The sequence below is a fragment of the Bradyrhizobium nitroreducens genome (assembly GCF_002776695.1).
In the GTDB taxonomy this organism is placed as follows: domain Bacteria; phylum Pseudomonadota; class Alphaproteobacteria; order Rhizobiales; family Xanthobacteraceae; genus Bradyrhizobium; species Bradyrhizobium nitroreducens.
This window is the reverse complement of sequence record NZ_LFJC01000003.1, coordinates 4,318,337-4,374,261: the sequence shown is the minus strand read 5'-3', so window position 1 is coordinate 4,374,261 and position 55,925 is coordinate 4,318,337. Positions and strand designations below refer to the sequence as shown.

Below are 55,925 nucleotides of genomic sequence, written 5' to 3'. Positions count from 1 at the left end.
GCAACGGCAAGACGCAGATGGATTTCGCCGGCTTCACCTACGCCGGTCCCGGGTCGTTCCCGCCGAGCACCTCGATGTTCAACCAGGCGGACCTTGGTCATCCCGGTCTTGCCGATGACCAATGGCGCGTGCTGGAAGACCGCGTCCTCGATCTTTTGGAGTCCGGGCGGCATCTGAGGATCTCCGCCGAAGGTAGAAGCTACGTGCTACCGGCGATCAAGGCATCGCGGTGGCGCGCGCGTTTTCAAAAGATCTGCTGACGCCGACTGCGGGCCGGAGGGGCGCGCGCCTCCCCCATGGCCCTTTTTTTATCGCATTGCTGGTTCGATCATGTCGGCATCGACGGGTCTCGATCGTCCTTGGATGGACATGTCCCGAACGAGCGGTGCATGGATCCCGTCGGGTGAATCGATGTCACCTCGGGCCGTCGAAATCGAACTGGAGCAATGCCGATGAGAATCACCGTCGAAACCAGCGTCGCAGCCCCCATCGATCGGGTCTGGCATGCCTATACGACGCCCGCCGACATCGTGAAGTGGAACGCGGCCTCCGACGACTGGCACACGACCAGAGCGACGGTCGATCTGCGGGAAGGCGGCGCCTTCTCGTCCCGGATGGAGGCCAAGGACGGCAGCATGGGTTTCGACTTCGCCGGCACCTACACGAAGATCGTCGAGCACAAGCGGATCGAATATTCGTTCGGCGATCGCAAGGCCGAGGTCGAGTTCGTGCCCGGCCCGAACGGCGTCGTCGTCCGCGTGGTGTTCGATGGCGAAACCACGCACTCGGAAGAGCAGCAGCGCAGTGGCTGGCAGGCGATCCTCGACAATTTCGCGCGCTACGTCGCGGCAAAGCAGAAGGCCTGATCGATCAGGGAGCTCGTAGGATGGGTAGAGCGGAAGCGAAACCCATCAAGCTTTATCCTGACGGTCGGATCGAGCTAACAAGGATTGCCGGATGCGGCGCCGCTCGTCCGGCGATGGGTTTCGCAAGAGCTCATCCCATGGGCTTGCGGAGAGAGAACAAGGCTGACCGCCAGTTCGGGAGGTCCATTTTTTTCTCGACAAACGCAAGCAAAAGTTGCACGATTTTCTAGTACTCATAAAAATTGATATTGAGGCCGACGTGTCCTAGGCGATAGAGCCATTGCAAGGGGGCATCATGAATTCCGCACAAAAGGTCGTGTTGAGCCTGTACGCTGGATTGCTGCTCTTCTGTTCGTTGTTGATTGTGGGCGCTGCGTCCCTTGGGCCCTATGTCCAGGAGATGCTTACACCTGTCGCAGTAGAAGCCCTGAAGAACATACTGTTCGCGTTCGTCGGAGCGCTGTCCGCGGTATGGGGCGCATCAAAATGACGGCCCGAACAGAAAGCAATCTCCTCGGAGTCATCGTTCTGTGTCTCGGACTCTGCATGGTGCGTGAGGTTTCCGCACAGAATAGCGCTCCAAGTACCGAGCAATTCATGAATGCGTTGGGCACCTGCGCCGTAGGCATGAATGTCAAGTTGGAAGGAAATCTTCTTGGTTCAATCAAGAGTTTCTATGAGGGGACACGTACGCAAGGTCGCATGTCCCTTCAAAACGCGCCAGAATTTCTCAACCTGTTTCCGGAAAATGAGCGCTCAAAGGCGTACACGTTGTATGTGAGCTGCGTGATGAAGATTCTGGGGCATTCACAAAGCTTGCCCGGCAATATCTGCACGCAGGAAGTGATCAACAAGTGCGCTGAGGACGCTCGATCAGATCCACTCTCAGCGATCAGTTCGTGCAACCGGGTTACCGAATGCGACCCTGACAACCATCTGGCCTATTCCAGACTAGGTCAGGCGTATCGCGCGCTACGTAGGTTGCAGGAGGCCGAGACGTCGATGCAGAAGCAGCTATCGATCGGCCAAAGAATACCCGACCAAGGAATTATCAGCTCGGCCTATTACAATCTCGGCACGCTCTATTTCAGCAAAGATGCGTATGAGATGGCCGAGGTGTACGCTAAGAAGAGCCTCGAGCACAATGAGAAGTCAAGCAATCGCCCGGGAATGGGCGCGAATTACAAGTTGCTCGGTGACATCTATATCAAGAGAGGTTCGGCCGGTACCGCCGAGTTGTATTACACAAAATCGATTGAGGCGTTCCGAGGTAGTACCGACAAGCGAGGCCTCGGCGGTGCTTACGGCGGCTACAGCTACGCCAGATATGTGCAGGGAGACCGTTCTTCGGCGTGCACGTATTTGAGCAAGGCGCTCTCCCTGTACCAGGAGATCGACTTTGTTAAGGGAGTTGGCGACACTCAGCAAAACATGATCAAGGCGCGCTGCAACAGTCTTTGATGCTCCTTTTCAATGCTGCCGATGATGGCCTTCTCAATGCGGGACTGAACGTCTTCCGCAAGACGCTGGTCATGGGGGCGTGCCGCTTCGCTCAGCCGGGCGCCGCGATGATTGCATTCTGGCCTTGTGCGTCAATTCGTAAGTGACAATTCGTACTATGTTCCGGAGGGGACAATGACGAACGGCGAGGCTCAGAAATTAACTGTCAAACTGGCAATTCAAAAGACGCGAAGCGTTCTTCTCACACGCATTCGTAGTCCGAGATTGCGCCGCATGATACGGCGGACTGCTGCAAGATTGGTGGCTGCAGCCGGTATTGCGACGATCGTGTCTGCCCTAGCCACGTTTGCGATAACCGGATCAGAGTTTTTCGGAACGACGCTTCCGAAGGTATTCTCGGGCACGTCGAGCGCAATCCTTCTCAGTGGAACGTTGCGTCCATGGTTGATCGACAGGGTTCTCGTTCGGGATCTCTCGATCGTGGGGCAATGCGTCGCCTGGCACAATATCATCGACTTGGACGGCGATGGGCAAGCTTCGGACCTTGCGCTCACGGTATTTCCGCGCAGATCTCTGCAGGGCAAGGACTGTTCGGAATTCCGACAAGATCCCGAGGCCGTTCATCTGGTCCTGAAAGAAACTCAATGGAAGGGCTGGCGGCCTAGATATGCTCTCCTTCAAACATTTGCTCCGGGTATTCCGTCCATCTTCGTCACGGCCGGTCCATTCCTATTGATAAGTACTGCTGCTCGCATCAACCCAGCTTATCATATCTTTGCATACAGCAATGGCGCGCTGCTTTCCTTCGGTTCGTTTCGCAGTATCGCGGATGAGCCGGCATATCTTCAACTCGGGCGCCGTTTGTACATGAAGACTTACAATGAGTTTCGAGGCTTCGAGGTCACATCGACGGGTGAAGCCAAGTCGACGGTGTTGTCCGCATTTGATATTCTGGCGCGAAACAATACCGCCCTCGTCATTGAAGCAGACGCGAGAATTGCCGATGGTGCAAAGGAGGCTAACTCGAAGGCTGGCGCTAGTGGCTGGCTGCCTTTTGGGAGCTACTCGTCTCCCGAAGGTGGACAGGCGGCATGCAGTGAGATCGTCGTTTACAAGAACGGCGAGGCCCTTACATTTGCGTCGAACCAAGCAAATCCAGGCAAGTGCGTGGCCGCAATCACCGCTGCGAACGAGACGGCTCAGATCGTTGCGAACGTTCAGTGTGATTTTGAAGGCTTCACCCAGTCGCGACAATTTCCGTGGGGCTGGATAATTGATGCAACGAAGCCTAGGCACTTCGTCCGGTGCGACTACACAGACGAACCCGAGGAGTACGGGTTTGGTCTCGAAGTGGGATTGGGCCCCTAGGGAGGAGACGCTGCAACTTCCAATCTGCCGGCGCCGGAAGCTGGCGTAGGTTGATGGCTTGCTCGAGTCATCGAAAGCAGATCGGCGGTCGAAATGATAGGATACCCCCGGCAGTCGCCGGGGCTCGCACACATCCTTCCAATTTGCCACCATACCCCTGTTTTGCCCGACGGAGCAAAGGGGTCAAAAAGGCAGGGTGCGGCCGGGGGCAGGGCAATCGCCGAGGCGCGCGCTCTGCTGCGCAAAGAACTCGTGGAATGGATAGAGCGAAGCGAGACCGTAAAGCTTGTACTCACATGTCGGATCAAGCGTGGATGATGGGCTTCGCAAGAACTAAACCCGCCCTACGAACTATCAACGCGGCCGGAGTGGGCCGACTGTCACGATCTGCTCCCGCGCCCGCTCATTGACCCGTGCGAACTCTTCCATGATGCGTCTAAACAACCCCGGATCGATTGACGCGATCAGCCCATGATCCGGCGCATCCAGATCGGGGAAGTAGTCCTTGTGAATCGGAAGATATGCCCGGACGCGGGTATCGATGAAGAATGCGGAGTTGTTCTTGTTCTGGCGCGCTCTGTCCAAAGGCACTTGGATGATCCCGATCGGCAGATTGTCGCCGAACTTCCTGACTTGGGACGAGGTGTAAACTGCAACCGCGGCGCCGTACGCCGGCGCCGGGTGTCCCAGCATCCTGGCAGCGTCGATTGCAGAAAAAGCGCCGATGATGATCGCCGCGTGTCGGGTGCGCGCGGGTATGTCGGGAGTCTCAGCGAAGGGAAAATAACTCCAGACCATGTCGCCGCGTCGGAAGGGCGGAGCCATTCCGGTCTCACTGGAAAAGCGAGCGCCTGAACGCGTAGTCCTCATCGCTTTCGTCGGCATCGCGATGGAGTTCGTAGTTCTCGAGCGAGAGCGGCGGCATTTTCGAGAAATCCTGCACCACCTCGACGTAGTCCAGATGGCGGCGCATGACCTCCTCGACGAGTTCTTTCACGCTCACATTGTCCCGCCCGGCGACACGCGAAGCCTTTTCGTAGAGCTCGTCGTCGAGATGTACCGTGATGTCGGCCATGACAGCTTTCCGGTGAGAACGGCTGAATTTACCTGACAATATAGCGGGCCTTGCCGCCGCGTTAAAGGTGCCGTCAATTCCGCCGCTGGATGGCGGCAGTCAAGGCCCTGCCGGCCACGGGGCGCGACGATGAGATACTACCGCTGTTTTGCCCGTCGGGGCAAATCCAATTCTGAAAATCAAAAAAAGCATAATGCCGCCAAGGGGCGGCTACTGTGCATGGGGTTGTTTTCGCACTTTTTGTTTGCCGCCCGGGAGAGCGCCTGTTTGTCGGCCCCGGAGGCCGGGCCGCCCCGGCCCCGGCGTCGCCTCAGCTATCCACCTTCAGCGCGGCAATGAAGGCTTCCTGCGGGATGTCGACCTTGCCGAACTGCCGCATCTTCTTCTTGCCTTCCTTCTGCTTCTCCAGAAGTTTTCGCTTACGCGTGATGTCGCCGCCATAGCACTTCGCGGTGACGTCCTTGCGCAGGGCGCGTACCGTCTCGCGGGCGATCACCTTGCCGCCGATCGCCGCCTGGATCGGGATCTGGAACATGTGCGGCGGGATCAGCTCCTTCATCTTCTCGACCATGGCGCGGCCGCGGCCCTCGGCGCGGGTGCGATGCACCAGCATCGAGAGCGCGTCGACCGGCTCGGCGTTGACCAGGATCTGCATCTTGACGAGATCGGCCGGCTTGTAGTCGGTGAGATGATAGTCGAACGAGGCGTAGCCCTTGGAGACCGACTTCAGGCGGTCGTAGAAGTCGAACACCACTTCGTTCAGCGGCAGATCGTACTTCACCATCGCGCGGGAGCCGACGTAAGTCAGCTCCTTCTGCGAGCCGCGGCGATCCTGGCAAAGCTTCAGCACGCTGCCGAGATATTCGTCGGGCGTCATGATCGTCGCCTCGATCCAGGGCTCCTGGATCTTCTCGATCTTGACGACGTCGGGCATGTCGACGGGATTGTGGATCTCGAGCTCGGTGCCGTCGGTGAGCTTCATCTTGTAGATCACGCTCGGCGCGGTCGCGATCAAATTGAGATCGAACTCGCGCGACAGCCGCTCCTGGATGATCTCGAGATGCAACAGGCCGAGGAAGCCGCAGCGGAAGCCGAAGCCGAGCGCGGCCGAGGTTTCCATCTCGAAGGAGAAGCTGGCGTCGTTGAGGCGCAGCTTGCCCATCGCGGCGCGCAGCGTTTCGAAGTCGTCGGCGTCGACCGGGAACAGGCCGCAGAACACCACGGGGATCGCCGGCTTGAAGCCCGGCAGCATCTCCGTCACCGGCTTCCGGTCGTCGGTGATGGTGTCGCCGACGCGGGTGTCGGCGACTTCCTTGATCGCGGCGGTGATGAAGCCGATCTCGCCGGGGCCGAGCTCGTCGACCTGCTGCATCTTCGGCGTGAAGAAGCCGACGCGCTCGACGTCGTAGGCCGCGCCCGTGCCCATCATGCGCACGCGGCTGCCCTTCTTCATGACGCCGTCGACGACGCGGATGAGAACGACGACGCCGAGATAGACGTCGTACCAGCTGTCGACCAGCAGCGCCTTCAAGGTCGCATCGCGATCGCCCTTCGGCGGCGGCAGGCGGGTGACGATGGCTTCCAGCACGTCGGGCACGCCGAGGCCGGTCTTGGCCGAGATCATCACGGCGTCGGAGGCGTCGATGCCGATGACGTCCTCGATCTGCTGCTTGACCTTCTCGGGCTCGGCCGCGGGGAGGTCGACCTTGTTCAGGACCGGCACGATCTCGTGATTGTTGTCGAGGGCCTGGTAGACGTTGGCGAGCGTCTGCGCCTCGACGCCCTGGCTGGCGTCGACCACCAGCAGGGAACCTTCGCACGCCGCCAGCGACCGCGAGACTTCGTAGGCGAAGTCGACATGGCCGGGCGTGTCCATCAGGTTGAAGATGTAATCCTTGCCGTCCTTGGCGCGGTACTGCAGGCGCACCGTCTGCGCCTTGATGGTGATGCCGCGCTCGCGCTCGATGTCCATGGAATCGAGCACCTGCTCCTTGCCCGCCATCTCGCGGTCGGAGAGGCCGCCGGTCATCTGGATCAGGCGGTCGGCCAGCGTCGATTTGCCATGGTCGATATGGGCGACGATGGAGAAATTGCGGATGTTGGAAATGGGGACGGTCGTCATGGGCGCGGGATACCACTCACATCCCCGTGCGGCAACCTTATTGCAGTATTTTCAGGGCCTTTGTTCACGCCAAGCTGATTCCACGATCGCCCAAAACGCGCTAGGCAAGCGCCCATGTCGACCACCTCGATCCCCACCGTGAGGGCGCGTCCGAAGACCCGCCTGAGCTTTGACCGCTTCCGGGCCTGGCTGGTTGCCTGCGCGGTCCGCCCCGAGGCGAGATTGTGGCTGGTGATCCAGCTCGCCATCCTGCATGCGGTGCTCTGGACCTTCATCCTGATCAATCTCAAGGCGGCGCAGGACGTTCACATGGACGTCGCGGAAGCCTATGGCTGGGGCCAGAAATTCCTCTGGGGCTACGGCAAGCATCCGCCTCTGTCGGGCTGGGTCGCCGGCCTCTGGTTCATGGCATTCCCGGCCACGGACTGGGCGACCTATGCGCTGGCGATGGCGACGGTCGGCGTCGGCATGGTGATCTGCTGGCTGGTGGCCTTGCGCGTCGTGGATGCGCGCCGCGCGTTCCTGGTCGTGGTGATGGTCGCGCTCTACCCGATCTTCAATTTCAAGGGCTTCAAGTACAACCCCGATCTGCTGCAGCTCGTCACGCTGCCGCTGCTGGTGCTCGCCTATCTCAACGCGTTCGAGAAGCGGAGCTGGCAGTCGGGCATCTGGCTCGGGCTCGCCGGCGCGCTGGCGCTGATGACCAAATACTGGGTGCTGACGATGATCGGCGCCATCGGCCTTGCCGCGCTGATTCATCCCGAGCGGCTGAAATTCCTGTCCTCGCCGGCGCCATGGGTCGCCATCGTGACGATGGCGGTGGCGATGATCCCGCACATCGTCTGGCTGGCGGATGCGCATTTCGTGCCGCTGACCTATGCCGGCGACACCTACAGTCTCCAGGACGCCAGCCAGGTGCATCAGCTCGTCGCCGGCTACATGCTGCATAATCTCGGACTGCTTGCATTGCCGGTGGCGCTGGCCGCGCTCGCAATGGCGCTGGTGCCGCCGTGGTTGACGCTGCTCGCGCGCGCGCCATTGTACATCGTCACGCGGGCCTGGCGGCGCGGCGCCAATCCGGGCGTCAATCTTTCGCAAGCGCTGAACGTGTGGATCATCCAGATCATCGTCGCGCTCGGCCCGCCGCTCGGCGCGCTAGTCTTCAGCATCTACATGAAGACCGATTGGGGCATCTCGCTGTTCTTCCTGGTGCCGCTGGCGCTGGTCGCGATCCCTGCATTGCGCGTGCAGGGCGCGAGCCTGTTCAACATCGCCGCGATCTGGCTCGTGCTCAGCGCGGCGACGCTGGCCGCCTCGCCCTGGATCGCCGCGCGCGAGATGGCGGCCAATGCCGGCAACACCGCAACCTATGGCGCGCGCTCGGATCTCGCGCGCGAGCTGACCCAGGCCTGGCACGCGCGCTTCGCCTCGCGCTGGGCGGTCGTTGCGGGAACGATGGAGACGATCCAGCCGATGGTGTTCTACAGCCCGGATCATCCGGCCGCGTTCACGCCGAACGAGGCCTGGGCCTCCGGATTGACCTCGCTCGACGACGTCAAGAAATACGGCTTCATCGGCGTGTTCGATCCGACCGATGGCCGGCTGCCCGCGTTCGAGAAGTGGGTCTCGGACGTCGCGCCGAACGCCGAGCGCATGGTGATGACCACGCGCCGCTTCACCCACGGCAGGGCCGGTCCGTCGATGAGCTGGAACGTCTACATCGCGCCGCCCAAGCAGTAACGCAACGGGACGGACGTTCCCCGGACGCAGCGCTGCGCGTAGCGGTGTGCTGCAGATCCGGGGTCCAATTGTCGAGGCATGGGTCCCGGCTCTGCGGTGCGGCACTCCGCGCCGCACCGCGTCCGGGACACGAGAGAGGCCTATATCCCTTCCTCGTTGAACTTGCTTTCAACGAGCTCGGTGATCGCCGCGAGCGCGGCTTCGGCGTCATTGCCGGCGGCGGCGACGGTGATGGTCGTGCCCGGTCCTGCGGCGAGCATCATCAGGCCCATGATCGAGGTGCCGCCGACGGTCTCGCCGCCGCGCGTGACCCAGACCTGCGCGTCGAAACGCTCGACCGCCTGGACGAATTTCGCGGAGGCGCGGGCGTGCAGGCCGCGCTTGTTGATGATCAGGAGATCCTTGGAAATCGCGCCCGCGGGCACGCCTGTCCCCGCTTGTGGCGCCTCGTCGCTCATTTGCCGGCGAGCACCCGGCTGGCGATGGTGACGTATTTGCGGCCCGCTTCCTGCGCCATCGCGATCGCGTCGGGTAGCGGACGCTCCTCGCGCACCTTGGCGAGCTTCACCAGCATGGGAAGGTTGATGCCCGCGAGCACTTCGACCTTGGGCCGGCTCATGCAGGATATTGCGAGGTTCGACGGCGTGCCGCCGAACATGTCGGTGAGGATCGCAACGCCGTCGCCGGAATCGACGCGGTTAACCGCCTCGATGATGTCGCTTCGACAGAGATCGGAATCATCTTCGGCGCCGATCGTGATCGCTTCGATTTGCTTTTGTGGGCCCATGACATGTTCAAGCGCTGCCTTGAATTCGTCGGCAAGGCGCCCGTGGGTCACAAGTACTAGACCAATCATCGGAAAACTCCTCGCGGGCGCTTTTGGTGCACCGCACGAACGCGCCACTTTGACCATCCAGAGCCCCCGCGCAAGAGGGGATGTTGCGTATCTCCCTGAATCTAGACGGATGGATGAGGGGAGCTGCGCCGGTCTATTCGGTCGCGATAGTGGGGTTCATATGGTTACCATTTCCCTTCAAACAATCGCCGGAAAGGTTAACGGAAGATGAACTCTTGGTAGTGGTCAAGGCCGCGACAACCAGCGGGAGGGGCGAATAGTCGCGCGCAACGGGGATTCGCGGTATTTCGACACCAGAAATGCTGGTTTTCAGGGATTCGGCCGGCGGCAGGCGCTCCGCGTCCGCGGCGCCCAGATCGACCACGAGACCGACGGTCGCATGCTCCACGAAGTCGCAGCGGCGAATCCCGAGGCCCCGGATCTCGATCAGGCCGGCCAGGCGCGGCGCGGGCCGGACCTCAATTTCATGGCCGACTGTCGCCAGATGGACACGGTCGTCCCCGACCAGAACGGCCCTTTCGATCACCCCAGCGCGGCCCGCCATGATCAAATCAAAGGCAAGGCGCGACTTGCCGGAGCCCGAGGGCCCGCGGATCAGCACCGCCAGATGCCCGACCTTGACCGCGGAGGCGTGAACGCTGGGCTCGCCGTCGTTCAGGCTGTCTTCGTTCAAGCTGCCTTGGCTCATAGCGCCGGCAGCCTCACCACGAAGCGCGCGCCCGTGACGGTCGGAACACCTTCGTCATCGGGCGGACCTGCGCGGTTCTCGGCCCAGATGCGTCCGCCATGGGCATCGACGATCTGCTTGGAGATCGACAGGCCGAGGCCGGAGTTCTGGCCAAAACCCTGATGCGGACGATCGGTGTAGAAGCGCTCGAAGATGCGCTCCAGCGCGTCGTCGCGGATGCCGGGGCCGTCGTCGTCGACCACGATCTCGATCTCGCCGCGGACGCGGCGGCAGGTGAGGCGCACCTTGCTGCCGCGTTCGGAGAAGGATTGCGCGTTGGAGAGCAGGTTGGAGACGACCTGTCCGAGCCGTGAATCGTGGCCGCTCACGGCGAAGGTGTCGGTCGGGCTACGGCCCTCGAAGCGCGTCTCGACCGCGACGTCATGGCCGAGCTTGGTTTCGTTGGCGACCGACACCAGCGTCGTCAGCAGGCGGCGCAGATCGACCGGGATCGCATCCTGGCGCTGCAATTCGGCATCGAGGCGGCTGGCGTCGGAGATGTCGGAGATCAGGCGGTCGAGCCGCTTGACGTCGTGCTCGATCACCTCGAGCAGGCGCGCGCGGCTGGTCTCGTTGCGCGCCAGCGGCAGCGTCTCGACCGCCGAGCGCAGCGAGGTCAATGGGTTCTTCAGCTCATGCGCGACGTCGGCGGCGAACATCTCGATCGCCTCGATGCGGCTGTAGAGCGCGCTCGTCATGTCGCGCAGCGCGCCGGAGAGATGGCCGATCTCGTCGCGGCGGCGGGTGAAATCGGGAATCTCGATACGGGCCTTGATGCGTCGGCGGACGCGCTCGGCGCTGTCGGCGAGCCGGCGCACGGGACCTGCGATCGTGCTGGCGAGCAGCAGCGACAGCATGATCATGACGGCGGCCGCGACGCCGCCGACCTTGAGGATCGCGAGGCGCTCGGCGGTGACCATCTGGTCGATGTCGTCGCCTTGCGTCGACAGCATCAGGGCGCCGTGGATCGCGCGCGAGCGCAGCACGGGAACCGCGACCGAGACGATCACCTCGCCGCGCGCATTGACCCGCACCATCGAGCGCTTCTGGCCCTGGAGCGCGTCGGCCACCTCCGCATAACCGTTGCCGTTCTCGGGGCCGAGCTCGCGATAGAGCGGCAGGTCGCCGCGGTTCAGCCAGGTGCGCACCGCGACCATGCCGCGCTCGACGATGCCGGGCTTCTCGGCCGGCGGCGGCAGATTGTAGCGCAGCACGTTTTCGAGGTTGCGGCTGTCGACCAAGAGGCTGCCGTTCGGATCGTAGATGCGGGCGCGGGTCTTGGTCGGCGAGATCAGCGTGCGCAGCACCGGCGCGACGCGCTCCGGATTGATCGGGAAGTCCAGCGGCGAATATTCGTCCGAGCCGCCATAGGTCTCGCCCGGCTTGAGGTCGAGCAGCCGGTCGGGATCGATGGTGATGGCATTGGTCTGCACCGTGGCGGAGGCCGCGATGGCGCCGGCGATGATCTCGGCCTGGACCAGGAGGCTCTGCGCCCGCGCATCGATCAGGCCGGCGCGGAATTGCGACAGATAGAGGATGCTGGCAACCAGCGCGACGAGGCCGGCGAGGTTGAGCGAGACGATGCGGCGGGTCAGGCTGGAGAAGGATAGCGCGAAGAAGAACTGCCCGGCGCGCTTCAGCCAGTTCAGCGGTCGGAAGCCCTGCGGCTTGTCTCCGGAAGATTGCTCCGGCACGCCGCCGGATGCGACATCCTCGGCGCTCTGGTTTGGATCAGGCTGCGTTCGGTCAAGCAATGCTTACGCCCGCGTTAGGACGGCGTTGAGAGGTCCCCATATTCTAGGGCGATCCCGGTCCCGATGGAATCAGAACCGGCGATGCGCTCGTCTTTCGTGAGGCGGCCAGCCGCCTCAGGCTTCCTTGAAACGGTAGCCGACGCCGTAGAGCGTCTCGATCATCTCGAACTCGTTGTCGACCACCTTGAACTTCTTGCGCAGCCGCTTGATGTGGCTGTCGATGGTGCGGTCGTCGACATAGACCTGGTCGTCATAGGCGGCGTCCATCAGCGCGTTGCGGCTCTTCACCACGCCGGGCCGGGTCGCCAGCGCCTGCAGGATCAGGAATTCGGTGACGGTCAGCGTCACCGGCTCGTTCTTCCAGGTGCAGGTATGGCGTTCCGGATCCATGCGCAGAAGGCCGCGGTCGAGCGCCTTGGCGTCGTTCTCCTTCGGCGCGACCGTCGGGTCCTTCGGCGCCGAGCGGCGCAGCACGGCCTTGACGCGCTCGACCAGAAGGCGCTGCGAGAACGGTTTGCGGATGAAGTCGTCGGCGCCCATCTTGAGGCCGAACAGCTCGTCGATCTCCTCGTCCTTGGAGGTCAGGAAGATCACCGGCAGGTCGGACTTCTGCCTGAGACGGCGCAGCGTCTCCATGCCGTCCATGCGCGGCATCTTGATGTCGAGGATGGCGAGATCGGGCTGGGTGGTGCGGAAACCGTCGAGCGCGGAGGCGCCGTCGGTGTAGGTCATGATGCGGTAGCCTTCGGCTTCCAGCGCGATCGAGACGGATGTGAGAATGTTGCGGTCGTCGTCGACCAAAGCGATTGTGGGCATGAGCCTCTGCTTTCTGCTTTCCGTTTTGGGTCGTGGCTTGAAACGGCGAGCAATCCACTGATGCGCCGCATACATGGGTGCCGATGTCGGCGTTCGAACCTTGTCACCGAGCAATGCAAGCTGGGCTGAAGTGTGACCAAGTTCCACGAAACACGGCAGATTCGCCGCATGTCGACCCATAACCGGGCCCCCGTTTACCCGAATAAAGGCCCCCCTTGCAACCACCTGAGCCGAGAAAGCCGATGCAACCGACCCCTGATTTCGACCCCGGAAAACTGGCCAAATCGCTGCTGCGGCGGTCGCGGCAGGGGGCCTTGGCCACCCTGATGGCCGGGAGCGGCGATCCCTATTGTTCTCTGGTCAATCTGGCGAGCCATCCCGACGGCTCGCCGATTCTGCTGATCTCGGGCCTCGCCGTGCACACCAGGAACATCCTGGCGGACAGCCGGGTCTCCCTGATGCTGGACGAGCGGGCGGCGGGCGATCCGCTGGAGGGAGCCCGGATCATGCTGTCGGGCCGGGCGGAGCAGGCCGATGCCGACAAGGATCTCCTGCAGCGGCGGTATCTCAATGCCCATCCCTCGGCGGAAGGCTTTGTTTCCTTTAAGGATTTCTCCTTCTTCCGGATTCGCCCCACGGGAACCCATCTGGTGGCCGGCTTCGGCCGGATCGTCGACCTCAAGCCCGAGCGGTTCCTTACGGACCTCACCGGCGCCGAAGACCTGCTGGCGGCGGAGGAGGGCGCGGTCGAACACATGAACGCCGATCACCGCGAGACCATGGGCCTCTATGCGACGAAGCTCCTGGGCGCCGCCGCGGGCGACTGGCGCTGCACCGGCTGCGATCCGGAAGGTCTCGACATGCAGGACGGCCAGACCGCGCTGCGGCTGGACTTCCCGGAGCGGGTCACCGACGGCACGTCGTTGCGCAAGATGCTGGTGCGCCTGGCTGGCGAGGCCCGCAGCAAGATGGACTAGAACGCAGCAAATTGAACGCCGCGACCCATGGCTGCGACCCAAGACGGTAGATCTTGAGGCTCGCAGCGAGAGGGTTCATGACGCGTCGCCGTTTGGCATTGGCTGCGGGTCTGGCGCTTGCGATCGCCGGCAAATATGCGGAGGCGCTGCCGCTGGCGCGGGCCATGGTGGCCTCGCTCGAGAAGACCAGCAACAACCGCGACCTCGCCAGCGAAGGGTAGGTCCCGAATGAACAGTGGCTTTGCAGGACTCGCAATGAGGCCACCAAAATTTTCGGCATCAACAAAGCCATGGCCTTTGTCGAAGGTCCTGGTGTCCGGGTTCGTATCTGTCGCGGCTGTTGTTGCCTTGTTGCCGATTCCGGCAGCGGCTCAGATAGCACGGCCTTACACGTGTGCAGTCGTTAGCGTCTACAAACTGAGCGATGCCGGAGCTCTGGAAGCCAATTCGGGCGGCGGTGCAGGGGGTAAGATTGGTGATCGTTTCCAAGTCGATATTGAGACGGGAGAGATGATCGGGCCGCGTCCCTTTAGATCGAAGGGTTGGCCGAAGACGTCTGTAATCGATCCCGGCACAAGCCCCCGCGGATCATCATTCAAGGTCATGTATTCCTCGCCTCCCGACCGAGGGTTCGTGAACGTTGGTTTTTTACAATTGCACGGGGTCATTCAGGATCTCAGGAGACCGTTTTTCTACGATTTTGGTGGGTTGCTCTACTCTGGCCTCTGTCGGCCCGGGCTGGAGTGAGGTTGCGCGTTGCTCATGCGATTGCCGGCGCAAAGAAGGACGCGATCAGCAGCTCCCATGGCACAATTTCCCTTCTGCCCCATCAGCGAGAGCGCCCAAACCGAGCGATGGATGATGAGTACGAGTACCCCCTAGAACGCGACAATTTGAACGCTGTGACCCGTCGCGGCGACCCAAGACGACAGGTTTTTGAAGCTCGCAGCGAGAGGGTTCATGGCGCGTCGTCGTTTGGCATTGGCTGCGGGTCTGGCGCTCGCGATCACCACGTCGTGTGCCGCGCCGGGCTTTGCCCAGAAGGCCGACCTCTCGGCGCAGAGCGCGCGCATCAATGCGCTCCGCAGCGCCGGCAAATATACGGAGGCGCTGCCGCTGGCGCAGGCCATGGTGGCCTCGCTGGAGAAGACCAGCAACAACCGCGACCTCGCCGCGGCGCTCAACAATCTCGCGCAGATCTACGCCGACCAGGGCCGCGACGATCAGGCCGAGCCGCTCTACAAGCGCGCCATCGCGCTGATGGAGAAGGGGACCGGTCAGGGCAGCGTCGAGATCGCGCCGCTCCTGAACAATCTCGCGGCGCTTTATCAGCGGCAGAGTCGCTTCACCGAAGCCGAGCCGCTGTTCAGGCGCGCGCTGGCCGTCCGCGAGCAGGCGCTGTCGCGCGAGCATCCCGACGTCGGCCAGTCGCTCAACAATCTCGCCACATATTATGTGAAGCAGCAGCGTCTCGCCGAGGCCGAGCCGCTGTTCCAGCGTGCGCTTGCGATCTATCAGAAGGTCGGCGGCCCCGAGCATCCTGCGGTCGCAACCCTGCTGAACAATCTCGGTCAGCTCTATCGCGACCTCAACCGCGACGCGGAGGCCGAGGCGCCGATCAAGCGCTCGCTCGCCATCCGCGAGAACGTGCTGGGACCTGACCATCCCGACGTCGCGCGTTCGCTGAACAATCTCGCCGGGCTCTACGAGCATCAGCAGCGCTACGCCGAGGCCGAGCCGCTGTATCGCCGCGCGCTCGCCATCCGCGAGCGGGCGCTTGGACCTGATCACCCTGATGTGGCGACCTCGACCAGCAATCTCGCATATTTCCTTCAGGTGTCGGGCCGGACCGCCGACGCTTTGCCGTTCGCGGAGAAGACGCTTGCCGGCAATCGCGCGCAGCTGCGCGTCGTGCTGCCGATCCTGTTCGCCGCACGCCAGCAAGCGCTCCTGGCGAGCGACAAGGCTCTGGATGACGCGCTCGCCGCGATCCAGCGTGGCACGCAATCCTCCGCCGCCTCTGCCGTGAACAAGCTCGCGGTGCGGCTGGCGGCCGGCAGCGACCGGCTCGCCGAGCTGGTGCGCCGGGATCAGGATCTCGCCGCCGAGGCTGAAGCGCTCGACAAGGCGATCATCACCGCGGTGTCGAAGCCGTCGGCTCAGCGCGACGCGGCAACCGAGCAGCGCAGCCGCGCGCGGATTGTGACGATCGCGAACGAGCGCGCAGGCTTGCAAAAGACGCTGGCGAGCGAGTTTCCCGATTACGCCTCGCTCTCCAACCCGCTGCCGCTGGCGGTGAAGGACATCCAGCCGCTGCTGTCCGCCGACGAGGCGATGGTGATCTATACCGTTGTCGACAAGCAGAGCTACGTCGTCGCGATCACGCGCGACGGCGCCGACTGGAAGGAGGTCCCGCTCGGCGCGGACGAGATGGCGCGGAGAGTATCCGCCTTCCGCAAGGGGCTGGATGTCGGCAAGGCGCGCGATGCCTCCGGCAAATCGGGCCTGTTCGATCTTGCGCTCGCCCATGAGCTCTATGTCGCGCTGCTCGGCCCGGTCGAGGCGTTGACCAGGGATAAGCGCAATCTGCTGGTGGTGCCGTCCGCGGCGCTGACGGCCCTGCCGTTTCATCTCCTGGTGACGGAGACGCCGCAGGCGGCGATTCCGGACAGGCTCGAAGGTTATCGTGACGCCGCCTGGCTGCTGCGGCGTCAGGCCGTCTCGGTTCTGCCCTCGGTGATCTCCCTGAAATCGCTGCGTGCCTTCGCCCGCAAGGATCAGGGCGTAAAGCCGATGACCGGCTTCGGCGACCCGGTCTTCAATCCCGCCGCCGATGGACCTGCCGACCGTCGCGCTGCAAGCGGCAAGGTCGCCGCGCGCAGCATCGCGACGATGGCCTATACCGACTTCTGGCGCGGCGCCGGCGTCGATCGCGCGCGGCTGGCGCAGGCGCTGCCGCAACTGCCCGACACTGCGGACGAGCTGAACGCCGTGGCGCGGGATGTCGGCGCCACCGATGCCGACATCCATCTCGGACGCGATGCCAGCGAAACGACGTTGAAGCGTGCAGCGCTTGCTCAATACGGCATCATCTACTTCGCCACCCACGGCCTCGTGGCCGGCGACGTCAAGGGACTGGGCGAGCCTTCGCTTGCGCTGTCCATTCCCGATCAGCCGTCGGAGCTCGACGACGGTCTTCTGACCGCAAGCGAGGTGGCTCAGCTCAAGCTCAACGCCGATTGGGTGGTGCTGTCCGCCTGCAACACCATCGCCGGCGACAAGCCCGGCGCCGAGGCGCTGTCGGGATTGGCGCGCTCGTTCTTCTACGCAGGTGCCCGGGCGCTCCTGGTCTCGCATTGGGCGGTGGATTCGGAAGCCGCCACCCGCCTGACCATTTCGACTTTCGATTTGCTCAAGAACGAACCAGGGATCGGTCGTGCCGAAGCCCTGCGCCGCGCGATGTTAACTTTTGTTGACGACGCCTCGTCGCCGCGCAACGCCTATCCTGCGATGTGGGGGCCGTTCGCACTGATCGGCGAAGGCGAGGTAAGATGAGAAGACGCAGGGATTGTGCGTCGCAATAACCTGACGTAACGCGCAAACGCGCATTTGGTTGCGCGATCATTTGCGTTTTCTCGTTGCTCCCGTTCAAGGCTGACATGCGCGACGTTTGGCGCGGTCCTTGAATAAACCAAATCCTGCGGGATCAGCTTGGCAACGCCAGCGTTCAACAGTATTAGGTCGTTCAGCCGAGGCCGAATGGCCCATTCATCACGGTGACCGCGATGGCGCCCAAACTTGGTCGCGCTGGGTGTCGCGGGTTCTAGGAGGATTTTTTCGTGCAAGAGACGGGCGTGCGCAACGGTGCCTTCGGCGCCGACAAATTCGGCTTAAAGAATCTCAAGCAGGTTCACTGGAACCTCGGTGCGCCGCAACTCTATCAGTACTCGCTCGCAGCGGGCGAGGCGGTGCTGTCGGCTGACGGCGCGCTCTGCGCCGACACCGGCGAGTTCACCGGGCGCAGCCCGAAGGACAAGTTCACGGTGCGCGACGCCACCACCGACAAGAAGATGTGGTGGGCCGGCAACCAGTCGATCACCGCAGAGCAGTTCGAGACGCTTTATCAGGACTTCCTCAAGCACGCCGAAGGCAAGAAGCTGTTCGCGCAGGATCTCTACGGCGGTGCCGACCCGGCCTACCGGATCAAGACGCGCGTCTTCACCGAGCTCGCCTGGCATTCGCTGTTCATCCGCACGCTGCTGATCCGCCCCGAGGCGATCGAGCTGTCGACCTTCGTGCCGGAGCTCACCATCATCGACATGCCGAGCTTCCGCGCCGATCCCAAGCGTCATGGCTGCAAGTCGGAGAACGTCGTCGCGATCGACTTCGCCCGCAAGATCGTGCTGATCGGCGGCTCCTATTATGCCGGCGAGATGAAGAAGTCGGTCTTCACCACGCTGAACTATTACCTGCCTGAGCGCGGCGTGATGCCGATGCACTGCTCGGCCAATGTCGGCGCCAAGGGCGACACCGCGATCTTCTTCGGGCTGTCCGGCACCGGCAAGACCACGCTGTCGGCCGATCCCAACCGCACCTTGATCGGCGACGACGAGCACGGCTGGGGCCCGAACGGCGTCTTCAATTTCGAAGGCGGCTGCTACGCCAAGTGCATCAAGCTGTCGCAGGAAGCCGAGCCGCAGATCTATGCGGCATCGACCCGCTTCGGCGCGGTGCTCGAGAACTGCGTGCTCGACGAGGACACCCGCGTGGTGGATTTCGACGACGGCTCCAAGACCGAGAACACGCGTTCGGCCTATCCGCTCGACTTCATCCCCAACGCCTCGCGCACCGGCCGGGCGCCGCAGCCGAAGAACGTGGTGATGCTCGCCGCCGACGCCTTCGGCGTGCTGCCGCCGATCGCCAAGCTCTCGCCGGCGCAGGCGATGTATCACTTCCTGTCCGGCTACACCGCCAAGGTCGCCGGCACCGAGCGCGGTCTCGGCAACGAGCCGCAGCCGGAGTTCTCGACCTGCTTCGGCTCGCCCTTCCTGCCGCTCGATCCCTCCGTCTACGGCAACATGCTGCGCGACCTCATCGCCCAGCACAATGTCGATTGCTGGCTGGTCAACACGGGCTGGACCGGCGGCAAGTACGGCACGGGCTCGCGCATGCCGATCAAGGTGACGCGTGCGCTGCTCACCGCCGCGCTCGACGGCTCGCTTCGCAACGTCGAATTCCGCACCGACAAATATTTCGGCTTCGCGGTCCCGACCGCGCTGCCGGGCGTGCCCAGCGAGATCCTCAACCCGGTCAACACCTGGAAGGACAAGGACGAGTTCGACAAGACCGCCCGCGCGCTGGTCGGCATGTTCCAGAAGAACTTTGCCAAGTTCGAAGCCCAGGTCGACGCCGACGTGCGCGCGGCGGCTCCGGACGTGAAGCTCGCGGCGGAGTAGTCTCCGCTCTGATCGAAGTGCAAAAGGGCGGCCGCAAGGCCGCCCTTTTTGTTTTCTCCTTCTCCCCTTGTGGGAGAAGGTGGCGCGAAGCGCCGGATGAGGGGTTCCATCCGCGCATTCGTAGAGCTTTGTCGCGGAGAGAACCCCTCACCCGTCTCGTCGCTACGCGACGAGCCACCCTCTCCCACAAGGGGAGAGGGTAAGAAGATCACGCCTTGAAATACGCGATCTGCGTCGTGGTCGCGAGCAGCCGTCCGTTCGGCGACCACAGCTCGGCGTTCTGGTCGGCGTAGCTCTTGTGCATGATCTTTGAATCCGCCGTCGCCAGCACGCGCGTGATGTCTTCGGCCGCGAGCTCTTCGCCGTCGGTGTGGAAGTACGTCGTCAGCGACACCGTGCCGAACGGCACCAGCTCGCGCCGTGCGTGGAAGATGCGGCCGAAAAAAGCGTCAGACATCGACATCAGCGACAGCATGTCGAGCTTGCGCGGCGTGCGGTCGCTGATCCAGATCTTCGAATAGGTGCTGGCCAGCTCGGCCTGCGGCGGGCCGATCCGCATCTCGCCCTCGACGAAGCGGAATTCGTACTGGTTGGCCCAGGACGCCTGGATCTTCGGAAACGGCAGCGTCTCCTCGAATGGCTTGGCATCCGGGTATTGCGCCACCCGATGCTCCCAGGACGGCCGCCGCTCGGCGAACACCGCGGTGGCGAGCGTTGCGACCTCGCCGCCGCCCTGGCTGAGCTCGACGCTCCAGTGCTGGCTGGAGCGATTGGCCTTCACCAGCCGCACGTCGAGGTCGAACGGGCCCTTGGCAATCGGCGCGCAGTAATTGACGGTGAGCGCGAGCGGATCGCCGGCGCGTTGCGGATGCTCGATCAGCGCGCGCAGAATCGTCGCGGCGGTGGCGCCGCCGAACGGGCCGACAAAGGCCCAGTAATCATCGCTGGTGTGCCCCTGCCAGCTCGAGTCACCGGCGGTGATGCGGGTCGCCTCGTCGAAGGGGTGCGGGAGCTTGGCGTGCATTTTCATCTCCGTCCGTCGTTCCGGGGCGATGCGCAGCATCGAACCCGGAAGTTCGAGATTCCGGGTTCGGCTCTACGAGCCGCTCCGGAATGACGGTCGTCATATCACAGCCATTGGATGGCTGTGCAATGACCTCGCAGATCACGCACGCTTCCACGTCGCGGAAAAATCAGCCCGCGGCGTCGCGCAGGTTCGGCAGCAGCGGCGTGGTCGGGTTGACCGGCACGTCCCAGATCTCCTCGGCATATTCGCGGATGGTGCGGTCGGAGGAGAACCAGGCCATGCGCGCCACGTTGAGGATGGAGGCGCGCGTCCAGGCCGGCGTCACCAGCCAGCGCGCGTCGACCGCGCGTTGTGCCTCGTAATAGGAATCGAAATCGGCGCTGACCATGTAATGGTCGAGATAGCGCAGCGCATGCGCGATCGATTCGAAGCGGCCGGGATCGCCCGGCGAGAACTCGCCGCCGCCGATCGCGTTGATGGCGCGCTGCAGCTTCGGCGAATTCCGGATCACGTCGGAGGCGTCCAGCCCCTGCTTGCGGCGGATCATCACGTCGCCGGCCTCCATGCCGAAGATCGCGATGTTCTCGGCGCCGACATGGTCGCGGATCTCGATATTGGCGCCGTCGAGCGTGCCGATGGTGATGGCGCCGTTCAGCGCAAGCTTCATGTTGCCGGTGCCGGAGGCTTCCATGCCGGCGGTCGAGATCTGCTCGGAGAGGTCGGCGGCGGGAATGATCACCTCGGCGAGGCTGACATTGTAGTCGGGCAGGAACACGACCTTGAGCTTGCCGCCGATGGCGGGATCGTTGTTGACGACCTCGGCGACGTCGTTGATCAGCTTGATGATCAGCTTGGCGTAGCGGTAGCTCGCCGCAGCCTTGCCGGCGAAGATCTTCACCCGCGGCACCCAATTGCCGCCCGGATCGTCCTTGATCGCCTGGTACAGCGCGACCGTCTCGATGACGTTGAGCAGCTGGCGCTTGTATTCGTGGATGCGCTTGATCTGCACGTCGAACAAAGCGGTCGGGTCGACCTTGATGCCGAGCCGCTCGCCGATCAGGCGCGCCAGCGCCGTCTTGTTGTGAAGCTTGACGGTGCGGAACTTCTTCTGGAATTCGACGTCGCTGGCGCGCGCCTCGATCAGCGACAGCTGGGTCGGGTCGTCGAGCACGGCGTCGCCGCAGGTCTCGCGCAACAGATCGGTCAGCTTCGGGTTCGCCAGCATCAGCCACCGGCGGAAGGTGATGCCGTTGGTCTTGTTGGTGATGCGGCCGGGATAGAGATGGTTGAGGTCGTGAAACACTGTCTCGCGCATCAGGTCCGAATGCATCGCCGAGACGCCGTTGATGCGGTGCGAGCCGACGAAGGCGAGCTGGCCCATGCGCACGCGGCGCCCGCTCTTCTCGTCGATCAGGGAGACCGAGGCGCGGAAGTCGATGTCGCCGGGGCAGCGCGCCTCGGCGAGCGCAAGATGCTGCACGTTGATGCGGTAGATGATCTCGAGGTGCCGCGGCAGCAGCCGCTCGAACAGCTCGACCGGCCAGGTCTCCAGCGCCTCGGGCAGCAGCGTGTGGTTGGTGTAGGAGAGCGTGGCGACCGTGATCTTCCAGGCCTCGTCCCAGCGGAAATTGTGCAGGTCGACGAGGATGCGCATCAGCTCGGTGACGGCAAGGCTCGGATGGGTGTCGTTGAGCTGCACCGCCACCTTGGACGACAGGCTGCGCAGCTGGCCGTCCGACGACAAATGCCGCTTGATCAGATCCTGCAGCGAGGCCGAGACGAAGAAATATTCCTGGCGCAGCCGAAGCTCGCGGCCCGCCGGGCTCTCGTCATTGGGATAAAGGAATTTGCAGATGGCTTCCGCGCGCGACTGCTCGGCGCTGGCGCTGACATAGTCGCCGCGGTTGAAGGCATCCAGCTTGAGCGGATCGGGCGAGCGCGCCGACCACAGGCGGAGCGCGTTGACGTGCTGGCCGCGCCAGCCGACGATCGGCGTGTCATAGGCGATCGCCTGCACGGTCTCGCCCGGATGCCAGATCGCGCGGTCGCGGCCCTTGTCGTCGACATGCTCGACGCCGCCGCCGAAATTGATGTCGTAGATCACCTCGGGCCGCTGCAATTCCCAGGGGTTGCCGAAGCTCAGCCATTCGTCCGGATATTCCTGTTGCCAGCCCTGGTTGATGATCTGGCGGAACAGGCCGTAATCGTAGCGGATGCCGTAGCCGATCGCAGGGATCGACAGCGTCGCCATGCTCTCCATGAAGCAGGCGGCGAGCCGGCCGAGGCCGCCATTGCCGAGGGCTGCGTCCGGCTCGCATTTGCGCAGCTCCGGCAGCGAGACGCCGAGATCGCCGAGCGCGACCTCGAAGATCTTCAAGAGCCCCATGTTGTTCAGCGCGTCGCTGAACAGACGGCCGATCAGGAATTCGAGCGAGAGGTAATAGACGCGCTTGCGTCCCGCATCGTAGCTGTGCTTCTCGGCGGTGAGCCAGCGATGCACGATGCGGTCGCGCAGCGCCAGCGCCGCGGCCTGGTACCAGTCGTGCCGGGTCGCCATGCCGGCATCCTTGCCGATGGCAAGCCGCAGCTTCGCCAGGATCGCGCCCTTGATTTCAGCCAGCGCGAGCTCGTCGATGGGCTGCGTGGGAGCGGGAAAACCGGGCTGGAACGATTGATCTTGCAAAGCCGTCACTTCCTGTCGAAAGAACACCACTAACCCTACGCGTCCTGCCCTTGCACCGGAACTGTCACTGGTGCGGCCGTGCACTGCGCTGGCGTAAATTTATGCAAGGAACGGGCCGCTTTGGGAACCCGGACGAGCACGGAGAAGCCGGGATTCGGTGCTAGATTGCAGACAGATTCAGCCATCAGTGTGGAGGAGCATTCCCATGAAACTGCTGAAGCGAGTGCTGATCGAAATCGCCGCCGCGGCCCTGCTCGTCGTCTGCATCAGCGCCTCCAGTGCCGCGTTGGCCGCCGGCAAGCCCGGCCGCAGCGCCGACGGTTTGAGCTGCGGCTTCACCGTTCCACAGAATGCCTCGCCCGCTTCCCGCTGCGCCGCCATCAAGCGCCAATGCGGCGGCAAGTTCTATGCGAATGCGTGCGGCACCAGGCTGATGTCCGCGGCGAATTGAGGGGCGGGCGGCGACGCTGAGGAATTCAAGCCGCCTTCACGCTGCCTTGGCCTGCACCGCATCGCAAAACTCGGCGAGACGATCCGCAAGCCGCAGCGTTGCCGGGCTCGCATCCGGCGCGGCCATCAACGCCACCTCCGTCCTGTTGATCGGCGCAAAGCCGTCCTTGGCCGTCAGCACGCGGTGGTCGGACTGGATCGACATCTCCGACAGGATGCTGAGGCCCATGCCGGCGGCGACCGCGGCCTGGATTCCGGCAAGGCTCGACGAGGAATAGGCCATGTGCCAGGCGCGGCCGATGCTTTCCAGCGCGTGGATGGCGCCTGCACGGTAGAGGCAGCCGGTCGGGAAGCCGATCAGCGGCACGGATGCGGCGTGGACATCCACCGGATGGCTCTTGCTGGTGACCCAATGCACCCGCTCGGGCCACACCGCGATCGCGCCCTTCTCACCGGCGGCACGCTTGAAAAGCGCAAGGTCGAGCTCGCCGCGCTCGAGATCGCGGGCGAGGTGCTTGCTCTGGTCGGCGCGCACGTCGAGCCGCAGGCCGGGATGCGAGCGCGCGAACGCGCCCAACAATTTGGTCAGCCGGTACGCCGCGAAATCCTCGGGGATGCCGAGCCGGATCGCGCCTTCGCCGCCGGGCTGGCGCAGCACGTCGCGCGCCTCCTCGGCCAGCGAGAGCAGCCGGCGCGCATAGGAGAGCAGCCGCTCGCCGGCCTCGGTCGGGCGAATGGTCTTGCCGTCGCGATGCAGCAGCACCTGGCCGATGTCGTCCTCCAGCCGCTTGATCTGCTGGCTGACGGTCGACTGCGTGCGGTGGACACGCTCACCGGCGCGGGTGAAGCCGCCGGCCTCGACCACCGAGACGAAGCTGCGCAGCAGCTCGAGATCGAGCATGGCCGCCTCCATTCGAAAATCCACTTATAGGCAGTTAATCATTTAATTTCCAAATGACAAGCGGCGTCCCTAGATCGAGGGCCCAGGAGATCACGCATGTCCCTCGCCCCCTCGATTTCGGTGCCGCGCGGCCGCTTCAACACGTTGCCGCTCGCCATCGGCCTGTTCTGCCTGCTCTGGAGCTACGCCTTCGTCGCCGGCAAGATCGGCGTCACCCATTGCCCGCCGCTGATCCTGCTCGCTGCGCGCTTCTCGCTGGCCGGCGTCCTGATCCTGGGGGCCACCCTGATCCGCGGCGAGGCCTGGTCGCTGTCCTGGCGTGATGCCGCGATCTTCGCCGTGCTCGGCATCGCCAACAACGCGCTCTATCTCGGCCTCGGCTACACCGGCCTGCAATCGGTCTCCGCCGGCCTCGGCGGCCTGATCGTCTCGGCCAATCCGGTCTTCACTGCGGCGCTCGCGGCCCTGTTGCTCGGCGAAGGCATGACCTGGCGCAAGGCGGGCGGCCTCTTGCTCGGCGTCATCGGCGTGACGGCGATCGTCTGGCATCGGCTGTCGGTCGGCACCGACTCGCTTCACGGCATCCTCTTCACACTGGCTTCGCTTGCCTCGATCGTCGCCGGCACCATTCTGTTCAAGCTGCTCGCACCGAAGGGATCCCTGTGGATCGGCAACGGCGTGCAGAACCTGGCCGCCGGCCTCGCGCTGACGCCGGTCGCGCTCACCTTCGCCGATATCCACGCGATCGATGTCACGCCCAGCCTGATCGGCGCCTTCGCCTTCCTCGTGCTGGGCGGCTCGATCCTCGCCTACTGGCTCTGGTTCCATCTCCTGAAAGTGTGCGGCGCGACCGCCGCCAGCGCCTATCATTTCCTGATGCCGCCGCTCGGCATGCTGTTCGCGTATCTGGTCCTTGGTGAGCATGTCGAGGCGCGTGACCTGCTCGGCATCATTCCGGTCGCGCTTGGCATCTACCTGGTGACGCGCCCCGCAAAGCCCGTCGCGTAAGAGGAGAACTTTCATGCCCGTTTCCATCACCCTGATCGGCGGCCCGACGGCGCTGATCGAGATCGACGGCTTCCGCCTGCTCACCGATCCGACCTTCGATGCGCCCGGCGCCTATCAGCTGCCGCATGTGACGCTGGAGAAGACCATCGGCCCCGCGCTCAAGGCCGATGCGATCGGCCCGGTCGATGCCGTGCTGCTCAGCCATGACCAGCATTCGGACAATCTCGACAATTCGGGCCGCGACGATCTCCACAAGGTCAAGCGCGTGCTGACGACGGAGGCGGGCGCAAAGCGCCTCGGCGGCCATGTCGAAGGGCTTGCGCCGTGGGGCACCGCGCAGCTGAAAGACCGCGACGGCAACACGCTGACCATCACCGCGACGCCGGCGCGCCATGGCCCGGCCGGGATCGAGCCGCTGTCCGGCGACGTCATCGGCTTCGTGGTGGCATCGAGCCGCAAGGACACCAGCGCGGTCTATGTCAGCGGCGACACCACCTGGTTCGACGGCGTCGCCGAGGTCGCGCGCCGCTTCAAATGCGGTGTGGTGCTGCCCTTCGCGGGCGCCGCGCAGACGCGCGGGCCGTTCCATCTCACCATGGACACCAACGACACCATCGAGACCGCGCGCGCCTTCCCCGATGCGACGATCGTGCCGTTGCATACCGAAGGCTGGGCGCATTTCCGCCAGAACGGCGAGGATCTGCGCAAGACGTTCGACGCGCTCGGCTTCGGAACGCGGTTGCGCCTCCTGGAGCCGGGCGTCCCGACAGTGGTGGAGGCGCCGTAGCTCGCAGTCGCGTACTCCCCTCTCTACGTCATGGCCGGGCTTGACCCGGCCATCCACGTCTTTGTCGCTGCACCAAGAACGTGGATGCCCGGGACAAGCCCGGGCATGACGGCAAATGAGTGGGACGCGCGCCCCTCAATCCTTCCTGAACACGATCGACGCCATCCAGCCCGTCATCAGCGCCATCGCGGCGGTGACGAGGCCGTAGATCAGTCCGTTCTGCCGCGCCGTCGTCGCGACGAACTGCTCGAAGCCGACCTTGACGATCTCGAACGCGGTCTCGGTCTTGCCGATGAAGGCGCCGTTCGCGAACAGCTTGATCTCCACGTCATAGGTCCCGATCGGCACCTCCGCCGGCAGTGGAATGCCGGTGCGGAACAGCGTCGGCGTCAGGAACGTCACGGCGCTTCCGTCCTCGCGATAGAGCCCGCGCTGGGTGCGCAAGCGAATGAACGCGGACCGAAAAGCGTCGTTCGGCACCACGTCGGCAAAGTCGCCGCTGACCCGCTGCGTCAGCAGCACGTTGTTGAGCCCGATCTGCTGCCGCCGCGCGATCTCGGGCGAGGTGATGGCCTCGAAGGGGCGGTTGGCGAACAGCGCCAGATAGCTCGGCACCTGCAGGAATTGGCGATAGTCGGTGTTGATCCAGATGCCGAAGGTGCGTTCCTTCCGCCGCGTCACCATGTCGGCGCGCGGGCCCATCACGGTGACGACGAGGTCATAGGCCTTGCGGTCGGCGGGCGTCGTGGCGTCCTTCTCGACCGAGCCGAACAGCACCAGCTCCTCGCCGGAATAGTTCGGCGTCACCGTGACGCGGTGGTTGGAGACCGACACGATCAGCCGCTCGGCGCGCGCGGCCGGGCCGAGCAGCAGGACGAACAGGAGCGCCAGCGTTGCGCGGATCATCCGCTCACTCCCATCTCGCGGATGGTGAAGAGATCCGAGGGTTGGATCACCAGCTCGATCGCGAAGCGGATCCCGACCGAGAGAATCAGGAGCCCGAGCAGCAGCCGCAGCTGCTCGCCGCGGATCCTCTGGCCGGCACGCGCCCCGAACTGCGCACCGGTGACGCCGCCGACCATCAGGATCAGCGCCAGCACGGCGTCGACGAGATGATTGGTCACCGCGTGCAGCATGGTCGCGAACAGCATGGTGACCAGCGTCAGCACCATCGAGGTCCCGATCACCGTCGAGGTCGGCACCCGCAAGAGATAGATCATGATCGGCACCAGGATGAACCCGCCGCCGATGCCCATGATGGCGCCGATGAAGCCGATCATGATGCCGACCACCACCACGGGGATGACCGAGAGGTAGATCTTCGAGCGCTTGAAGCGCATCTTCAGCGGCAGGCCGTGGATCCAGTTGTGCGTGCGTCGCGGCGGCACCGTGCCGCGCCGGGTCCGCATCAGGGCGCGCAGGCCTTCGGAGAACATCAGGCTGCCGACGGCGGTGAGCAGCACGACGTAGGAGAGCGCGATCATCAGATCGAGCTGGCCGAGCGCACGGAGCTGGGTGAAGGTCCACACGCCGAGCGCCGTTCCTGTGACGCCGCCGCATAACAACACGCTTGCCAGCGCCGGATCGATCGCGCGCCGTCGCCAATAGGACAGTGCACCGGAGAAGGAGGAGGCCGCGATGTGGCTCGCCACCGATGCCACCGCGACCGCCGGCGTGATGCCGATGAAGATCAGCAGTGGCGTCATCAGGAAGCCGCCGCCGATCCCGAACATGCCCGAGACGAAGCCGACGGCCGCGCCCATCGCCAGCACCAGGAAGACGTTGACGGGAAGATCGGCGATCGGAAGGTAGAGCTGCATCGATGGACCACGCTCCGGCGAGACGGATCGATTGTGCGCAAATGCCCGCCGGACGGTCGGAACGATTGCCGCGTCCCTCAATAGCGGAATTCGGAGGCGGGAGGGACCGGGAATTTCGGGCGTGGTGAATGCGGAAAATGGGTGTGAATTGGGCTCGATCGTTGCGACAGCGCGAGATGCGCTCCCTCCCCGCTTGCGGGGGAGGGCTGGGGAGAGGGTATCTCCACAGCGGGACAACCCCCGAGAGGAGAAAGCCCTCACCCGGCGCGCGGGACGATGCTTCGCATCGCCCCGGACGCCGACCTCTCCCGCGAGCGGAAGAGGTGCTCCGAGTGTGCGGCGCGTTCTGTCGGCCTAAGAGCTATTCGCCTTCAATGCGCCGCGGAGGCCGAGCGCTTGGCTGCGACCGGCTTCGGTGCGGGCTTGGCGCTGGCCTGCGGCGCGCTGTCCCAGCCGCCGTTCGGGGCCGCAACGTTGACGGCGTCGTCGGGCTGCGGCTCGGCGCTGAAGGTCTGGATCGCGAGCTTGGCGGCAGCGAGCGATTGCGGGTCGAGGCGCTTGGCGACGTCGTCGCGCTTGCCGGCGGCATCCGCATCACCCTGGGCGGCCGCCAGGCTGAACCATTTGTAGGATTCGGCGAGGTTCTGCTCCACGCCGATGCCGCGGGCATAGAGGATGCCGAGGTTGAACTGGCTGTCGGCGACGCCGCGATCGGCGGCCTTGCGGAACCACTGCGCCGCGCTCTTGTAGTTGGCGCCGCGTCCGCCGCCATCGGCATCGAGCACCGCGAGATTATGCATCGCCTTGGCGTTGCCGCGCTCGGCGGCCTGGGTGTAGTAGCGGCGGGCGATGTCGGCGTCCTTCTTCACGCCGAGGCCCTTCTCATAGAGCGTGCCGAGGCGGAAGGTCGCGGGGATCACCCCGGCCTGCGCGGCGCGGTCGTACCATTTCGCGGCTTCGTCGTAGTTCGTGGCGACGCCCTTGCCCTCGGCAAAGCGCACGCCGATCTCGTAGGCCGCGGTCGCATCGCCCCTCATCGCGGCGCTGCGCAGGCCAGGGCCGCCGATGCCGTCAGGCAGCTTTTCGCTCGGCGGTACCTGGACGAGGCTGAGCTTGGCGCGGCTCGCGCCAGAGAGTGCGCCAGTGATGTCGCTGCTCGCGGCAGGTGGCGGCACCGCTGCGGCGGGCGCCGGCGGAATCTCAACCGAGGCCGAGCTGGCCGGACCGGGCGCAGCAGCGGCCGGCGCGGCGTTGTTCTGGGATTGCCGGCCGATCGGCGTCGGCGAGGTCATCGACGGCGTGACCTGCTCGGGCGTGGCGGGCTTGTTCTCGATCACCGGCGGCGGCGCCTGCGGCGCGGGCTGGCTCAACGTATTGTCCATGGCCTGCGGCGCCGGCGGCGGGCTGCCCTCGAGCAGGTTCATCGCCATCTTGAAGGTGCCGAGCACGATCACGACCACGCTCGCGCCGACCAGCAGCGAGCGGATCTTCGAGGTGAAGGTCGAACCGCCGTCCTTGCCCTTGTCCTTGGCACGATCGGCCCCGGCCTTTGCACCACCCTTGGCACCGCGCGCCGGCTTCTCCGGCTGCGCGGCAGCAGCCTGGGCAGCGCGGCGGGCGGCCGCGATGAAGCTCGACGACGACACCGGCTCTTTTGGCGCGGCGGGAATGTCGCTGATCGCGCTCTCGGAGGCGGCGATGCGCTCCGACGGCGTGGCGACGCGCCCGCCCGGCCGCGTGCCCGGCTCGAGCGGGTGATCCGGCGGCAATTCGGGCGCGAGCGCCGCGCGTGAGGTATGGGGCTCCAGAATTTCGCTGATCGCGCGCGGTGGCACCGGCGGAGCCGATGGCACCGGCGGCGGCGGCGCGGCGGGCGCGGCAGCGGCGTGGAATTCGCGCGGCGCGGCGGCGAAGGCGGTTTGCTGCGCCTGCGCGGCGGCAGGGTTCGGCAGCTCCGGCTTCGGATCGTATTTCGGCTGCTGCTGGGCTTGCGGCAGCGGCTCGCGCGCAACAGGCGCGTGCGCCATCGGAGCGGCCATGGGAGCAGCCATGGGCATGGCCATCGGCTGCGGCGCCGGGGCCGGCGGCGCCGTGCGCACGGCGCGCAGATCGCCTTCGATCATGGACAGGCGATCGACCACATGGCCGAGCGCGCTATGAACGGCTTCGAGCGAGTCCTGGGTGCTGCGGTTGGTCTCGACCTGGCTGAAGCGGATGTCGGAGAGCTCGCGCTTGACCAGATCGACCATTCCGGAATCGGCAGGCGCCGAGTTGCGGCTCTCGGCGAGGGCCGAATAGGTCGCCTGCTGCCGTTCCAGATGCCTGAGGATGTCGTGCAGCCCGTCCTCGACACGGCTCAGATTGCCGTTGCGCGGGTCGGAGGCGGCTTCGATCCGCTCCAGCAGATACGAGACGCGCTGTTCGAGATGCGCGAAGGTCGAGGCGGAATCGTTGCCGACCTGCATACGGTCGAAACGGTCCGAGAGCGCGCGGATCGCGGCTTCCAGATGCTCGGTGCTCTCGGACGGCTGCGGCCGCTCGCGGGTTTCCAGCGCAGCCGTGAGCGCGGCGATGCGCTGCTCCAGCACCGCGAAGCTGTCGCCGGGGCCGGAGGCACGGGTGACCTGGTCGACCTTGGACGACAGCAGTTGGACGTCGTCCGAAAGCCGCGCCAGCGCTTCGTTGGAGGCGACGTTGGAGACGATGCCGCGCAGCGCCGAGATCGCGCTTTCGAGCTGATGCACCGTCGAGGGATCGTCATTGGCGCGCAGGATCAGGTCGAGCTTGGCGCCGAGATTGCGGATCGCCTCGTCATAGCCGGTGAGCTGCTCGGCCGGCGTCAGCGTGCGCAGCACCTGCTTGATGTCGGACAGCGCGTGCTCGATGCCCGCCAGCACCTGGCCGTCGGTGCCGTTGGAGCGCGTCTCGTCGATCCGGCGGTGCAGCGAGCGGATCTCGTTCTCGATCGATTCGATCGCGCGCCGCGGCATCGCCTCGGTGATGGCGGCGCGGATCTCGGCGAGTTCGCTGCGGAAGGCGTTGATCGCCTGCTCGGTATTGTCGGGCCGCTGCAGCGATTCGATCTGGCTCGTGATCTTGAGCAGATGGCGCTCGAGCGAGGAGAAATCCGGCCCCGGCGGCGGTGGCGGCGGAGCATAGGCAGGCGCGGGCGGCGCCATCGGGGGCATGTAAGGCGCTGCTGCGGGCGCAATCGAAGGTGCGGCGCGCGGCGGCATCTGCCGCGGCGTAAAGCCGTCGAGCTCGCTCTGGCGCGCCGTGATCTCGGCGACGGCGACGTCGAACGATGCGGGGCTCAGGGGCGGGGCGTTGCGATAGACTTGAGCTGCTGCCCGCTCGACTGCGTCGGCCTGGCGCTGGCGCGCTTCAACGGGGGAGGGCGCAGGCGCCGGTCGTGGCGCCTGAGGTTGCTGCGCCGGCGGCTGCTGCGGACGGGAGATCTGCGACAGCCGTGCATCGAGGCGCGAGATCGCGTCGTTGAGCTGGCGCGCGACGCCCTGCTCGCGCGAGACGTCCTGTCGCGACGGGTCCTGGCGCGAAGAATCCTGGCGCGGCGCGGGCTTTGAAATCCGTTCGATCTGCTGGGTGATCGCGTCGAGCCGCTGGTGGATGTCGGCGACTTCGCGGCTCTCCTGGCTCGGAATCTGGGGGGCTTGCGGACGCTGATCGTAAGGGGCGCGAAAGTTTGGCGGGGCAGTCTCGCCGAGCGTGGAGTTGAGCCAATCATTGAGCGACATGCCTGCACGACGCGCAGCAGCTTCGGCCCGCTCCCTGACGGATGGATCGATGCCGTCGACACTCCACGATACGCGCGAATTCATGACTCTGTCCGGTTCCGACTCCGGCGCCCCACCCGGCGCCTCCAGTCTTCCCTCGCGTGCCGGTTGCAAAGACAATCGGATTTGGCGCGGGTCGTCTGCCTCGAAAACCGACTTTTGTCCGTTACGGTAAATAACGGGTTAAGGAACGCCGGCCGGGTGTCTTAAAGTTGGGCGGCCTCGACCTGCCTGGCCCGTTGGACGCGATCGAAATCCCGCCCTGCCAGGAACTCTCCGGGGGGCTGGCAGCTTGGAACTTCAGCAACGAAGGATGGCTCGAGATGGCAGGTCTGACCGAAGAAGACGTTCGCAAGCGCGCCTATGAGATCTGGAAAAGTGCCGGCGAGCCAAGCGGGAAGATGGATACGTTCTGGTACGAGGCTGAAAAGGAGCTTTTGGCTGAACGATCAAAGCAAGACGAGGTGCCGCCCGGAATGACCGACAATTTGCCGGTCTAACGGGGCCGGCCTCAGCCCTTTCCCTCGCGCTTGCCATCCTCGAGCGGCACCACGGTGCCCTTGCCGCTCGTCGCCGACAGGGCCTCGAGCGTCTCCTCGCAGAAATCGGCCACCATCTGCTCGTGGCGGGCGCCGAGGCGGAGCAGCAGCAGATTACCGAGATCGAGCCGGCCCTCGGCCGTACCATCCGGGAAACGCTTTTTCAGGATGCGCTCGTAATTGGCATGGCGGTCGCGATGGTGCTCCAGCCGGGCCATCAGATCGGTGCGCATGGGTTCGATGTCGATGCTGTCGAGCGCATGCAGCCGAACCAGCAGGTCATCCTTGATCGAAGGGGGGGTGCTCGGCCGCGCGGCCCAGTGCCGCAGCGCTGTTCGGCCTTCGGGAGTCAGCGTATAGATGAGCTTATTGGGCTTGCCTGACTGGACGACCTCGCGGCCCTGGATATGGCCGCGGTCGCGCAGCTTGGAGAGCTCGCGGTAGATCTGCTGATGGTCGGCCTTCCAGAAGAAGCCGATCGAGGAATCGAACGTCTTGGCGAGCTCGTAGCCCGTCATCGGACGTTCCGTCAGGCAAGCGAGGATTGCGTCGCCCAGCGCCATGACCACCGGCCTCCTTGTTTCTTCGACCTCGCCCATCTCGCTTGACTTTATGCGCATTGGCGCATATGCGTCAATGTGCATATGAAACGCAACGGGACGGGCTTCAGATCCGACCTGAAAAAGCCAGCGGAATCAACCATCTCGCTACTGTGCATGGGGTTGTTTTCGCATTTTTTGTCCAGGCCTTTAGGGAGGCAGCTGAGAATGACCGGCCTCGATTCCTGGTACGCCTACATGAAGTCACACGACCGCACCGCGCTCTGGGACCTCTTGCATCCCGACGCCGTGTTCGAAAGCCCGGTCGTCCACACGCCTCAGCGCGGGCGCGACATCACCTTCAAATACCTCTCCAGCGCCGAGCAGGTGCTCGGCGGCCCCGATTTCACCTATGTCGGCGAATGGCAGAGCGAGCGCGGCGCCGTGCTCGAATTCAAGACCATGATCGACGGCATCGAGATCAACGGTGTCGACATCATCAGCTTCGATGCCGAAGGGCGCATCACCCATTTCAAGGTGATGGTGCGTCCGCTCAAGGCGATCAACATGCTGCACCGCCTGATGGCGGAGCAGCTGGCCGCCCAATCATGACCCTGCTCTGAGGTTGCAGAACCCGCTAAGCTCGCGGGCAAGGCTGCGCCGCAGGAAACACGCTGCTATCACCGCTTCAAGGCCCACTGCCGGGAGACCCCCATGCCGATCTACAAAGCCCCCGTCGAAGACGTGAACTTCCTGCTCAACGACGTCTTCCAGATCGACCGTTACGACAACCTCGCCGGTTTCTCCGACGCATCGAGCGACGTGCGCGAAGCCATTCTGGGTGAAGCCGCCAAGCTCGCCGAAGAGGTGCTGCAGCCGCTCAATCGCGTCGGCGACCTCGAAGGCTGCAAGCGCGCCGACGACGGCAGCGTCACCACGCCGAAGGGTTTCAAAGAAGCGTTCAAGCAGGTCGCGGAGGGCGGCTGGCTCGGTCTCTCGGCGCCGACCGAGTTCGGCGGCCAGGGCCTGCCGGTGACGCTCTCGCAAGCGGTCAACGAATTCCAGATCTCCGCCAACATGGCGTTCTCGATGTATGGCGGCCTCACCATGGGCGCGACCGCGGCGCTCCTGGTGCACGGCACGCCCGAGCAGAAGCAGACCTACGTCCCGAAGATGATCGCCGGCGAGTGGACCGGCACCATGAACCTGACCGAGCCGCATTGCGGCACCGATCTCGGCATGCTCCGCACCAAGGCGGTGCGCCAGGCCGACGGCAGCTTCAAGATCACGGGCACCAAGATCTTCATCTCCGCCGGCGAGCATGACCTCGCCCCCAACATCATCCACCTCGTGCTCGCCCGCATCGAGGGCGCGCCGGCCGGCATCAAGGGCGTGTCGCTGTTCGTGGTGCCCAAGTTCCTGGTGAATGCCGATGGTTCGGTGGGCGCGCGCAACGGCGTCGTCTGCGGCTCGATCGAGCACAAGATGGGCATCCACGGCAATTCCACCTGCGTGATGAACTACGACAACGCCACCGGCTGGCTGATCGGCGAAGAGAACAAGGGCATGCAGGGCATGTTCGTGATGATGAACGAGGCCCGCCTCGGCGTCGCCGTGCAGGGCCTTGCACAGTCCGAGGTCGCATATCAGAACGCCGTCGCCTATGCCCGCGAGCGCATCCAGGGCCGCGCGCTGACCGGCGCCAAGGCGCCGGACAAGCAGGCCGATCCGATTATCGTGCATCCCGACGTGCGCCGCACGCTGCTGTCGATCCGCGCCTTCAACGAAGCCGCGCGCGCCTTCGTGATGTGGACCGCGCTGAAGAGCGACGTCGCCCACCGCTCCGAAGACCCGAAGGACCGCCAGGCCGCCGACGATCACATGGGCCTGATGACGCCGGTGCTGAAGGGCTTCCTCACCGACTATGGCTTCGCCAACGCGGTGCAGGCGCAGCAGATGTATGGCGGCCACGGCTACATCGCCGAGCACGGCATGGAGCAGTTCGTGCGCGATGCGCGCATCGCCATGATCTATGAAGGCGCCAACGGCATTCAGGCGCTCGACCTCGTCGGCCGCAAGCTGCCGCGCGACGGCGGCCGCGCCATCATGGCCTTCTTTGGCGAGGTCATGGCCTTCGCCAAGGAGAACGGCGGCGACGAGGCGCTGAAGCCCTTCATCACCCCGCTCTCGACCTCGCTCGGCCATCTCCAGCAGGCGACGACCTGGCTGATGCAGAACGCAATGGCGAAGCCGGACAATGCGGGTGCTGCCGCAACCGATTATTTGCATCTCTTCGGCTTCGTCGCGCTCGGCTACATGTGGGCGAAGATGGCGAAGGTGACGAACGCCAAGATTGCCGAGAGCGGGGCGACGCCCTATCTCTCGACCAAGCTCGTCACCGGCCGCTTCTTCATGGAGCGGATGCTGCCGGAGACCGCCGCCAATCTCGCGCGCATCCAGGCCGGCTGCGCCACCATCATGGAATTGCCCGCGGAAGCGTTCTGAGTCTTTCGCCCACGAATGATCGCGACCGCGCCGCGGTCGCCACCAACATAACTGCAATCAGGAGGCTCCCATGGCAGATGCCTATATCTACGATCACGTCCGCACCCCGCGCGGCCGCGGCAAGGCTGACGGTTCGCTGCACGAAGTCACCGCGCTGGCGCTCGCGACCGTGCCGCTGAAGGCGCTGAAGGACCGCAACAATCTTCCCGAGGATTCCGTCGACGACGTCATCCTCGGCGTGGTCGATCCGGTCGGGGAAGCGGGCAGCGACATCGCGCGCTTTGCCGCGCTGAAGGCCGGTCTCGGCGAAGCCGTGCCCGGCGTGCAGATCAGCCGCTTCTGCGCTTCCGGCCTCGATGCCGTGAACTTTGCCGCTGCGCAGGTGATGAGCGGGCAGCATGAGCTGGTGATCGGCGGCGGCGCCGAATCGATGAGCCGCGTCGGCATCGGCGCTTCCGGCGGTGCCTGGCCGATGGATCCCTCGATGGCGGTCCCCGCTTACTTCATGCCGCAGGGCGTCTCGGCCGATCTGATCGCAACCAAGTACGGTTTCTCGCGGGACGACGTCGATGCCTATGCGGTGCAGAGCCAGCAGCGCGCCGCGAAGTCCTGGGAGGAAGGCCGCTTCGACAAGTCGATCGTCCCGGTGAAGGACATCAACGGGCTGACCATCCTCGCCAAGGACGAGCACATGCGTCCCTCGACGACGATGCAGTCGCTGGCGCAGCTGCAGCCCGCGTTCACCATGATGGCGCAGATGGGCGGTTTTGACGGCGTCGCGATCCAGTCGCACCCGGAGATCGAGCGCGTCAACTACGTGCACCACGCCGGCAACTCGTCGGGCATCGTCGACGGCGCCGGCGCCGTGCTGCTCGGCAGCAAGGAGGCGGGTGCCAAGTACGGCCTGAAGCCGCGTGCAAAGATCCGCGCGTTCGCCAACATCGGCTCGGAGCCGGCGATGATGCTGACCGGTCCGGTCGACGTCACCGAAAAGCTGTTCGCGCGCTCCGGCATGAAGAAATCGGACATCGACCTGTTCGAGCTGAACGAGGCCTTCGCCTCCGTCGTGCTGCGCTATATCCAGGCCTTCGACATCGACAACGCCAAGATCAACGTCAATGGCGGCGCGATCGCGCTCGGCCATCCGCTCGGGGCGACCGGCGCGATGATCCTCGGCACCGTGCTCGACGAGCTCGAGCGCACCAACAAGTCCACCGCCCTGGTCACGCTGTGCATCGGCGGCGGCATGGGCACCGCGACCATCATCGAGCGCGTCTAAGGGTAGGGAGCAACCAACATGTCGTACAAGAACTTCAGGGTTGAGACCGACGCAGACGGCATCGCGCTCGTCACCTGGGACATTCCGGGCCGTTCGATGAACGTGCTCGACGAGACCTCGACCAACGAGCTCGACGCCATCGTCAAGGCGACCACGGCCGATGCCGCGGTGAAGGGCGTCGTCGTCACCTCCGCCAAGGAAGCCTTTTGCGCGGGCGCAGATCTCTCCATGCTCGAAGGCATGAACCAGGCCTATGCCAAGGTCTTCAAGGAACAGGGCGAGACCGCGGCGAACCAGATGCTGTTCGACCAGAGCCGCCGCTTCTCGCTGGTGCTGCGCTCGATCGAAACCTCAGGCAAGCCGTGGGCGGCCGCGATCAACGGGCTCGCGCTCGGCGGCGGTTTCGAGATCACGCTGTGCTGCCACTACCGCGTCGCCGCTGAGAATCCCAAGACCCGTCTCGGCCTGCCCGAGGTCAAGGTCGGCCTGTTCCCGGGCGCCGGCGGCACGCAGCGCGTGCCGCGCCTGGTGCCGCCGCAGGACGCCATGACGATCCTGCTCAAGGGCGATCCGGTCACCGTCGAGAAGGCCAAGGCGCTGAATTTGATTCACGCCATCGTTCCCGCCGCCGACCTGATCAAGGCCGCCAAGGACTGGATCAAGGGCGGCGGCAAGGCGGTTGCGCCTTGGGACGAGAAGGGCTTCAAGCTGCCCGGCGGCCCGGTGTTCTCCAAGGCCGGCATGATGATGTTCCCCGCCGGCAACGCGATCTATCGCCGCGAGACCTACGACAATTACCCGGCCGCGCGCGCCATCATGAGCTGCGTCTACGAAGGCCTGCAGCTGCCGATCGACGCCGCGCTGCGGGTGGAGTCGCGCTACTTCACCTCGGTGCTGCGCTCGAAGGAAGCGGCTGCGATGATCCGCAGCCTGTTCCTGTCGATGCAGGAGCTCAACAAGGGTGCGCGCCGTCCGAAGGACGTGCCCGCGACCAAAGTGAAGAAGATCGCCGTGATCGGCGCCGGCTTCATGGGCGCGAGCGTCGGCTACGTCTCGGCCCGTGCCGGGCTCGACGTCGTGCTGATCGATCGCGACCAGGAGAGCGCCGACAAGGGCAAGGCGCATGCGCAGAAGGTGATCGAGGAGCAGATCAAGAAGGGCCGTGCCAAGCCCGCGGACGCCGAAGCGCTGCTCGCGCGCATCACCCCGACCGCGGATTATGCGGCGCTGAGGGACGTCGACCTCGTCATCGAGGCCGTGTTCGAGGACCGCAAGGTCAAGGCTGACACCTTCGCCAAGGCGCAGGAGCACATGAAGCCGGACGTGATTTTCGCCTCGAACACCTCGACGCTGCCGATCACCTCGCTGGCCGAGAGCTTCAAGGACCAGGGCAAGTTCGTCGGCATCCACTTCTTCTCGCCGGTCGAGAAGATGATGCTGGTCGAGATCATCAAGGGCAAGAACACCGGCGATCTCGCGCTCGCGACCGCGCTCGATTACGTTCGCCAGATCGGCAAGACGCCGATCGTGGTGAACGACTCCCGCGGCTTCTTCGCCAATCGCTGCGTCGGCCGTTACGTCGCCGAAGGCAACGAGATGTTCCTGGAGGGCGTGCCGCCGGCGATGATCGAGAACTGCGCCAAGATGGCCGGCATGCCGGTCGGCCCGCTCTCGCTCTCGGACGAGGTCGCGCTCGACCTCGGCCTCAAGATCATGAAGGCGACGGAGGCCGATCTCGGCCCCAACGCCATCAACCCCGATCAGAAGAAGCTGATGGTGGAGATGGTCGAGAAGCAGGGCCGCCTCGGCCGCAAGAACAGCAAGGGTTTTTACGACTATCCCGAGAAGGGCAAGGGCTCGAAGAGCCTGTGGCCGGGTCTGTCCGCGCTGCAGCCGAAGCAGCTCGACCCCGATACGCTCGACGTCGAGGAGCTGAAGCAGCGCTTCCTGGTGGTGCAGGCGGTGGAAGCCGCGCGCACGGTCGAGGACCACGTCATCACCGATCCGCGCGAGGCGGATGTCGGCTCGATCCTCGGCTTCGGCTTCGCGCCGTTCACCGGCGGCACGCTGTCCTATATCGACTTCATGGGCACGAAGAAGTTCGTCGAGCTCTGCCACAAGCTGGAAGCCAAGTACGGCTCGCGCTTCACCCCGCCCAAGCTGCTCGAAGAGATGGCGGCAAAGGGCGAAACCTTCTACGGCCGCTTCGCGCCGAAGAAGGCGGCGGCTTGATCTAGCCCGTCATTCCGGACAGTCCGCAACGCGGACTGATCCGGAATCTCGATCGGCTTCGCTCGGTCGTTCAACAATAGCGAGATTCCGGGTTCGCCGCGTCGCGGCGCCCCGGAATGACGAAGGATCACTTCGCCTGCGCGAGGCCTTCCTTCTTCAGCGCTTCCTGCACCTGCGGCCGCGCGGCGACGCGGGCCTTGTAGGCGGCAAGGTTCGGCATGCCTGAGAGATCGAACTTCATCCGGTCGGCCCAGGTCAGCATCGTGAAGAGATAGCCGTCGGCCACCGTGAACTGCTTGCCCATCAGGTAGTCGCGGCCGGCGAGCTGGCTGTCGATATATTTCAGCTTGCCCATGACGCGGTCTTTGAAGAAAGCCTTGGCCTCGTCGTTCAGCGCCGGCGCGAACATCGGGCCGAAGCTCTTGTGCACCTCGGAGGTGAGGAAGTTGAGCCACTCCAGCAGCTTGTAGCGCTCGGAACTGCCGTGGGCCGGCGCCAGCGCCTTGGCTGAGGCCTGATCGGCGATCATCTGGACAATCACCGGCCCTTCGGTCACGATCTCACCGCTGTCGAGGCCCAGCGCAGGGACCTGGCCCTTGGGGTTCAGCTTCAGATAATCCTCACCATTTTCGAGCTTCTTGGCCCGGATATCGACCTTGACCAGCTCATAGGGCAGGCCGGCTTCCAGGAGCGCGATGTGGGGGGACAGCGAGCAGGCACCGGGCGAATAGTACAGCTTCATGGAATTTCCTTCTCTTGAGCTTGGTTCGGCCGAAAGAGCGATTACATGCATCTGCTTGGAATAGTCAAGATTGATGCAGCTGCATCAAATGAGGTAAGAGACGGGCGACGAGCTTGAGCGGGACCATGAAACGCAAACCATCGACCGAGGCGACCTCCGCCTGGATCCGCCTGATGCGGGTGCAGAGCCGCGTGCTCGATTGCGTCGAGCAGGACCTGAAGAAGGCCGGCTTCCCGCCGCTGGCATGGTACGACGCGCTGCTGGAATTGTCGCGTGCTCCCTCGGGCGAGTTGCGGCCGGTCGAGCTGGAACGGCAGATGCTGATCCCGCAATATTCCACCTCGCGCCTGATCGACCGCCTGGTCGACGAGGGCCTCGCCTCGCGGCGCGAATGCAAGATCGACAAGCGCGGCCAGTTCGTCGAGATCACGGAAGCCGGCCGCGAGCTGCAGAAGCGGATGTGGGGCGCCTATTCCGCCGCGATCGAGAAATATGTCGGCTCGAAACTGTCCGATGCCGATGCCGTCAAGCTCAGCGGTCTGCTCGACCGCCTGGGCTGCTCGTGCGGCGAGATGAAGCTGCCGCCCGTCGCCAACGTCAACGAAACCTCGCCGTCGCGATGATCGTGCGGCACACAAGCTCGTCCGTGCGCCCGGTGGGTTCGCGGACCATCCCCGTCACCCGCGCGCATTCGATCGAAGCGCCTTTGATTAGAGTTTGATATGGCGCGAGACCAGATCGATATGACGCCGCTGCAGTCACGCGACGAGCTCGTGGCGTGGTTCGAGGCCGGCTGCAAGCCGGCGTCCGAGTGGCGCATGGGCACCGAGCACGAGAAGACGCCCTTCACGCTCGAAGGCCATCGTCCGGTGCCTTACGAAGGCGCGCGGGGCATCGGCGCGCTGCTCGAAGGCATGAAGCTCCTGCTCGGCTGGGAGCCGATCATGGAGAAAGGCAACATCATCGGCCTCTACGACGTCACCGGCGGCGGGGCGATCTCGCTCGAGCCCGGCGGACAGTTCGAGCTGTCAGGCGCCCCGGTCGAGAACGTGCACCAGACCCAGAGCGAAGTGATGGCGCATCTGGCGCAGGTGCGCGAGATCGCAACGCCGCTCGGCATCGGCTTCCTCGGCCTCGGCATGACCCCGTCCTGGTCGCGCGCGGACATCCCGATGATGCCCAAGGGCCGCTACAAGATCATGACCAACTACATGCCGAAGGTCGGCCAGTACGGCCTCGACATGATGTACCGGACCTGCACGGTGCAGACCAATCTCGACTTTTCCTCCGAAGCGGACATGGTCAAGAAGCTGCGCGTGTCGCTCGCGCTGCAGCCGGTCGCAACAGCGCTGTTCGCCAATTCGCCGTTCACCGAAGGCAAGCCGAACGGCTTTTTGTCCTTCCGCTCCGAGATCTGGCGCGACACCGACAATGCGCGGTCCGGCATGATGCCGTGGGCGTTCGAGGACGGCATGGGCTTCGAGCGCTATGTCGACTACGCGCTCGACGTGCCCATGTATTTCGTCAAGCGCGACGAGGACTATATCGACGTGTCGGGCTCCTCGTTCCGGGCCTTCTTCGAGGGCCGCAACAACAATCTTCCCGGCGAGCGTCCGACGCTGTCGGACTGGGCCAACCATCTCTCCACGATCTTCCCGGAAGTGCGGCTCAAGCGCTATCTCGAGATGCGCGGCTCCGACGGCGGACCCTGGGGCCGGTTGCCGGCGCTGCCGGCGTTCTGGGTCGGGCTGCTCTATGACGACGTCGCGCTCGATGCCGCCTGGGAGATCGTCAAGCACTGGACCGCGCCCGAGCGTCAGGCCCTGCGCGACGACGTGCCGCGCTTCGGCTTCAAGGCGCGGATCAAGAACCGTTATTTGTTCGAGATCGCCAAGGAATGCCTCGTTCTGGCACATGCGGGCCTGCGCCGGCGCGGCCGGATCGACCAGCTCGGCCGCGACGAAACGCGGCATCTGGAGCCGCTCGACCGCATCATCGATTCCGGCCGGACGCCGGCCGAGGAAATGTTGGACAAGTTCAACGGTCCCTGGAACGGCTCGGTGGAACCGGCCTACGCCGAATACGCTTTCTAAACCATAGGCCAACGACCAGGGTTTCAGCCGTTCATCGCCCATACAGGTTTGCGGCGATCAAATGACCGGCCGAAAAAGCCGAGCGTCGTCAATAATTAGAAAGCTGTTCCGATGGGGAAGGGCCGCCAGTCCCGGGCCTTCATGGCAAAGGTCATGGCTTGCGTCGTGGCTTGTGTCACGCTGCTTTCGCTCGCCTTCGCGAGCGTGCCGGCGCGCGCCCAGACTGCATTCGACCGGCCCGGCGGCGACTATTTCAGCGCGCCTGTTGCCTCAGGCGATCCCGAGGATTGCGCGCTGCTGTGCGAGCGCGACCGCCGCTGCCGCTCGTGGAGCTTCAGCTATCCCGACGTCGAAGGCGGCTCGGCGGTCTGCTGGCTGAAGAACACCGTGCCGGCGCGCGTGCCGGGCAGCTGCTGCATCTCCGGCGTTCGCGGCGCCGGCGTGATCGAGCCGCGGGTCGAGGGCGTGGAGACGTCGATCGACCGTCCGGGCGGTGATCTGCGCAACTTCGACCTGAAGGAAGGCGACGGCGTGGAGGCCTGCAAGGCCGCGTGCACCGCCGACAACAAGTGCCGCGCCTTCACCTATGCCCGCCCCGGTTACACCGGGCGCGAGGCGCGCTGCTTCCTGAAGAAGGAAATCAAGCCGCCGCGACGGAAGGCGGGATTCACGTCGGGCGTGGTGCGGTAGGCGTTTTCTCGTGCCCCGGACGCTGTGCAGCGCTCCTTCAGCGCTGCGCTGCAGAGCCGGGGCCCATGCCACTCAGCATCCGTTGCGACCTGGGTCCCGGCTCGGCGCCGCATCGTTTCACGATTCGACTTGTCCGGGACACGAGATCTCACTCCGCCGCGATCACCGTGAGCTCCGGCCACAGTGCTTTCCATCGCGCGGCCTTTGCTTCGTAGTTCGCCGCCGAGAAATTCAGCGCCCGATTGGGCCGCACGAGCAATCCCGCGACGTCGTCAAACCCATGCGGTGCATAGACGTCGTAATCATCGCCCGCGCGTCTTATCCCGATTTGCGTATTCTCGGTGAGGAAGCGGTCGATGCCGTCGGTCGAGCGCGTCAACGGCGGGTAGGGCAGGCCGTGCTTGGCGGGGTACCACAGATGCACACGCGCCTGGTTGCGGATCTCGATCGCGGCGCCGAGATGCGTGAGCCGCGCATGGAAGTTGCGTATGACCGCGTCCTCCGCCTCCCACGACGTGTCGGAATCGAAATAGAACACGTCGTAATCGGCAATGCCGTGATCAACCGGGCGGCCCGTGAGACCATTCCACACCGACTGCACGAGGCAGCCTGCAACCAGCCACGCGTCCGGTAGCGCGAAGCGATGCAGTTCATCGATGACCGCAGCGTTGACAGGATTTCTCAGCGCGAGTGCGAGGAACTCCTCACGGTTCATTGCGAGATGAGGAGCGTCAATGCACGGCGGTGAAGAACCGCGCGAGCCGGAAGCCGGACAGCCAAGTGTACACCGGCTGGCTGCGCATGCCGAGGTCCCAGGAGCCGACCACCGCATCCGCGCGGCCGATCAGATTGTCGATCGGCAGCAGGCCGACGCCGCCGGAGCGCAGCGGCACGCGGCTGTCGGCGGAGTTGTCGCGGTTGTCGCCGAGCACGAAGAGGTGGCCAGCCGGCACCGTCACTTCCGGCGTGTTGTCGAGCGGGCCGTTGTCGCGCATCTTGAAGATCAGATGCGAGACGCCGTTCGGCAGCGTCTCGACGTAACGGTAGGCGGGCTCGCTGCCGCCATTGTCGTCCTCGGCGGCGCCAACGCCGTCAGGCTTCAGCTCGGCGGGGCGGTCGTTGATGAAGAGCTGGCCCTGCCGCATCTGGATGCGGTCGCCGGGAAGCCCGACGACGCGTTTGACCCAGGCCTGGGAACGATCGCCGGGCCAGCGAAACACCACCACGTCGCCCTGCTTCGGCGTCTCCGCGAACACGCGGCCGCTCTCCGGCAGATTGATCTGGATCGGCAGCGACGAGGTGCCGTAGCCATAGGGGAATTTCGAGGCGAGCAGCGCATCGCCGATCAGCAGCGTCGGCTCCATCGAGCCCGAGGGCACGTAGAACGGCTCGGCGAGCGCGCCCTTGGCGATGAAGACCGCGGCGACGATGCCGGCGAGCTGGACGATCTGCCCGCCCCAGCCGCTGCTCTTCCGCTTCGGAGCGGCAGTTACCTTCTCAACGCTCATGCGCCCGTTCCACCCACAGTGATGCGTTCCATCAGAAGCGACGGCTGGCCGACGCCGACCGGCACGCCCTGTCCGTTCTTGCCGCAGGTGCCGATGCCGGTATCGAGCGCGAGGTCGTTGCCGATCATGCGGATGCGATGCAGATCGGTCGGCCCGTTGCCGATCAGCATGGCGCCCTTCAGCGGCGCGCCGATCTTGCCGTTCTCGATCTTGTAGGCCTCGGTGCACTGGAACACGTATTTGCCCGAGGTGATGTCGACCTGGCCGCCGCCGAAATTCGCGGCGAAGACGCCGTTCTTCACCGACGCCAGGATCTCGGCCGGATCGCGGTCGCCCGCGAGCATGTAGGTGTTGGTCATGCGCGGCATCGGCACATGGGCGTAGCCCTGGCGACGGCCGTTGCCGGTCGGCTTCATGTTCATCAGCCGCGCGTTCTGGCGGTCCTGCATGTAGCCGACCAGGATGCCGTCCTCGATCAGCACGGTGCGATTGGTCGGCGTGCCCTCGTCGTCGATCGACAGCGAGCCGCGGCGCGAGGCAATGGTGCCGTCGTCGACCACAGTGACTCCCTTGGCCGCGACCTGCTGGCCCATCAGGCCGGCAAACGCAGACGTCTTCTTGCGGTTGAAATCGCCTTCGAGGCCATGACCGACCGCTTCATGCAGCATCACGCCGGGCCAGCCGGCGCCCAACACGACGTCCATCTCGCCGGCGGGGGCGGGGATCGATTCCAGATTGACCAGGGCCTCGCGCAACGCGCCGTCGGCGGCATCGCGCCAGTTCTTGCTCTCGATGAATTCGGCATAGCCGGCGCGGCCGCCATAGCCCTTGCTGCCGCTTTCCTGGCGGTCGCCCTGGCCGGCAACGACGGAAATGTTGACGCGCACGAGCGGACGGATGTCGCGATAGCTCTCGCCGTCCGGCCGCAGGATCTCGACGACCTGCCAGGTCGCGCCCAGGCTGACGCTGACCTGCCGCACCCGCGGATCCTTGTCGCGCAGATACGCGTCGATCTCGGCCAGCAGCTTGACCTTGGTCTCGAAGCCGGGGGCATCGAGCGGGTTGTCGTCGCCGTAGAGGCGGACATTGGTGTGGGGAGGCGGCGCGGCAAAGCTGCCGGAATAGCCGCCGCGTACGGCCGCGACCGCGTCCGCAGCGCGAATCAGCGCCGGCAGCGAGACGTCGGAGGAGTGCGCATAGCCCACGGCATCATCCTTGACGGCGCGTAAGCCGAAACCCTGCGAGGTGTCGTAGGTCGCCTGCTTCAGCCGCCCATTGTCGAACATCAGCGCTTCGGTCTGGCTGTACTCCAGGAACAGCTCGCCGTCGTCGGCACCGGAAAGCCCGCGCGCGACCTCGTGGCGAACCTGGTCGCGGTCGAGATTGGCGCGGTCGAGCAGGGAGGTCGTGGCAGGGTTTGTCATGCGTCCGTCCATTAGCGGAAGATGTGGGGCAAGATAATGGTTTCGGACCGGTTCCGCGAGGGGGCGGGGCGTCACATTACGGAAACGATAGGATGGGTAGGGGGCACTCGCCAGCGCGTGCCGCCAGCATCCATCCATCACCGTCACCCTGAGGTGCTCGGCTTGCAAAGCAAGGCGAGCCTCGAAGGGCGACGGCCCGGCTGGCAGCGTGGCCGTTCATCCTTCGAGGCTCGCACGGCAGCGCGACCGCGCTGCCGAACTCGCGCCTCAGGATGACGGGATTGAGAACGTGCGATCGGAGCGCAGCCCCTACGGCAGCTTGTCGTAGCCCTCGCCGAGGCCGTTCAGGCTGAGCGGGAAGCCGATGCCTTCTTCCGGCGTCTCAAAGATGATGAAGGTGGCGGTCTTGGCGGTGCGGAGCTGGCCGAGCAGCTTGTCGTCCATGACGACCTCGGCGACGCAGCCATTGGGCAGGCATCGGACGAAGCCGGCGCGGCCGACGTCCTGGTTGTCGAGCTTGAGGCCGAGGCCGGAGGGCAGCAGAACGCCCAGGGGCGCGACCACGCGCATCAGGCGGCTCTTCTGGTCGGCGGTCTTCAGCACGATGACGGTCAGGCCGGCATTGGAGCGGTCTTCGGCGACCACGCTCTGGATCAGGGCGCATTGCTCGGTCTGGGCGCCCGGAGGCGTGTCGCAGCGAATCTGCCAGTCGCCATGGACGGAGCGCACTGCGCCCTGCGCATGGGCGAAGCCGGGAAGTGCCAGAAGGACGAGCGCAGCCAGCAGGCTGGCCAGCGCCGGGAGGCGGGTCAGCTGCCTTCTAGCCAGCCTTGCCATCGATTTCGAAAGCCCCATCGGGTCGGTCCCTCTGCTCGCCTGGGTCGCTCGCGCTTGGCGGACTATTCTGGCGGACTGATACGGGAATGACGGCGTCTTGAAGGCGATTCTCAAGCAAATTCCACGCCGCCTCGCACCGCCGCCGCCCGCACGAATCAGGTTCCTGCGCGGCCATCTGCCAGTGCCTAACGCGGGCAATTCCGCTGTCAAGCTGCAGCATCCCGGCCAACGGTATTTTTGTCCGATATTACTAGGAATTATCTTGCGGGTGATGGCTGACAGACCGGTCTCAAGACTGCATTGCGATAGATCAAAAATTATGGTTTGAGAGGCTTGATTTCGGCGTTCTAGCGATCTGGCCCGATTTCCTCTTAGAGGTATTCTTTCTCTTGGAGGCATTCTTGCGCGGCGGTTTGTCAGGCGGGCGGATCGAATAAGCGTTTCCCGGACACAGGGGAGCGCACTTGGGGTGATTTCGTAAGGGGAGCGCGAACGGCATGAGGATGTCGATGGGCCCGGTGGGCCGGCACTTGCTGGGATTGGCCGTGGCGGGTCTGACGCTGGCGACGGGCGGCGCGGCATTTGCCGAGCTCGGGCAGCCGAAGCCTTGGGAATGGACGCTTCAGGAGTCCGGCTCCCCGGTGATGGACAACATCGTCTGGTTCCACAACTTCCTGTTCGTGCTGATCACCCTGATCACGCTGTTCGTTCTGGCGCTGCTCGTGGTCGTGGTCATCAAGTTCAACGCGCGGGCCAATCCGGTTCCCTCGCGCACCACCCACAACACGCTGATCGAGGTGGCCTGGACGCTGGTTCCCGTGCTGATCCTGGTGGGCATCTCGGTGCCGTCGTTCCGGCTTCTGTTCCTCGAGCTCGACGTGCCGAAGGCGGATATCACCATCAAGGCGACCGGCAAGCAGTGGTACTGGTCCTACGCCTATCCCGATAACGGCAAGTTCGAGTTCGATTCGCTGATGGCGCAGGACAAGCAGCCCCGTCTGCTCGGCGTCGACAACGAGATGGTGGTGCCGGTGAACAAGGTGATTCGCGTCCAGACCACCGGCGCCGATGTCATCCACGCCTTCGCGGTGCCGGCTTTCGGCGTCAAGATCGACGCCATTCCGGGCCGGCTGAACGAGACCTGGTTCAAGGCCACCAAGACCGGCATGTATTACGGTCAGTGCTCTGAACTGTGCGGCAAGGACCACGCTTTCATGCCGATCGCCGTGCGTGTGGTGAGCGATCAGGAGTTCGCCTCCTGGGTCGAGACGGCGAAGAAGAAATACGCGAGCGGCGGCACCAGCACCTACGCCTCCGCAGCCGGCCCGACGCAGTAAGCGCCGGGCGACGGCTCCAAGGGACTGAGAGCGACATAAGGGCGGGACCTCCAAAGGTCCGAATGGGACGCAAGGCAGGATTTGAAAATGGCAACGAGCGCAGCGGCACACGGCGATCACGCCCACGGACATGACGAGCACGCCCATCCGACCGGATGGCGGCGCTACGTCTATTCGACCAATCACAAGGACATCGGCACGATGTACCTGATCTTCGCGGTCATCGCCGGCGTCATCGGTGCCGCGATGTCGATCGCGATCCGTGCCGAGCTGATGTATCCGGGCGTGCAGATCTTCCACGAGACGCACACCTATAACGTGTTCGTGACCTCGCACGGTCTGATCATGATCTTCTTCATGGTCATGCCCGCGATGATCGGCGGCTTCGGCAACTGGTTCGTCCCGCTGATGATCGGCGCGCCCGACATGGCGTTCCCGCGCATGAACAACATCTCGTTCTGGCTGCTGCCGGCCTCCTTCGGCCTGCTGCTGATGTCGACCTTCGTCGAGGGCGAGCCGGGTGCCAACGGCGTCGGCGCCGGCTGGACCATGTACGTGCCGCTGTCGAGCTCCGGCCATCCGGGTCCGGCCGTCGACTTCGCGATCCTGTCGCTGCATCTGGCGGGTGCCTCGTCGATCCTCGGTGCCATCAACTTCATCACCACCATCTTCAACATGCGCGCGCCGGGCATGACCCTGCACAAGATGCCGCTGTTCGTGTGGTCGATCCTGGTGACGGTGTTCCTGCTGCTGCTGTCGCTGCCGGTGCTCGCCGGCGCGATCACCATGCTGCTCACCGACCGCAATTTCGGCACGACCTTCTTCGCGCCTGATGGCGGCGGCGACCCGGTGCTGTTCCAGCATCTGTTCTGGTTCTTCGGTCACCCCGAGGTGTACATCCTGATCCTGCCCGGCTTCGGCATGGTCAGCCAGATCATCTCGACCTTCTCGCGCAAGCCCGTGTTCGGCTATCTCGGCATGGCCTACGCCATGGTCGCGATCGGCGGCATCGGCTTCGTGGTGTGGGCGCACCACATGTACACGGTCGGCATGTCCTCGGCGACGCAGGCCTATTTCGTCGCCGCGACGATGGTGATCGCGGTTCCGACCGGCGTGAAGATCTTCTCCTGGATCGCCACGATGTGGGGCGGCTCGATCGAATTCCGGGCGCCGATGATCTGGGCGGTGGGCTTCATCTTCCTGTTCACGGTCGGCGGCGTCACCGGCGTCGTGCTGGCGAACGCGGGCGTCGACCGCGTGCTGCAGGAGACCTACTACGTCGTCGCCCACTTCCACTACGTGCTGTCGCTCGGTGCGGTGTTCGCGATCTTCGCCGGCTGGTACTACTGGTTCCCGAAGATGTCGGGCTACATGTACAACGAGACGCTCGCGAAGGCGCACTTCTGGGTCACCTTCATCGGCGTCAACCTGGTGTTCTTCCCGCAGCACTTCCTCGGCCTGTCGGGCATGCCGCGCCGCTACGTCGACTATCCCGACGCGTTCGCGGGATGGAACCTGGTCTCGTCGGTCGGCTCCTACATCTCCGGCTTCGGCGTGCTGATCTTCCTCTACTGCGTGCTCGACGCCTTCATGAAGAAGGTGCCGGCCGGGGACAATCCGTGGGGTGCGGGTGCGACCACGCTGGAATGGACCTTGCCCTCGCCGCCGCCCTTCCACCAGTTCGAAGTGCTGCCCCGCGTGCAGTAAGCCATCAGCCGCGGCGCCCGTGACGGGCGCCGCGGCGCTATAAGGAAGCGAGTTGAATTCGTGTCCGTGCTCGACCACAACGCCATCGACATCAATCCCCGCATCTCCGAGGCGGAGGTCGGCGACTACATCGCGCTGTTGAAGCCGCGGGTGATGTCGCTGGTGATCTTCACCGCGCTGGTCGGCATGGCAATGGCGCCCGGGCATTTCCACTGGGTGCTGGCGATCACCTCGCTGCTCTGCATCGCCGTCGGCGCCGGCGCCTCCGGCGCGCTCAACATGGCGCTCGAAGGCGACATCGACTCCAAGATGTCGCGCACGGCGAACCGGCCGATCCCGCGCGGCCGCATCACCCGACCCGAGGCGATGGCGTTCGGCCTGACGCTGTCGTTCTTCTCGGTGATGACGCTCGGCATCCTCGTCAACTGGATCGCGGGCGCGCTGCTCGCCTTCACCATCTTCTTCTACGTCGTGATCTACACGATGGGCCTGAAGCGCTGGACCGCGCAGAACATCGTGATCGGCGGCGCCGCCGGCGCGCTGCCGCCGGTCGTGGCCTGGGCCGCCGTCACGGGCACGGTCGACGTCGAGCCGCTGCTGCTGTTCGCCATCATTTTCTTCTGGACCCCGCCGCATTTCTGGGCGCTGGCGCTGTTCCGCTCCGACGACTATGCGCGCGCCGGCATTCCGATGCTGCCCAACGTCGCCGGTCCCGACGCGACGCGGCTGCAGATCCTGCTCTACACCGTCGTGCTGATCGCGGTCGCCGCCGCGCCCTGGGCGCTCGGCTATTTCGACGCGATTTACGGCATCGTCTCGCTGATTCTCGGTGCCGGCATGCTGGTGCTGGCGATCAACGTCTATCTGCGCCGCGAGCGAGCTGCGTCGCTGCGCGCGACCCGCAAGCTGTTCGCCTTCTCGATCCTCTATCTGTTCGTGCTGTTCGCGACCCTGCTGGCCGAGGTCGTGTTCCGTGCGCTGGCTCCGATGGTTGGGGGCGCATGATCACAGCGATGGCCGACAAACCCGAGACAGACGGAATCGTCCTCACCGAGGCGCAGAAGAAGAGCCGTCGTCAGCGCTCGATCGCCATCGCTCTGGCGCTCGGCGTGCTCGTGGTGCTGTTCTTTGCCGTCACCATGGTCAAGGGACCCGCGGTCCTCGTGCGGCCGATGTAGGAAACATGGATCACGAGCCCACCATATCGCAGCACGTCAGCGCCAAGCCGGCCGATCCCAAGCCGGCCAAGCGCCGCGCCCTGGGTCGCGATGCGGTGGTTGCGTCCATCTGCGGCGGCGTGGTCGCGCTGATGGTCGGTGCTTCCTACGCGGCCGTGCCGTTCTACAACTGGTTCTGCCGCGCCACCGGCTTCAACGGCACGACGCAGGTGGCGACTTCGGCGCCAGCCACCGGGCCGATCGCGCGAAAGATCTCGGTGCGCTTCGATTCCAACGTCGCGCCCGGCCTGCCCTGGAAGTTCGAGCCGGAGCAGAGCGAGATCGAGGTCAATATCGGCCAGGTCGTGACCGTGTTCTACACCGTGACCAACCAGGCCGCGCGCACCACGGCCGCGCAGGCGGCCTACAACGTCGCGCCGCTGACGGTCGGCTCCTACTTCCAGAAGATCAACTGCTTCTGCTTCACCGAGCAGACCATGGCACCCGGCGAGAAGCGCGAGATGCCGGTCGTGTTCTACGTCGATCCCTCGATCGCCGACGACCACGAGAACGACGGGCTGAACACGATCACGCTGTCCTACACCTTCTATCCGGTGAAGGATCCCGTGGTGAAGCCGCTGGCATCGGGCGAAGGCGACAAGCGCAAGGGAAATCTCTGACCGCAGAGCTCACGCTCTGGAGGTCGGAAACAAGGGGATAAGTGCCTGACAGGCACGGGATTGAGGAGAGAGACCGCAAATGGCAACGGCGCACACCAAGCATCACGACTATCACCTGGTCGATCCCTCTCCGTGGCCGGCGGTCGGTTCGCTCTCGGCCTTCATCATGGCGGTCGGCGCGATCTCCTGGATGCACCACATGTTCTCGGCCGCGCCGATCGTGTTCGGCGTCGGCACCGTCGGCGTGCTCTACACCATGGCGAGCTGGTGGGGCGACGTGATCAAGGAAGCCCAGTACAAGGGCGACCACACCCGCGTCGTGCAGCTGCATCACCGCTACGGCATGATCCTGTTCATCGCCTCCGAGGTGATGTTCTTCGTCGCCTGGTTCTGGGCCTATTTCAACGCGGCGCTGTTCCCGGCCGACGCGGTCCACGCCACCCGTGATGCCGTGTTCGGCTGCGGTCTCGGCACCCAGGCCGGTGCCTGCGCGGTCCCCGGCACCTGGCCGCCGAAGGGCATCGAGACTTTCGATCCCTGGCACCTGCCGCTCCTGAACACGCTGATCCTGCTGACGTCAGGCACCACCGTGACCTGGGCGCACCACGCGCTGCTGGAGAACGACCGCCAGGGCCTGAAATACGGCCTGATCCTCACCGTCGTGCTGGGCGCGCTCTTCACCTGCGTGCAGGCCTATGAGTACAGCCACGCGGCGTTCTCCTTCGCCGGCAACGTCTACGGCGCGACCTTCTTCATGGCGACCGGCTTCCACGGTTTCCACGTGCTGGTCGGCACCATCTTCCTGCTGGTCTGCCTGTTCCGTGCCTATGCCGGCCACTTCACGCCGAAGCAGCACCTCGGCTTCGAGTTCGCGGCCTGGTACTGGCACTTCGTCGACGTGGTCTGGCTGTTCCTGTTCCTCTGCATCTACGTCTGGGGACACGGCGCCGAGACCATGGCCCACGGCGCGCACTGAGCCGCAAGGCAGATGATCCCAAAGGGCGGCCGCAGGGCCGCCCTTTCCTTTTCCAGCCGCCGGAGCTCCGGCGGAAACTGTGATAGAGTCCGCCATCATGAACGACACCGCCGGTAAACCCGAGCCCGAGACCACCGTCCTGCAGAGCGCGCTGCGCGGGCTTGCCTGCAGATGCCCGCGCTGCGGCCAGGGCAAGCTCTACGCAGGCTTCCTGACGCTCGCACCCGCCTGCGACCGCTGCGGCCTCGACTACGCCTTCATCGACACCGGCGACGGTCCGGCGATCTTCATCATCATGCTGGCCGGCGGCATCGTCGTCGCGGCCGCGCTGATCGTCGAGGTCAAATACCAGCCGCCGTACTGGCTGCATGCGGTGCTGTGGTTGCCGCTGATCCTGGCCACCACGCTCCTGCCGCTGCGTGCGATGAAGTCGCTCCTGATCGCGCTGCAATTCCACCACAAGGCGGCGCCGGGCCGGTTGGTCGACCGCGCGAAATGAAAGAGCCTGCACGCAAGCCTCGCGTGGCCGGCTTCGCACTGTTCACGCTGTTCCTGACGGCCGTCTTCCTCGCGCTCGGCTTCTGGCAATTGCAGCGGCGGACCGCCAAGCACGCGCTGGTCGCGGCACTTACCGAGCGCCTCGCCGCAGCGCCGGTCGCGCTGCCGCCGCCGACCATGTGGGCCGAGCTCAATCCCGCGCGCGACGAATTCCGCCGCGTCAGCTTCACCGCGACCTACGCAGCCCTGCCGGATGCGATGGTCTATTCCTCGGGCTCCGCGGTGCGCAAGGACGCATCAGGCCCCGGCACCTGGGCGTTCCTGCCGGCGCGGCTTCCGAGCGGCGAGACGGTCGTGATCGATGCCGGCTTCGTCGAGAACTCGATGCAGGACCGCAGCGTCGAGGATCGCGCGGTGAGGAAGCTCATCACCGGGCAGCCGGTCGCGCTCACCGGCTATCTGCGCTTTCCCGAGGCGGCCGGCTGGCTGACGCCGGCGGAGAACCGCGACAAGCGGCTCTGGTTCGTGCGCGATCATCCGGCCATCGCCAGCGCGCTCGGCTGGGGCGCGGTGGCGCCGTTCTATCTCGACCTCGAGCAGCCCGCGCCCGAGAACGGCATTCCGCGCCCGGGGCCGCTCGACGTGCACCTGAAGGACGATCATCTGCAATACGCCGTCACCTGGTTCATGCTCGCGGGCGCCGTGCTGATCGCCTTCGCGGTGTGGGCAAGAGGCCGGCGGCAGAGTTGAGCGCATCAGGGCATGATCCGGATCAGCGCGTCGCGTTTCCGGAGAGTGCCTGCGGCGCCATGACGAGCAATCCTGGCCGCACCGCGCTTGAGATGTCTGTCGATGGAACCCGGTATCGCCCGGGGTTTATTATTCAGCGCATATTCACGAGTGTGGTTCTAAGCCCGGCCGGTATTGTCCGCGGCAGACAGGATTGCAGCGTGAGCGATTTCGATCAGATGGGAATTATCGTCGACTGGGTGGATGCCTGCCGCAAGGGCGACCTCGCAGCCCTGCTCGACCTCTATGCCGACGACGCGCAGCTCGAATGCACCTGCAACGGTGCCCGGCGCTATCGCGGCCGCAGCGAGATCGAGGCCTATTGGCAGCCGCGGCTCAGCGCCTTCTCGTCGGCGGGGTTCGGGCTGGAAGAAATCCATCCCGCGCCCCACGGTGTCCATCTCGAATATTCCGTCGCCGGTGCGCTGCGCATACAGGCCTCGTTCCGCTTCAGCCCGGACGGCAAGATCCGCAGCACGCTGTGCGAACCGGCTCCGCAAACCGGGCAGATGAGCTGCGCGTGCTGAGAAGCTGCGTGGCGCCCCCTGCGTCATGCGTGGCGATCTTCGCATCAGTGCATCGCGCCCTCCCAGAACATCTCGAGTCGGAACTGAATTCGTCCAACGCTGCGCTTGGCGAGCGATGCGAATGGACGGATCGCCGGCGCCCGGCAACCGATTTGAATTGCAGCGTCTTCATCTTTTCGTCGCAGGCGCTGCGTGATTTTCCTTGAATTCTTGCATCTCTTTCCGCGCGATGTTGCGCGTCTTTCCCGCTTCTGTTCGCACGCGACGATAGGCGCTGCATGCGAGCCGCAGCTTAGACAAGTTCCAGGTTTGAGGTGCTCTACGCCGTGAGATGACCATGTTAGGTGAGCGCTCGGGGCTGCCCGGTTGGCAGCGTTGGGGTGCACTATGGAATTCGCGTTTGCGTCGGGCGGTTCGGTCCGCGCTGTTTCTCTCGGAGCTGTCAGCTTCATCGCTCTCTCATTCGCTCTTTCTTCGACGCGATCGGCGCATGCGCAGACGAACCTGCCTGCGGTGACGGTGGAAGCGCCTGCTGCATCGAAGCCGCGCCCTGTGGTCCGCCGCTCGCAAGCATCGTCCGGACGGTCGCAGCAGCGACAGGCCGCGCAATCCGTGCAACGCGCAGCTCCCGTGCCCTACGTGACGCCGGCCACCGGCACGCTCGGAGCGCTGCCCCCGCCCTACGCCGGCGGACAAGTCGCGAGCGGCGGCGGTCTCGGCCTGCTCGGCAACCGCGGCGTGATGGACGCGCCCTTCAACCAGACCAGCTACACTGCCGAGCTGATCCAGAACCAGCAGGCGCGAACCATCCGCGACGTGCTGATCAACGATCCCTCCGTGCGCGTCATCCAGGCCGCCGGCGGCGGCGCCGATGGCCTTTTCATCCGCGGCTTCTATTACGACAGCGGCGACTATGCGCTGAACGGCCTCTCCGGCATCGCGCCCTACTACTCGACCGGCGCCAATTTCATCGAGCGTGTCGAAGTGCTGAAGGGGCCGAGCGCGGTGCTCAACGGCATGACGGTCGGCGGCACCGGCGCCTCGAGCGCCGGCGCGGTCGGCGGCAGCGTCAATCTGGTCACCAAGCATGCGGCCGACGTCGACATCACCCAGCTCACCGCGACCTATGTGTCGAAATCGCAGTTCGGCCAGCAGATCGACGTCAGCCGGCGCTATGGTGAGCACAAGGAATGGGGTGTCCGCCTCAACAGCACCTATTCCAACGGCAATACGCCGTGGAATCGCCAGAACGACGAGTTCGGCAACGTCGCGCTCGGGCTCGACTATCGCGGCGATACGGTGCGGGCCGCGGTCGACATCGGCTACCAGGCCGACGTGCTCGACCCGCCGCAGCGCTTCTTCTCGGTCGGCTCGACCCCGATCCCCTCGCCGCCCAAGGCCGGAACGAACTTTCAGGTCCCCTGGGCCTACTATCATCCGACCGACTTCTTCTCGACCGTCAAGGGCGAGGTCGACATCACGGACTGGATCACGGCGTATGCCGGTTTCGGCTACCACGACAGCAACATCAACTACGCTTATCCCTCGCCGATCATCAGCAACGCCATTCCAGGTGTGCTGGCCGCGACGCCAGCAACGCCAGCCACCTTTCAACTCGGCGGCTTGCGAGCTACGCCGGGCATGGGGAAGGAAACCTACGAAACGCTCGCCGGTGAAGCTGGCGTCCGCATCAATGCCGATCTGGGGCCGGTCAATCATGCGGTGAATGTCGGCTATTCAATCACCGACCGGACCTACAACCAGCGCTTTCTGACTCCGTCCTCGGGTGCGATCTACTGGAATCTCTACTCCGAACCGACCAACATCGCGCAGCCGACCTTCAACACGGTCTCCGGCAACCAGACCACGAACGTCGACCTCTGGAGCGTCGGCGTCTCCGATACGATGTCGATGTGGGACAAGCGGCTTCAGTTCACTGTCGGCGTGAGGCGCCAGACCGCGGGAAGCTCGGTGACGAACTACCTCACCCCGTCCTCTTCGCGCGGCGAGCAGGACACCTCGGTGTGGACGCCGGCCTACGCCGTTGTGGTCAAGCCGATCGAACACATCTCGCTCTACGCGAACTACATCGAAGGTCTGCAAACGCCGGCCGTCGTCGGCGGCACGTTCCTGAACCGCGGGACGGTGTTCCCGCCCGGCCAGACCAAGCAGATCGAG

At 64.8% G+C, this 55,925-nt stretch carries 51 protein-coding genes (2 of these 51 running past the window's edge); 31 read left to right on the top strand and 20 right to left on the bottom strand.

Annotated elements, in window-relative coordinates:
* The 5 genes from TSA1_RS21065 to TSA1_RS21045 form a co-directional block, all read left to right on the top strand.
* Positions 1 to 260: the 3' portion of a hypothetical protein gene (locus TSA1_RS21065; RefSeq protein ID WP_174718997.1), read on the top strand. 271 nt of this gene lie to the left of the window's left edge; only the last 260 of its 531 coding nucleotides appear in the window; its start codon lies off the left edge, out of view; the stop codon is at positions 258 to 260.
* 192 nt (positions 261 to 452) lie between these two features.
* Positions 453 to 866, top strand: coding sequence for an SRPBCC family protein (locus tag TSA1_RS21060; RefSeq protein WP_100181257.1), 414 nt, complete (start codon positions 453 to 455; stop codon positions 864 to 866).
* A 295-nt stretch (positions 867 to 1,161) separates the two neighbouring features.
* Positions 1,162 to 1,356 carry a hypothetical protein gene (locus TSA1_RS39350; RefSeq protein ID WP_100178006.1) on the top strand — a complete coding sequence of 65 codons (195 nt, stop codon included), beginning with the start codon at positions 1,162 to 1,164 and terminating at the stop codon, positions 1,354 to 1,356.
* Between the two features lie 56 nt (positions 1,357 to 1,412).
* Positions 1,413 to 2,327 (top strand): tetratricopeptide repeat protein, encoded by a 915-nt coding sequence (locus TSA1_RS21050; RefSeq protein WP_161497255.1) that lies wholly within the window; start codon positions 1,413 to 1,415, stop codon positions 2,325 to 2,327.
* 174 nt (positions 2,328 to 2,501) lie between these two features.
* The gene (locus tag TSA1_RS21045; protein ID WP_145984352.1) at positions 2,502 to 3,695 is read left to right on the top strand and encodes a hypothetical protein; all 1,194 of its coding nucleotides are present in this window, start codon (positions 2,502 to 2,504) and stop codon (positions 3,693 to 3,695) included.
* 354 nt (positions 3,696 to 4,049) lie between these two features.
* Here TSA1_RS21045 and TSA1_RS21040 read toward each other — a convergent pair whose 3' ends face one another.
* From TSA1_RS21040 to lepA, 3 genes are all read right to left on the bottom strand, one after another.
* Complete coding sequence (locus TSA1_RS21040) at positions 4,050 to 4,520, bottom strand: hypothetical protein (protein WP_100178003.1); 471 nt, start codon at positions 4,518 to 4,520, stop codon at positions 4,050 to 4,052.
* A 7-nt stretch (positions 4,521 to 4,527) separates the two neighbouring features.
* Positions 4,528 to 4,770 (bottom strand): hypothetical protein, encoded by a 243-nt coding sequence (locus tag TSA1_RS21035; RefSeq protein ID WP_100178002.1) that lies wholly within the window; start codon positions 4,768 to 4,770, stop codon positions 4,528 to 4,530.
* 310 nt (positions 4,771 to 5,080) lie between these two features.
* A complete protein-coding gene (gene lepA / locus TSA1_RS21030; RefSeq protein WP_100178001.1) occupies positions 5,081 to 6,892 on the bottom strand; it encodes a translation elongation factor 4 in 1,812 nt (603 codons plus the stop codon).
* 114 nt (positions 6,893 to 7,006) lie between these two features.
* Between lepA and TSA1_RS21025 the strand changes: the two genes are divergently transcribed.
* Complete coding sequence (locus TSA1_RS21025) at positions 7,007 to 8,632, top strand: glycosyltransferase family 39 protein (protein WP_100178000.1); 1,626 nt, start codon at positions 7,007 to 7,009, stop codon at positions 8,630 to 8,632.
* 140 nt (positions 8,633 to 8,772) lie between these two features.
* On the opposite strand, the gene TSA1_RS21020 is transcribed toward TSA1_RS21025, so the two are convergent.
* From TSA1_RS21020 to TSA1_RS21000, 5 genes are all read right to left on the bottom strand, one after another.
* On the bottom strand, positions 8,773 to 9,090 hold the full coding sequence (locus tag TSA1_RS21020; RefSeq protein WP_100177999.1) for an HPr family phosphocarrier protein: 318 nt from the start codon (positions 9,088 to 9,090) through the stop codon (positions 8,773 to 8,775).
* Complete coding sequence (locus TSA1_RS21015; RefSeq protein WP_007597752.1) at positions 9,087 to 9,488, bottom strand: PTS sugar transporter subunit IIA; 402 nt, start codon at positions 9,486 to 9,488, stop codon at positions 9,087 to 9,089. Before TSA1_RS21015 ends, TSA1_RS21020 begins: the two co-directional genes overlap by 4 nt.
* A gap of 133 nt (positions 9,489 to 9,621) precedes the next feature.
* Complete coding sequence (locus tag TSA1_RS21010) at positions 9,622 to 10,146, bottom strand: HPr kinase/phosphorylase (protein WP_100181256.1); 525 nt, start codon at positions 10,144 to 10,146, stop codon at positions 9,622 to 9,624.
* Between the two features lie 26 nt (positions 10,147 to 10,172).
* Positions 10,173 to 11,969, bottom strand: coding sequence for a sensor histidine kinase (locus TSA1_RS21005; RefSeq protein ID WP_174718996.1), 1,797 nt, complete (start codon positions 11,967 to 11,969; stop codon positions 10,173 to 10,175).
* Positions 11,970 to 12,083: 114 nt separating this feature from the next.
* A complete protein-coding gene (locus TSA1_RS21000) occupies positions 12,084 to 12,785 on the bottom strand; it encodes a response regulator transcription factor (RefSeq protein WP_008542552.1) in 702 nt (233 codons plus the stop codon).
* Positions 12,786 to 13,027: 242 nt separating this feature from the next.
* Between TSA1_RS21000 and TSA1_RS20995 the strand changes: the two genes are divergently transcribed.
* From TSA1_RS20995 to TSA1_RS20985, 4 genes are all read left to right on the top strand, one after another.
* Positions 13,028 to 13,762 carry a HugZ family pyridoxamine 5'-phosphate oxidase gene (locus tag TSA1_RS20995; protein WP_100177998.1) on the top strand — a complete coding sequence of 245 codons (735 nt, stop codon included), beginning with the start codon at positions 13,028 to 13,030 and terminating at the stop codon, positions 13,760 to 13,762.
* Positions 13,763 to 13,839: 77 nt separating this feature from the next.
* On the top strand, positions 13,840 to 13,983 hold the full coding sequence (locus tag TSA1_RS39345; protein ID WP_161497254.1) for a hypothetical protein: 144 nt from the start codon (positions 13,840 to 13,842) through the stop codon (positions 13,981 to 13,983).
* 739 nt (positions 13,984 to 14,722) lie between these two features.
* Positions 14,723 to 17,317: a CHAT domain-containing tetratricopeptide repeat protein gene (locus tag TSA1_RS20990; RefSeq protein ID WP_100177997.1), complete on the top strand. Its 2,595-nt coding sequence runs from the start codon at positions 14,723 to 14,725 to the stop codon at positions 17,315 to 17,317.
* A gap of 284 nt (positions 17,318 to 17,601) precedes the next feature.
* On the top strand, positions 17,602 to 19,218 hold the full coding sequence (locus TSA1_RS20985) for a phosphoenolpyruvate carboxykinase (protein WP_100177996.1): 1,617 nt from the start codon (positions 17,602 to 17,604) through the stop codon (positions 19,216 to 19,218).
* 208 nt (positions 19,219 to 19,426) lie between these two features.
* Here TSA1_RS20985 and TSA1_RS20980 read toward each other — a convergent pair whose 3' ends face one another.
* Both TSA1_RS20980 and TSA1_RS20975 read right to left on the bottom strand, forming a co-directional pair.
* Positions 19,427 to 20,242 (bottom strand): acyl-CoA thioesterase, encoded by an 816-nt coding sequence (locus tag TSA1_RS20980; protein ID WP_100181254.1) that lies wholly within the window; start codon positions 20,240 to 20,242, stop codon positions 19,427 to 19,429.
* A 169-nt stretch (positions 20,243 to 20,411) separates the two neighbouring features.
* Positions 20,412 to 22,928, bottom strand: coding sequence for a glycogen/starch/alpha-glucan phosphorylase (locus TSA1_RS20975; protein WP_174718995.1), 2,517 nt, complete (start codon positions 22,926 to 22,928; stop codon positions 20,412 to 20,414).
* A gap of 205 nt (positions 22,929 to 23,133) precedes the next feature.
* Here TSA1_RS20975 and TSA1_RS20970 point away from each other — a divergent pair, with 205 nt between their 5' ends.
* Entirely contained in the window at positions 23,134 to 23,379 is a 246-nt protein-coding gene (locus tag TSA1_RS20970) for a hypothetical protein (RefSeq protein ID WP_100177995.1), read from the top strand.
* Positions 23,380 to 23,415: 36 nt separating this feature from the next.
* On the opposite strand, the gene TSA1_RS20965 is transcribed toward TSA1_RS20970, so the two are convergent.
* The gene (locus TSA1_RS20965; RefSeq protein ID WP_100181252.1) at positions 23,416 to 24,279 is read right to left on the bottom strand and encodes a LysR family transcriptional regulator; all 864 of its coding nucleotides are present in this window, start codon (positions 24,277 to 24,279) and stop codon (positions 23,416 to 23,418) included.
* A gap of 96 nt (positions 24,280 to 24,375) precedes the next feature.
* Between TSA1_RS20965 and TSA1_RS20960 the strand changes: the two genes are divergently transcribed.
* A complete protein-coding gene (locus TSA1_RS20960) occupies positions 24,376 to 25,287 on the top strand; it encodes a DMT family transporter (protein WP_100177994.1) in 912 nt (303 codons plus the stop codon).
* 13 nt (positions 25,288 to 25,300) lie between these two features.
* Complete coding sequence (locus TSA1_RS20955; protein WP_100177993.1) at positions 25,301 to 26,074, top strand: MBL fold metallo-hydrolase; 774 nt, start codon at positions 25,301 to 25,303, stop codon at positions 26,072 to 26,074.
* A 135-nt stretch (positions 26,075 to 26,209) separates the two neighbouring features.
* On the opposite strand, the gene TSA1_RS20950 is transcribed toward TSA1_RS20955, so the two are convergent.
* From TSA1_RS20950 to TSA1_RS20940, 3 genes are all read right to left on the bottom strand, one after another.
* Complete coding sequence (locus TSA1_RS20950) at positions 26,210 to 26,980, bottom strand: TIGR02186 family protein (RefSeq protein ID WP_100177992.1); 771 nt, start codon at positions 26,978 to 26,980, stop codon at positions 26,210 to 26,212.
* On the bottom strand, positions 26,977 to 27,894 hold the full coding sequence (locus TSA1_RS20945) for a sulfite exporter TauE/SafE family protein (protein ID WP_100177991.1): 918 nt from the start codon (positions 27,892 to 27,894) through the stop codon (positions 26,977 to 26,979). The genes TSA1_RS20950 and TSA1_RS20945 overlap by 4 nt, the downstream gene beginning before the upstream one ends.
* A 371-nt stretch (positions 27,895 to 28,265) precedes the next feature.
* Positions 28,266 to 31,733, bottom strand: a complete 3,468-nt coding sequence (locus TSA1_RS20940; protein WP_100177990.1) for an SEL1-like repeat protein — start codon at positions 31,731 to 31,733, stop codon at positions 28,266 to 28,268.
* A 167-nt stretch (positions 31,734 to 31,900) separates the two neighbouring features.
* Between TSA1_RS20940 and TSA1_RS41175 the strand changes: the two genes are divergently transcribed.
* A complete protein-coding gene (locus TSA1_RS41175; protein ID WP_430649769.1) occupies positions 31,901 to 32,188 on the top strand; it encodes a DUF2934 domain-containing protein in 288 nt (95 codons plus the stop codon).
* 11 nt (positions 32,189 to 32,199) lie between these two features.
* Here TSA1_RS41175 and TSA1_RS20930 read toward each other — a convergent pair whose 3' ends face one another.
* A complete protein-coding gene (locus TSA1_RS20930; protein WP_100181250.1) occupies positions 32,200 to 32,790 on the bottom strand; it encodes a PadR family transcriptional regulator in 591 nt (196 codons plus the stop codon).
* A 204-nt stretch (positions 32,791 to 32,994) separates the two neighbouring features.
* Here TSA1_RS20930 and TSA1_RS20925 point away from each other — a divergent pair, with 204 nt between their 5' ends.
* The 4 genes from TSA1_RS20925 (at position 32,995) to TSA1_RS20910 (ending at position 38,782) form a co-directional block, all read left to right on the top strand.
* On the top strand, positions 32,995 to 33,378 hold the full coding sequence (locus tag TSA1_RS20925; protein WP_174718994.1) for a nuclear transport factor 2 family protein: 384 nt from the start codon (positions 32,995 to 32,997) through the stop codon (positions 33,376 to 33,378).
* 102 nt (positions 33,379 to 33,480) lie between these two features.
* A complete protein-coding gene (locus tag TSA1_RS20920) occupies positions 33,481 to 35,271 on the top strand; it encodes an acyl-CoA dehydrogenase C-terminal domain-containing protein (RefSeq protein ID WP_100177988.1) in 1,791 nt (596 codons plus the stop codon).
* 70 nt (positions 35,272 to 35,341) lie between these two features.
* Positions 35,342 to 36,550 carry an acetyl-CoA C-acetyltransferase gene (locus TSA1_RS20915; protein WP_100177987.1) on the top strand — a complete coding sequence of 403 codons (1,209 nt, stop codon included), beginning with the start codon at positions 35,342 to 35,344 and terminating at the stop codon, positions 36,548 to 36,550.
* Between the two features lie 18 nt (positions 36,551 to 36,568).
* Entirely contained in the window at positions 36,569 to 38,782 is a 2,214-nt protein-coding gene (locus TSA1_RS20910) for an FAD-dependent oxidoreductase (RefSeq protein ID WP_100177986.1), read from the top strand.
* Positions 38,783 to 38,909: 127 nt separating this feature from the next.
* Here TSA1_RS20910 and gstA read toward each other — a convergent pair whose 3' ends face one another.
* Positions 38,910 to 39,524: a glutathione transferase GstA gene (gene gstA / locus TSA1_RS20905; protein ID WP_100177985.1), complete on the bottom strand. Its 615-nt coding sequence runs from the start codon at positions 39,522 to 39,524 to the stop codon at positions 38,910 to 38,912.
* 125 nt (positions 39,525 to 39,649) lie between these two features.
* On the opposite strand from gstA, the gene TSA1_RS20900 reads away from it, so the two are divergent.
* The 3 genes from TSA1_RS20900 (at position 39,650) to TSA1_RS20890 (ending at position 42,307) form a co-directional block, all read left to right on the top strand.
* On the top strand, positions 39,650 to 40,147 hold the full coding sequence (locus TSA1_RS20900) for a MarR family winged helix-turn-helix transcriptional regulator (protein ID WP_063197904.1): 498 nt from the start codon (positions 39,650 to 39,652) through the stop codon (positions 40,145 to 40,147).
* 99 nt (positions 40,148 to 40,246) lie between these two features.
* Positions 40,247 to 41,617, top strand: a complete 1,371-nt coding sequence (locus TSA1_RS20895; protein ID WP_100177984.1) for a glutamate--cysteine ligase — start codon at positions 40,247 to 40,249, stop codon at positions 41,615 to 41,617.
* Positions 41,618 to 41,728: 111 nt separating this feature from the next.
* Positions 41,729 to 42,307, top strand: coding sequence for a PAN domain-containing protein (locus TSA1_RS20890; RefSeq protein WP_097657220.1), 579 nt, complete (start codon positions 41,729 to 41,731; stop codon positions 42,305 to 42,307).
* A 148-nt stretch (positions 42,308 to 42,455) separates the two neighbouring features.
* On the opposite strand, the gene TSA1_RS20885 is transcribed toward TSA1_RS20890, so the two are convergent.
* The 4 genes from TSA1_RS20885 to TSA1_RS20870 all read right to left on the bottom strand — a co-directional run bounded on the left by TSA1_RS20885 (position 42,456) and on the right by TSA1_RS20870 (position 46,094).
* Positions 42,456 to 43,022, bottom strand: coding sequence for a nucleotidyltransferase family protein (locus TSA1_RS20885; protein ID WP_100177983.1), 567 nt, complete (start codon positions 43,020 to 43,022; stop codon positions 42,456 to 42,458).
* Positions 43,023 to 43,038: 16 nt separating this feature from the next.
* Positions 43,039 to 43,815, bottom strand: coding sequence for a signal peptidase I (gene lepB, locus TSA1_RS20880; protein WP_100177982.1), 777 nt, complete (start codon positions 43,813 to 43,815; stop codon positions 43,039 to 43,041).
* Entirely contained in the window at positions 43,812 to 45,239 is a 1,428-nt protein-coding gene (tldD, locus tag TSA1_RS20875; protein ID WP_100181249.1) for a metalloprotease TldD, read from the bottom strand. The genes lepB and tldD overlap by 4 nt, the downstream gene beginning before the upstream one ends.
* Before the next feature lie 309 nt (positions 45,240 to 45,548).
* On the bottom strand, positions 45,549 to 46,094 hold the full coding sequence (locus tag TSA1_RS20870; protein WP_100177981.1) for an invasion associated locus B family protein: 546 nt from the start codon (positions 46,092 to 46,094) through the stop codon (positions 45,549 to 45,551).
* Between the two features lie 479 nt (positions 46,095 to 46,573).
* Between TSA1_RS20870 and coxB the strand changes: the two genes are divergently transcribed.
* The 10 genes from coxB to TSA1_RS20820 form a co-directional block, all read left to right on the top strand.
* On the top strand, positions 46,574 to 47,413 hold the full coding sequence (coxB, locus tag TSA1_RS20865) for a cytochrome c oxidase subunit II (RefSeq protein WP_100177980.1): 840 nt from the start codon (positions 46,574 to 46,576) through the stop codon (positions 47,411 to 47,413).
* A gap of 87 nt (positions 47,414 to 47,500) precedes the next feature.
* Positions 47,501 to 49,120, top strand: a complete 1,620-nt coding sequence (gene ctaD, locus TSA1_RS20860) for a cytochrome c oxidase subunit I (protein WP_100177979.1) — start codon at positions 47,501 to 47,503, stop codon at positions 49,118 to 49,120.
* 60 nt (positions 49,121 to 49,180) lie between these two features.
* On the top strand, positions 49,181 to 50,125 hold the full coding sequence (locus tag TSA1_RS20855) for a heme o synthase (RefSeq protein ID WP_100177978.1): 945 nt from the start codon (positions 49,181 to 49,183) through the stop codon (positions 50,123 to 50,125).
* Complete coding sequence (locus TSA1_RS20850) at positions 50,122 to 50,298, top strand: hypothetical protein (RefSeq protein ID WP_063197888.1); 177 nt, start codon at positions 50,122 to 50,124, stop codon at positions 50,296 to 50,298. Before TSA1_RS20855 ends, TSA1_RS20850 begins: the two co-directional genes overlap by 4 nt.
* A 5-nt stretch (positions 50,299 to 50,303) precedes the next feature.
* Positions 50,304 to 50,957, top strand: coding sequence for a cytochrome c oxidase assembly protein (locus TSA1_RS20845; protein WP_100177977.1), 654 nt, complete (start codon positions 50,304 to 50,306; stop codon positions 50,955 to 50,957).
* 79 nt (positions 50,958 to 51,036) lie between these two features.
* Positions 51,037 to 51,933: a cytochrome c oxidase subunit 3 gene (locus tag TSA1_RS20840; protein ID WP_100177976.1), complete on the top strand. Its 897-nt coding sequence runs from the start codon at positions 51,037 to 51,039 to the stop codon at positions 51,931 to 51,933.
* A gap of 97 nt (positions 51,934 to 52,030) precedes the next feature.
* Positions 52,031 to 52,432: a DUF983 domain-containing protein gene (locus TSA1_RS20835; protein WP_100177975.1), complete on the top strand. Its 402-nt coding sequence runs from the start codon at positions 52,031 to 52,033 to the stop codon at positions 52,430 to 52,432.
* Positions 52,429 to 53,181: an SURF1 family protein gene (locus tag TSA1_RS20830; RefSeq protein ID WP_100177974.1), complete on the top strand. Its 753-nt coding sequence runs from the start codon at positions 52,429 to 52,431 to the stop codon at positions 53,179 to 53,181. The genes TSA1_RS20835 and TSA1_RS20830 overlap by 4 nt, the downstream gene beginning before the upstream one ends.
* A 200-nt stretch (positions 53,182 to 53,381) precedes the next feature.
* Positions 53,382 to 53,747 carry a nuclear transport factor 2 family protein gene (locus tag TSA1_RS20825; protein WP_100177973.1) on the top strand — a complete coding sequence of 122 codons (366 nt, stop codon included), beginning with the start codon at positions 53,382 to 53,384 and terminating at the stop codon, positions 53,745 to 53,747.
* 387 nt (positions 53,748 to 54,134) lie between these two features.
* On the top strand, positions 54,135 to 55,925 hold the 5' portion of the coding sequence (locus TSA1_RS20820; RefSeq protein WP_100177972.1) for a TonB-dependent receptor. 573 nt of this gene lie beyond the right edge of the window; 1,791 of the gene's 2,364 nt are visible here — the first part of the coding sequence; the start codon lies at positions 54,135 to 54,137; its stop codon lies off the right edge, out of view.

What these genes read in the sequence shown, in the direction of transcription:
- TSA1_RS20970 (WP_100177995.1), top strand. Translation starts at nt 23,134, where the DNA reads ATGAAACTGCTGAAGCGAGTGCTGATCGAAATCGCCGCCGCGGCCCTG.
- TSA1_RS21035 (WP_100178002.1), bottom strand. Translation starts at nt 4,770, where the DNA reads ATGGCCGACATCACGGTACATCTCGACGACGAGCTCTACGAAAAGGCT.
- TSA1_RS21000 (WP_008542552.1), bottom strand. Translation starts at nt 12,785, where the DNA reads ATGCCCACAATCGCTTTGGTCGACGACGACCGCAACATTCTCACATCC.
- TSA1_RS21060 (WP_100181257.1), top strand. Translation starts at nt 453, where the DNA reads ATGAGAATCACCGTCGAAACCAGCGTCGCAGCCCCCATCGATCGGGTC.
- TSA1_RS20910 (WP_100177986.1), top strand. Translation starts at nt 36,569, where the DNA reads ATGTCGTACAAGAACTTCAGGGTTGAGACCGACGCAGACGGCATCGCG.
- TSA1_RS20915 (WP_100177987.1), top strand. Translation starts at nt 35,342, where the DNA reads ATGGCAGATGCCTATATCTACGATCACGTCCGCACCCCGCGCGGCCGC.
- TSA1_RS20955 (WP_100177993.1), top strand. Translation starts at nt 25,301, where the DNA reads ATGCCCGTTTCCATCACCCTGATCGGCGGCCCGACGGCGCTGATCGAG.
- TSA1_RS21045 (WP_145984352.1), top strand. Translation starts at nt 2,502, where the DNA reads ATGACGAACGGCGAGGCTCAGAAATTAACTGTCAAACTGGCAATTCAA.
- gstA (WP_100177985.1), bottom strand. Translation starts at nt 39,524, where the DNA reads ATGAAGCTGTACTATTCGCCCGGTGCCTGCTCGCTGTCCCCCCACATC.
- TSA1_RS20965 (WP_100181252.1), bottom strand. Translation starts at nt 24,279, where the DNA reads ATGCTCGATCTCGAGCTGCTGCGCAGCTTCGTCTCGGTGGTCGAGGCC.
- TSA1_RS20920 (WP_100177988.1), top strand. Translation starts at nt 33,481, where the DNA reads ATGCCGATCTACAAAGCCCCCGTCGAAGACGTGAACTTCCTGCTCAAC.
- TSA1_RS20930 (WP_100181250.1), bottom strand. Translation starts at nt 32,790, where the DNA reads ATGGCGCTGGGCGACGCAATCCTCGCTTGCCTGACGGAACGTCCGATG.
- lepB (WP_100177982.1), bottom strand. Translation starts at nt 43,815, where the DNA reads ATGAGCGTTGAGAAGGTAACTGCCGCTCCGAAGCGGAAGAGCAGCGGC.
- coxB (WP_100177980.1), top strand. Translation starts at nt 46,574, where the DNA reads ATGAGGATGTCGATGGGCCCGGTGGGCCGGCACTTGCTGGGATTGGCC.
- TSA1_RS20995 (WP_100177998.1), top strand. Translation starts at nt 13,028, where the DNA reads ATGCAACCGACCCCTGATTTCGACCCCGGAAAACTGGCCAAATCGCTG.
- TSA1_RS20940 (WP_100177990.1), bottom strand. Translation starts at nt 31,733, where the DNA reads ATGAATTCGCGCGTATCGTGGAGTGTCGACGGCATCGATCCATCCGTC.
- TSA1_RS39350 (WP_100178006.1), top strand. Translation starts at nt 1,162, where the DNA reads ATGAATTCCGCACAAAAGGTCGTGTTGAGCCTGTACGCTGGATTGCTG.
- TSA1_RS20835 (WP_100177975.1), top strand. Translation starts at nt 52,031, where the DNA reads ATGAACGACACCGCCGGTAAACCCGAGCCCGAGACCACCGTCCTGCAG.
- TSA1_RS20925 (WP_174718994.1), top strand. Translation starts at nt 32,995, where the DNA reads ATGACCGGCCTCGATTCCTGGTACGCCTACATGAAGTCACACGACCGC.
- ctaD (WP_100177979.1), top strand. Translation starts at nt 47,501, where the DNA reads ATGGCAACGAGCGCAGCGGCACACGGCGATCACGCCCACGGACATGAC.
- TSA1_RS20850 (WP_063197888.1), top strand. Translation starts at nt 50,122, where the DNA reads ATGATCACAGCGATGGCCGACAAACCCGAGACAGACGGAATCGTCCTC.
- TSA1_RS20890 (WP_097657220.1), top strand. Translation starts at nt 41,729, where the DNA reads ATGGGGAAGGGCCGCCAGTCCCGGGCCTTCATGGCAAAGGTCATGGCT.
- TSA1_RS20895 (WP_100177984.1), top strand. Translation starts at nt 40,247, where the DNA reads ATGGCGCGAGACCAGATCGATATGACGCCGCTGCAGTCACGCGACGAG.
- TSA1_RS20900 (WP_063197904.1), top strand. Translation starts at nt 39,650, where the DNA reads ATGAAACGCAAACCATCGACCGAGGCGACCTCCGCCTGGATCCGCCTG.
- TSA1_RS21040 (WP_100178003.1), bottom strand. Translation starts at nt 4,520, where the DNA reads ATGGCTCCGCCCTTCCGACGCGGCGACATGGTCTGGAGTTATTTTCCC.
- tldD (WP_100181249.1), bottom strand. Translation starts at nt 45,239, where the DNA reads ATGACAAACCCTGCCACGACCTCCCTGCTCGACCGCGCCAATCTCGAC.
- TSA1_RS20885 (WP_100177983.1), bottom strand. Translation starts at nt 43,022, where the DNA reads ATGAACCGTGAGGAGTTCCTCGCACTCGCGCTGAGAAATCCTGTCAAC.
- TSA1_RS20950 (WP_100177992.1), bottom strand. Translation starts at nt 26,980, where the DNA reads ATGATCCGCGCAACGCTGGCGCTCCTGTTCGTCCTGCTGCTCGGCCCG.
- TSA1_RS20945 (WP_100177991.1), bottom strand. Translation starts at nt 27,894, where the DNA reads ATGCAGCTCTACCTTCCGATCGCCGATCTTCCCGTCAACGTCTTCCTG.
- TSA1_RS20845 (WP_100177977.1), top strand. Translation starts at nt 50,304, where the DNA reads ATGGATCACGAGCCCACCATATCGCAGCACGTCAGCGCCAAGCCGGCC.
- TSA1_RS20990 (WP_100177997.1), top strand. Translation starts at nt 14,723, where the DNA reads ATGGCGCGTCGTCGTTTGGCATTGGCTGCGGGTCTGGCGCTCGCGATC.
- TSA1_RS20830 (WP_100177974.1), top strand. Translation starts at nt 52,429, where the DNA reads ATGAAAGAGCCTGCACGCAAGCCTCGCGTGGCCGGCTTCGCACTGTTC.
- TSA1_RS21050 (WP_161497255.1), top strand. Translation starts at nt 1,413, where the DNA reads ATGGTGCGTGAGGTTTCCGCACAGAATAGCGCTCCAAGTACCGAGCAA.
- TSA1_RS21020 (WP_100177999.1), bottom strand. Translation starts at nt 9,090, where the DNA reads ATGAGCGACGAGGCGCCACAAGCGGGGACAGGCGTGCCCGCGGGCGCG.
- TSA1_RS20840 (WP_100177976.1), top strand. Translation starts at nt 51,037, where the DNA reads ATGGCAACGGCGCACACCAAGCATCACGACTATCACCTGGTCGATCCC.
- lepA (WP_100178001.1), bottom strand. Translation starts at nt 6,892, where the DNA reads ATGACGACCGTCCCCATTTCCAACATCCGCAATTTCTCCATCGTCGCC.
- TSA1_RS21025 (WP_100178000.1), top strand. Translation starts at nt 7,007, where the DNA reads ATGTCGACCACCTCGATCCCCACCGTGAGGGCGCGTCCGAAGACCCGC.
- TSA1_RS20960 (WP_100177994.1), top strand. Translation starts at nt 24,376, where the DNA reads ATGTCCCTCGCCCCCTCGATTTCGGTGCCGCGCGGCCGCTTCAACACG.
- TSA1_RS20980 (WP_100181254.1), bottom strand. Translation starts at nt 20,242, where the DNA reads ATGCACGCCAAGCTCCCGCACCCCTTCGACGAGGCGACCCGCATCACC.
- TSA1_RS21015 (WP_007597752.1), bottom strand. Translation starts at nt 9,488, where the DNA reads ATGATTGGTCTAGTACTTGTGACCCACGGGCGCCTTGCCGACGAATTC.
- TSA1_RS39345 (WP_161497254.1), top strand. Translation starts at nt 13,840, where the DNA reads ATGACGCGTCGCCGTTTGGCATTGGCTGCGGGTCTGGCGCTTGCGATC.
- TSA1_RS20870 (WP_100177981.1), bottom strand. Translation starts at nt 46,094, where the DNA reads ATGGGGCTTTCGAAATCGATGGCAAGGCTGGCTAGAAGGCAGCTGACC.